57 protein-coding genes and 1 pseudogene (1 of these 58 only partly in view) are annotated in these 57,671 nt (G+C 40.0%); 7 read left to right on the top strand and 51 right to left on the bottom strand.

Going from position 1 to position 57,671, the window contains the following annotated elements:
* The 11 genes and pseudogenes from H7U01_RS02395 to H7U01_RS02345 form a co-directional block, all read right to left on the bottom strand.
* Window positions 1-561 carry the 5' portion of an ATP-binding cassette domain-containing protein gene (locus tag H7U01_RS02395; RefSeq protein ID WP_002891779.1) on the bottom strand. It extends 225 nt beyond the left edge of the window, so the window shows 561 of its 786 coding nt (coding positions 1-561); its start codon is at window positions 559-561; its stop codon lies off the left edge, out of view.
* Between the two features lie 9 nt (window positions 562-570).
* Window positions 571-1,083, bottom strand: coding sequence for a hypothetical protein (locus tag H7U01_RS02390; RefSeq protein WP_070839230.1), 513 nt, complete (start codon window positions 1,081-1,083; stop codon window positions 571-573).
* Window positions 1,080-2,678 (bottom strand): Hsp70 family protein, encoded by a 1,599-nt coding sequence (locus tag H7U01_RS02385; RefSeq protein ID WP_037598455.1) that lies wholly within the window; start codon window positions 2,676-2,678, stop codon window positions 1,080-1,082. The genes H7U01_RS02390 and H7U01_RS02385 overlap by 4 nt, the downstream gene beginning before the upstream one ends.
* Window positions 2,679-3,040: 362 nt before the next feature.
* Window positions 3,041-4,078 (bottom strand): S66 peptidase family protein, encoded by a 1,038-nt coding sequence (locus tag H7U01_RS02380; RefSeq protein ID WP_013991153.1) that lies wholly within the window; start codon window positions 4,076-4,078, stop codon window positions 3,041-3,043.
* A gap of 151 nt (window positions 4,079-4,229) precedes the next feature.
* A complete protein-coding gene (locus H7U01_RS02375; RefSeq protein ID WP_008535551.1) occupies window positions 4,230-4,493 on the bottom strand; it encodes a SemiSWEET family transporter in 264 nt (87 codons plus the stop codon).
* A gap of 99 nt (window positions 4,494-4,592) precedes the next feature.
* Window positions 4,593-5,036, bottom strand: a pseudogene (locus H7U01_RS02370) (LD-carboxypeptidase); the annotation flags it as partial.
* Window positions 5,037-5,132: 96 nt separating this feature from the next.
* The gene (locus H7U01_RS02365; protein ID WP_084869355.1) at window positions 5,133-5,828 is read right to left on the bottom strand and encodes a hypothetical protein; all 696 of its coding nucleotides are present in this window, start codon (window positions 5,826-5,828) and stop codon (window positions 5,133-5,135) included.
* A 4-nt stretch (window positions 5,829-5,832) separates the two neighbouring features.
* Window positions 5,833-6,279 (bottom strand): LytTR family DNA-binding domain-containing protein, encoded by a 447-nt coding sequence (locus tag H7U01_RS02360; RefSeq protein WP_041817277.1) that lies wholly within the window; start codon window positions 6,277-6,279, stop codon window positions 5,833-5,835.
* A 216-nt stretch (window positions 6,280-6,495) separates the two neighbouring features.
* Window positions 6,496-8,223 (bottom strand): zinc ribbon domain-containing protein, encoded by a 1,728-nt coding sequence (locus H7U01_RS02355; RefSeq protein ID WP_064523051.1) that lies wholly within the window; start codon window positions 8,221-8,223, stop codon window positions 6,496-6,498.
* Window positions 8,224-8,269: 46 nt separating this feature from the next.
* Entirely contained in the window at window positions 8,270-9,505 is a 1,236-nt protein-coding gene (locus H7U01_RS02350) for a DUF6574 domain-containing protein (RefSeq protein ID WP_201041065.1), read from the bottom strand.
* A gap of 117 nt (window positions 9,506-9,622) precedes the next feature.
* Entirely contained in the window at window positions 9,623-11,008 is a 1,386-nt protein-coding gene (locus H7U01_RS02345; protein WP_037599096.1) for a Cof-type HAD-IIB family hydrolase, read from the bottom strand.
* 70 nt (window positions 11,009-11,078) lie between these two features.
* Here H7U01_RS02345 and H7U01_RS02340 point away from each other — a divergent pair, with 70 nt between their 5' ends.
* Both H7U01_RS02340 and H7U01_RS02335 read left to right on the top strand, forming a co-directional pair.
* A complete protein-coding gene (locus H7U01_RS02340; protein WP_037599095.1) occupies window positions 11,079-12,047 on the top strand; it encodes an asparaginase in 969 nt (322 codons plus the stop codon).
* A 3-nt stretch (window positions 12,048-12,050) separates the two neighbouring features.
* Window positions 12,051-12,194 carry a hypothetical protein gene (locus H7U01_RS02335; protein ID WP_002891800.1) on the top strand — a complete coding sequence of 48 codons (144 nt, stop codon included), beginning with the start codon at window positions 12,051-12,053 and terminating at the stop codon, window positions 12,192-12,194.
* 51 nt (window positions 12,195-12,245) lie between these two features.
* Here H7U01_RS02335 and H7U01_RS02330 read toward each other — a convergent pair whose 3' ends face one another.
* The 14 genes from H7U01_RS02330 to H7U01_RS02265 form a co-directional block, all read right to left on the bottom strand.
* On the bottom strand, window positions 12,246-12,458 hold the full coding sequence (locus H7U01_RS02330) for a helix-turn-helix domain-containing protein (protein WP_002884695.1): 213 nt from the start codon (window positions 12,456-12,458) through the stop codon (window positions 12,246-12,248).
* Between the two features lie 9 nt (window positions 12,459-12,467).
* Window positions 12,468-13,076 (bottom strand): DUF2975 domain-containing protein, encoded by a 609-nt coding sequence (locus H7U01_RS02325; RefSeq protein ID WP_201041064.1) that lies wholly within the window; start codon window positions 13,074-13,076, stop codon window positions 12,468-12,470.
* A 193-nt stretch (window positions 13,077-13,269) separates the two neighbouring features.
* A complete protein-coding gene (locus tag H7U01_RS02320) occupies window positions 13,270-13,707 on the bottom strand; it encodes a hypothetical protein (RefSeq protein WP_201041063.1) in 438 nt (145 codons plus the stop codon).
* A 618-nt stretch (window positions 13,708-14,325) separates the two neighbouring features.
* Window positions 14,326-14,832 (bottom strand): hypothetical protein, encoded by a 507-nt coding sequence (locus H7U01_RS02315; protein WP_201041062.1) that lies wholly within the window; start codon window positions 14,830-14,832, stop codon window positions 14,326-14,328.
* Between the two features lie 11 nt (window positions 14,833-14,843).
* Window positions 14,844-16,862 carry an ATP-dependent DNA helicase RecG gene (recG, locus tag H7U01_RS02310; RefSeq protein ID WP_201041061.1) on the bottom strand — a complete coding sequence of 673 codons (2,019 nt, stop codon included), beginning with the start codon at window positions 16,860-16,862 and terminating at the stop codon, window positions 14,844-14,846.
* A 132-nt stretch (window positions 16,863-16,994) separates the two neighbouring features.
* Window positions 16,995-18,098, bottom strand: a complete 1,104-nt coding sequence (gene alr, locus H7U01_RS02305) for an alanine racemase (RefSeq protein WP_070575344.1) — start codon at window positions 18,096-18,098, stop codon at window positions 16,995-16,997.
* 27 nt (window positions 18,099-18,125) lie between these two features.
* Complete coding sequence (gene acpS, locus H7U01_RS02300) at window positions 18,126-18,479, bottom strand: holo-ACP synthase (protein ID WP_002891813.1); 354 nt, start codon at window positions 18,477-18,479, stop codon at window positions 18,126-18,128.
* A gap of 2 nt (window positions 18,480-18,481) precedes the next feature.
* Window positions 18,482-19,513 carry a 3-deoxy-7-phosphoheptulonate synthase gene (locus H7U01_RS02295; RefSeq protein ID WP_037599091.1) on the bottom strand — a complete coding sequence of 344 codons (1,032 nt, stop codon included), beginning with the start codon at window positions 19,511-19,513 and terminating at the stop codon, window positions 18,482-18,484.
* Window positions 19,514-19,597: 84 nt separating this feature from the next.
* A complete protein-coding gene (locus H7U01_RS02290) occupies window positions 19,598-20,629 on the bottom strand; it encodes a 3-deoxy-7-phosphoheptulonate synthase (protein ID WP_002891816.1) in 1,032 nt (343 codons plus the stop codon).
* A 19-nt stretch (window positions 20,630-20,648) separates the two neighbouring features.
* Window positions 20,649-23,198, bottom strand: coding sequence for a preprotein translocase subunit SecA (gene secA / locus H7U01_RS02285; RefSeq protein ID WP_049527461.1), 2,550 nt, complete (start codon window positions 23,196-23,198; stop codon window positions 20,649-20,651).
* A gap of 182 nt (window positions 23,199-23,380) precedes the next feature.
* On the bottom strand, window positions 23,381-23,725 hold the full coding sequence (locus H7U01_RS02280; RefSeq protein ID WP_083312367.1) for a hypothetical protein: 345 nt from the start codon (window positions 23,723-23,725) through the stop codon (window positions 23,381-23,383).
* A 2-nt stretch (window positions 23,726-23,727) separates the two neighbouring features.
* Window positions 23,728-24,675, bottom strand: a complete 948-nt coding sequence (gene manA, locus H7U01_RS02275; protein ID WP_145516557.1) for a mannose-6-phosphate isomerase, class I — start codon at window positions 24,673-24,675, stop codon at window positions 23,728-23,730.
* Window positions 24,676-24,740: 65 nt separating this feature from the next.
* Window positions 24,741-25,634, bottom strand: coding sequence for a fructokinase ScrK (gene scrK, locus H7U01_RS02270; RefSeq protein WP_002891824.1), 894 nt, complete (start codon window positions 25,632-25,634; stop codon window positions 24,741-24,743).
* Window positions 25,635-25,814: 180 nt separating this feature from the next.
* A complete protein-coding gene (locus tag H7U01_RS02265) occupies window positions 25,815-27,716 on the bottom strand; it encodes a sucrose-specific PTS transporter subunit IIBC (RefSeq protein WP_064523071.1) in 1,902 nt (633 codons plus the stop codon).
* A gap of 188 nt (window positions 27,717-27,904) precedes the next feature.
* Here H7U01_RS02265 and H7U01_RS02260 point away from each other — a divergent pair, with 188 nt between their 5' ends.
* Both H7U01_RS02260 and H7U01_RS02255 read left to right on the top strand, forming a co-directional pair.
* Window positions 27,905-29,347, top strand: coding sequence for a sucrose-6-phosphate hydrolase (locus H7U01_RS02260; RefSeq protein ID WP_014632609.1), 1,443 nt, complete (start codon window positions 27,905-27,907; stop codon window positions 29,345-29,347).
* A gap of 8 nt (window positions 29,348-29,355) precedes the next feature.
* On the top strand, window positions 29,356-30,321 hold the full coding sequence (locus H7U01_RS02255; RefSeq protein ID WP_064523074.1) for a LacI family DNA-binding transcriptional regulator: 966 nt from the start codon (window positions 29,356-29,358) through the stop codon (window positions 30,319-30,321).
* 90 nt (window positions 30,322-30,411) lie between these two features.
* Here H7U01_RS02255 and nusB read toward each other — a convergent pair whose 3' ends face one another.
* The 11 genes from nusB to uvrA form a co-directional block, all read right to left on the bottom strand.
* Window positions 30,412-30,846: a transcription antitermination factor NusB gene (gene nusB, locus H7U01_RS02250; protein WP_048674951.1), complete on the bottom strand. Its 435-nt coding sequence runs from the start codon at window positions 30,844-30,846 to the stop codon at window positions 30,412-30,414.
* Complete coding sequence (locus H7U01_RS02245) at window positions 30,839-31,228, bottom strand: Asp23/Gls24 family envelope stress response protein (RefSeq protein WP_002884704.1); 390 nt, start codon at window positions 31,226-31,228, stop codon at window positions 30,839-30,841. The genes nusB and H7U01_RS02245 overlap by 8 nt, the downstream gene beginning before the upstream one ends.
* A gap of 70 nt (window positions 31,229-31,298) precedes the next feature.
* Complete coding sequence (gene efp / locus H7U01_RS02240; protein WP_002891830.1) at window positions 31,299-31,859, bottom strand: elongation factor P; 561 nt, start codon at window positions 31,857-31,859, stop codon at window positions 31,299-31,301.
* A gap of 115 nt (window positions 31,860-31,974) precedes the next feature.
* Entirely contained in the window at window positions 31,975-32,430 is a 456-nt protein-coding gene (locus H7U01_RS02235; protein WP_002884736.1) for a deoxycytidylate deaminase, read from the bottom strand.
* Between the two features lie 18 nt (window positions 32,431-32,448).
* Window positions 32,449-33,510 carry a M24 family metallopeptidase gene (locus tag H7U01_RS02230; RefSeq protein WP_002891832.1) on the bottom strand — a complete coding sequence of 354 codons (1,062 nt, stop codon included), beginning with the start codon at window positions 33,508-33,510 and terminating at the stop codon, window positions 32,449-32,451.
* A gap of 132 nt (window positions 33,511-33,642) precedes the next feature.
* Complete coding sequence (locus tag H7U01_RS02225; RefSeq protein ID WP_073688467.1) at window positions 33,643-33,924, bottom strand: hypothetical protein; 282 nt, start codon at window positions 33,922-33,924, stop codon at window positions 33,643-33,645.
* A gap of 42 nt (window positions 33,925-33,966) precedes the next feature.
* Complete coding sequence (locus H7U01_RS02220) at window positions 33,967-34,827, bottom strand: thioredoxin family protein (protein WP_073688466.1); 861 nt, start codon at window positions 34,825-34,827, stop codon at window positions 33,967-33,969.
* A 266-nt stretch (window positions 34,828-35,093) separates the two neighbouring features.
* Window positions 35,094-35,294, bottom strand: a complete 201-nt coding sequence (locus H7U01_RS02215; RefSeq protein WP_073688465.1) for a hypothetical protein — start codon at window positions 35,292-35,294, stop codon at window positions 35,094-35,096.
* Window positions 35,295-35,330: 36 nt separating this feature from the next.
* A complete protein-coding gene (locus tag H7U01_RS02210) occupies window positions 35,331-35,480 on the bottom strand; it encodes a hypothetical protein (RefSeq protein WP_171966959.1) in 150 nt (49 codons plus the stop codon).
* 174 nt (window positions 35,481-35,654) lie between these two features.
* Entirely contained in the window at window positions 35,655-35,897 is a 243-nt protein-coding gene (locus H7U01_RS02205; protein WP_037602605.1) for a DUF3923 family protein, read from the bottom strand.
* Between the two features lie 95 nt (window positions 35,898-35,992).
* Entirely contained in the window at window positions 35,993-38,818 is a 2,826-nt protein-coding gene (gene uvrA / locus H7U01_RS02200) for an excinuclease ABC subunit UvrA (RefSeq protein WP_201041060.1), read from the bottom strand.
* A gap of 294 nt (window positions 38,819-39,112) precedes the next feature.
* Between uvrA and H7U01_RS02195 the strand changes: the two genes are divergently transcribed.
* The 3 genes from H7U01_RS02195 to H7U01_RS02185 all read left to right on the top strand — a co-directional run bounded on the left by H7U01_RS02195 (window position 39,113) and on the right by H7U01_RS02185 (window position 41,794).
* The gene (locus H7U01_RS02195; RefSeq protein ID WP_084869200.1) at window positions 39,113-40,057 is read left to right on the top strand and encodes a magnesium transporter CorA family protein; all 945 of its coding nucleotides are present in this window, start codon (window positions 39,113-39,115) and stop codon (window positions 40,055-40,057) included.
* 67 nt (window positions 40,058-40,124) lie between these two features.
* The gene (locus H7U01_RS02190) at window positions 40,125-40,796 is read left to right on the top strand and encodes a DUF1129 domain-containing protein (RefSeq protein ID WP_037602614.1); all 672 of its coding nucleotides are present in this window, start codon (window positions 40,125-40,127) and stop codon (window positions 40,794-40,796) included.
* A gap of 116 nt (window positions 40,797-40,912) precedes the next feature.
* A complete protein-coding gene (locus H7U01_RS02185; protein ID WP_037602616.1) occupies window positions 40,913-41,794 on the top strand; it encodes a DUF4300 family protein in 882 nt (293 codons plus the stop codon).
* A gap of 126 nt (window positions 41,795-41,920) precedes the next feature.
* On the opposite strand, the gene rpsR is transcribed toward H7U01_RS02185, so the two are convergent.
* The 15 genes from rpsR to H7U01_RS02110 form a co-directional block, all read right to left on the bottom strand.
* On the bottom strand, window positions 41,921-42,160 hold the full coding sequence (gene rpsR / locus H7U01_RS02180) for a 30S ribosomal protein S18 (protein WP_000068665.1): 240 nt from the start codon (window positions 42,158-42,160) through the stop codon (window positions 41,921-41,923).
* Between the two features lie 41 nt (window positions 42,161-42,201).
* A complete protein-coding gene (locus tag H7U01_RS02175) occupies window positions 42,202-42,720 on the bottom strand; it encodes a single-stranded DNA-binding protein (protein WP_002891844.1) in 519 nt (172 codons plus the stop codon).
* Between the two features lie 11 nt (window positions 42,721-42,731).
* Complete coding sequence (gene rpsF / locus H7U01_RS02170) at window positions 42,732-43,022, bottom strand: 30S ribosomal protein S6 (RefSeq protein WP_002884188.1); 291 nt, start codon at window positions 43,020-43,022, stop codon at window positions 42,732-42,734.
* A 433-nt stretch (window positions 43,023-43,455) separates the two neighbouring features.
* Complete coding sequence (locus tag H7U01_RS02165) at window positions 43,456-44,772, bottom strand: ISLre2 family transposase (RefSeq protein ID WP_201041059.1); 1,317 nt, start codon at window positions 44,770-44,772, stop codon at window positions 43,456-43,458.
* A gap of 85 nt (window positions 44,773-44,857) precedes the next feature.
* Entirely contained in the window at window positions 44,858-45,046 is a 189-nt protein-coding gene (locus tag H7U01_RS02160; RefSeq protein ID WP_371482609.1) for a hypothetical protein, read from the bottom strand.
* A gap of 90 nt (window positions 45,047-45,136) precedes the next feature.
* Window positions 45,137-45,928, bottom strand: a complete 792-nt coding sequence (locus H7U01_RS02155) for a ParA family protein (RefSeq protein ID WP_201041058.1) — start codon at window positions 45,926-45,928, stop codon at window positions 45,137-45,139.
* A gap of 158 nt (window positions 45,929-46,086) precedes the next feature.
* Window positions 46,087-46,476 carry a hypothetical protein gene (locus H7U01_RS02150; protein WP_049546111.1) on the bottom strand — a complete coding sequence of 130 codons (390 nt, stop codon included), beginning with the start codon at window positions 46,474-46,476 and terminating at the stop codon, window positions 46,087-46,089.
* Between the two features lie 635 nt (window positions 46,477-47,111).
* Entirely contained in the window at window positions 47,112-47,696 is a 585-nt protein-coding gene (locus H7U01_RS02145; RefSeq protein ID WP_037599279.1) for a recombinase family protein, read from the bottom strand.
* Between the two features lie 88 nt (window positions 47,697-47,784).
* On the bottom strand, window positions 47,785-48,582 hold the full coding sequence (locus H7U01_RS02140; RefSeq protein ID WP_201041057.1) for a hypothetical protein: 798 nt from the start codon (window positions 48,580-48,582) through the stop codon (window positions 47,785-47,787).
* Window positions 48,583-48,631: 49 nt separating this feature from the next.
* Window positions 48,632-50,272: a helical hairpin domain-containing protein gene (locus H7U01_RS02135; protein ID WP_201041056.1), complete on the bottom strand. Its 1,641-nt coding sequence runs from the start codon at window positions 50,270-50,272 to the stop codon at window positions 48,632-48,634.
* Window positions 50,235-50,609 carry a plasmid mobilization protein gene (locus H7U01_RS02130; RefSeq protein WP_080610900.1) on the bottom strand — a complete coding sequence of 125 codons (375 nt, stop codon included), beginning with the start codon at window positions 50,607-50,609 and terminating at the stop codon, window positions 50,235-50,237. The genes H7U01_RS02135 and H7U01_RS02130 overlap by 38 nt, the downstream gene beginning before the upstream one ends.
* Window positions 50,610-51,055: 446 nt before the next feature.
* Window positions 51,056-51,358 (bottom strand): hypothetical protein, encoded by a 303-nt coding sequence (locus H7U01_RS02125; protein WP_175062075.1) that lies wholly within the window; start codon window positions 51,356-51,358, stop codon window positions 51,056-51,058.
* Between the two features lie 78 nt (window positions 51,359-51,436).
* Window positions 51,437-54,670 (bottom strand): PBECR4 domain-containing protein, encoded by a 3,234-nt coding sequence (locus tag H7U01_RS02120; protein ID WP_201041055.1) that lies wholly within the window; start codon window positions 54,668-54,670, stop codon window positions 51,437-51,439.
* A 15-nt stretch (window positions 54,671-54,685) separates the two neighbouring features.
* A complete protein-coding gene (locus H7U01_RS02115) occupies window positions 54,686-56,431 on the bottom strand; it encodes a DNA topoisomerase (protein WP_201041054.1) in 1,746 nt (581 codons plus the stop codon).
* Window positions 56,432-56,443: 12 nt separating this feature from the next.
* Complete coding sequence (locus tag H7U01_RS02110) at window positions 56,444-57,625, bottom strand: JAB domain-containing protein (RefSeq protein WP_201041053.1); 1,182 nt, start codon at window positions 57,623-57,625, stop codon at window positions 56,444-56,446.
* Between the last annotated feature and the right edge of the window lie 46 nt (window positions 57,626-57,671).

The raw sequence follows: 57,671 nt of genomic DNA, 5'->3' as shown, positions 1-57,671 counted from the left end.
TGATTTAGCCAAGATTTTCAAGGTACGTAAGAGATTACGGTCACTAAGAGCATCCAAACCTGAAGACGGCTCATCAAGAATAAAGTAGGGACTAGGGCTAAGAAGTTCAATACCAATTGAGACACGGCGTTTTTGCCCACCAGAAAGCTCCGAAATTTTCTTATTGGCAAATTCCGTCAAGCCTAAATCATCCATAATTCCTGCAATGCGATGCTTTTTAGTCAGCTTACCACTCCCTTTCAGATGATGGTCCGCATAAAAATCAAAGGTCTCAGATACCTTGAGGTACTCACGTAGGAGATTTTGTTGGGGTACATAGGACCAAGAGCGTGAACCAGCAGTCACAGGTTTGCCATTTTCTAAAATACGAAATTGTTGGCAGGTTGGTTTAAGCTGGCCAAGGAGAATCTCTGTTAAGGTTGTTTTCCCTGAACCAGAAGCACCCAAGATACCGACAACTTGGCCAGTCTCCATAGTAACATCCAAATCTGTAAAGAGCTGGTTATCATTTCCCTTATATTTGAAACAGATATGTTCAAATGTTAATTGATTGGTTTCCATTAATATCTCCTAAGACATAAGTAACATCAAAGCCACAATTAGAATGGCTCCGATAATAAGAACGATGACATTGATATTGAAGAAGAGAATCAAGCTTAGTAGAATCACAAAGGCGAAGGCCGCAAAGAGATAACTTTTAAGATATGACTCTTTAGTTTGAGTCACCGCAACAGGTTCAAAAGGGATTTCCTTTTTACCTGATACATTGCTAGTATCAGCGGCCGTCCCCTTCTCAACTTCCCAAGCCTTTCTCTGAGCCTGTCTAAGTTTTCGGTCATATTGTAACTTCTCATGGTCTGAGAAAAAGATTGAGCGAATCGTGTAGAGCTCACTGCGCAAACGCTCGCCTTCTTTATCCAAGGTACCGTTAGTCCAAAGTTCCTCCAGTTCCTCACGTAAAAAGGAAAGTGCCACGAAACAATCTTGAGCCGACATCTCTGGAGAGATACGGTTACTGACCTCTCTTAAATAAGATACTTCCTGTCCTGTCTCTGTATCAATTGCTTTGTAGTAGTCTATCATGAGATGAATTTAGCAAAAATAGCTTGAAGTTCTGACAAGTCTTCCTTAACCACTTCTTGGGTTTGGTTGACTTGTGCGTTGACTGAAAAGCGTGCCACAACAGTATTGCTTCGAGGATCAGACACTGTTACGGTAACAATTTGTTCTGAATCGAAGGCATAGGTGACTTGTGCCAAAAGCTCGCCTTTCTGACGAGGTTGTGGCACTTGTCCTTCCACTTGTCCCAAAATCTTCACAGCAAATGGATTTTCATAATTTCCTTCTGTGATACGAAGCTTGAACTTACTCTGTCCATCCACGACCGCAAAGAGGTCCTTGGTCACTGCCAAAGGCAAGACCGAGTTACGTGGAACCACGACACTATTATAGTAGTCACCCACAAAGCTGTAGTTCTTGTTTGGATTTTTCTTGAAGAGCAGACCTATTCCCTGAGAGGTCACATCCTTGACAACTACTCTGTCTGTCTCAGTTGTCTTACCATCCTGGTGCTCAGAGAAGCTAACCTCGTTATTGACGATAAGGTCCGCCAAAATAGATGCCCCCTGTGCCACGATAGTGTCTGGATTAAGGTCAAACTTAGGTTCCAAACCACTCATCAAACGAATCATTTGACGAATCATTGGCATACGTGTTGAACCACCCACAAGCAGGATATGGTCAATCTCTTCCCATTTCAAGCCAGACGCTTGAAGGGTAGATTGTACCTTGATTTCAGTATCTTTGAGGAGGTCCAAGGTAATTTCATTGAAAATTGCTTGAGTAATCAAGACACCGTAACCTTGACCATTGACATAATGCTCATAGAGAGCTTGGTCATTCACAGATAGACTAGTCTTAATTTGCTCAGCCTTATATTGAAGTTGAATTTTTTCCTTCTCGGAAAGGTTAGTCATATTGACCCCTTGTTTTTCCAACTCCTGCATGATGTAGCCCACAAGACGCTTATCAAAGTCAATCCCACCAAGGCGTGAATTCCCGTCAGTCGCTAAAATATCATAGGCATGATCAGCCACGCGCATGATGGTAACATCAAAAGTTCCTCCACCAAGGTCAAAGACCAAGACATTTCCTTGGGCACTTTTAGTGTGGGCATAGGCAATGGCCGCAGCTGTAGGCTCATTGATAATACGCAAGACGTTAAATCCTGCGATACGACCAGCATTCTTCGTTGCCGCACGTTGATCTGACGTAAAGTAGGCAGGCACGGTGATGACAGCATCCTTGATACCGTCTGCTTGTCCCATCTCCTGACCAACGACATAGGCGCGTTTACGGAATTCGTTCAAAACCAAGGCCGAAAGAATAATAGAATTGACACGTGTGTGGTCTGGTGTATCACTAGCAATCGGACGCCCGATGTCACGTTTGAAGTCAAATTTAAAGTTTTCTGTACTTCCGATTTCTGTCCCACGCTCGATGGCTTCTTTACCAAAAGATACATGGTTTTGGCCACTAATATTTGAGAAGTAAACCGCTGAACGTAAGACCTGATCGTCATTCGTCCCCATCGGAATAATCTCTGGCACATCTTCACGAACAACAGCCATAACGGAATTCGTTGTCCCTAAATCAATACCAATCGCTTTTTTTCTCATAACAATTTCCCTTCTAGCCTCATTCCTCATTTTGAGTTTTCTTGACTATAGCTCCAAGCAGGCATCCGCTTAGATTGTCTCTATTCATCGCTGTCACATAAAACTCCAAAAGAGTAAAGTTATTCCAGTCTAGTTTTTTTCACTATACTATATTATCACAAATAAAGAGACTATAAAATAGGAAAAAAGGGAGTAGGACCGAACAACTTTTTAAAAATTGTTCCTTGTCCCACTCCCTTGAGTCTCAATCAATCTGATAGACTGGATGAACTTAGAAATACAGGAGTATTATCCACTTAAAGTGTCATGCTTTATAGCAACTAAGATACTCCTACTTTCTAAAAAAAGCTGAGAGTCTTATCTCAGCTTTCTTTGTTATAGTCAAAGCGAATGACTTGCTTCTTTGCATCTACATGGGCGTGGACTCCAAAGGGAACAATCGCTCTTGGAGTTGCGTGTCCGACATTCAGATTATAGACAATTGGGATATTGCTATCAATGATATCCAATAGTGCCTCTTTATAGTCGTCATAGAAGGTTTCATCCATAGGTTTCCCGACCAAGAGTCCACTGACGACCTCAAATATCCCAGTTTCTTTTAAAGTTTGCAACATTTTTTTGAAATCATCAGGTTCAGGCTTTTCTTCACTTGTTTCTAGCAATAGAATCTTTCCTTCCCAGTCGGATAAGTCAGGGAAAAGTTTGTATTTTTGGCAGAGGTCTGTGCTATCTGCGTGTAGAGAGTTGTCAAAAATATCGTAGAGGGATTCGAGGCAACCGCCGAGGATTTCCCCCTCGAACTTAGCATTGCCTTGTAACAAGTCAAAACCTGTATTTGCATGGCTGACACGAGGAGTTCCCAAGGCTTTGGGACTGAAGTCAGTTCTTTCCTCATACCAAACGTCACTAGGGCGAATTTCCGAGATTCTTCCCGTCTCAATCAATTCCTTGAAGTAGTGGAGGCTATATGGCAACATTTCTTTGTCTAACTCACAAATGTCTGCTAAAAATGATTGGCCGTAAAAAGTCTTGACCCCTAGCTTATGCAACATGAGGTGGTTCATGGTTGTATCCGAGAAACCGAGAAAAATCTTTGGTTTGATAACCTTTTGTAGTTGGTCATTTTCAAAGAGGTAGGGTAGCAAGCGATAGGTATCGTCTCCACCAATGGCACATAGAATCATGTCGATGCTATCATCAGAAAAGGCATGAATCAAATCCTCTGCACGAGCTTCAGGATGTTCTTTGATAAAATCTAAGCCTTTTAGTGAATGGGGCAAAAAGATAGGATTGAGTCCCAGGTCCTTGAGACGTTGAATACCCAAGTCCACTTCGTGCTTGACAAAGTCTTCACCGATAATTCCACTAGATAAGCTCACAATACCAATAGTAGAAACCATGTCTTGACCCTCCTGAAAATAGATTGAGCCTATCTTATCACAGGAGATGAGATAAAACAACAAGAATTAGAGTCAGAAGAAGACTTTTAGATCGAGAAAATAGTAAAAAAGCAACCGCTCGATGTGGTTGCTTTTTATAGTAGTTGTATTCTTATAGAGCAGTAAGGAAAGTCAGTCCGCCAAGGATAACCCCGGCTGAGTTTGGAATGATTAGAATCCAGTCTTTCTTAGGCTCTTGTGTCCATCCATAAATGACCCAGATTAAGCAAGAGACAGCTGCTGATAAAGGTTGGAATGGTTGAGCTTTGTTCCCTTGTAAATTGGCAAAAATTTGAGGGATGTAGGCTATAAATACAATAATCCCGATAAAGGCACCAATTGAACCAACAACTTGATTAATTCTCTGTTTAGTCATATATATTTCTCCTTATTACTTTATTAGTATAACAGAAAAACAACTTGGATTCAAGGACAAAACCTCGGGATTCTAAGGAAAGACTTTACATTAGAACGTTTTTAGAAAATGTAGCAACATTTCTTTGTCTAACTCACAAATGTCTGCTAGAAATGATTGGCCGTAGAAAGTATTGACCCCTAGCTTATGCAACATGAGGTGGTTCATGGTTGTATCCGAGAAACCGAGAAAAATCTTTGGTTTGATAACCTTTTGTAGTTGGTCATTTTCAAAGAGGTAGGGTAGCAAGCGATAGGTATCGTCTCCACCAATGGCACATAGAATCATGTCGATGCTATCATCAGAAAAGGCATGAATCAAATCCTCTGCACGAGCTTCAGGATGTTCTTTGATAAAATCTAAGCCTTTTAGCGAATGAGGTAAAAAGATAGGATTGAGTCCGAGGTCCTTGAGACGTTGAATACCCAAGTCCACTTCGTGCTTGACAAAGTCTTCACCGATAATCCCACTAGATAAACTTATAATACCAATAGTAGAAACCATGTCTTGTCCCTCCTGAAAATAGATTGAGCCTATCTTATCACAGGAGATGAGATAAAACAATAGGTATTATATTAATCAGATGTTCCCTCCACTAACTTAATCAATCGCATTCTCACCAACATAAATAACTTCTAAATTACCCAAGGAAACATCACCTTTGATGTAGAAGTCCTTGTTAGTTAAGTTGCTAGGATTTTCCTCATGCTGTACAGCTGAAAGAGAGTTATCCACATTCACATGCACCCGCCAATCACTGGGCACATAGAGGCTAAGACTTCCAAGAGAAACGTCCACATCAAACTGAGCAGATGGCCCCTCAATACGGCAATTATCAAAATAAACGGAAGCCTGTCCTAAACTAACATCCGCACTCCCATGCGTAAATTGCTGGTCATTGAGATATTTGGTCACTGTTGAAAAAGTGACATCAATATCATTTCCACCATTATTAGCGTCTGAACCAGTAACCCCTAATCCAAAGCGATTCTTTGTTTTACTAGAAGGATTGAAGAGAATGTTCAAGCCAATAACTGCAAGAATCGAAGAAAAGATAAGGACCGAATTAGATACTGGAAGAAAATGGAACTGTCCATTAAGTGAAAATAGAGCCACAATGCCATAGGCGAAACCAAGACCAAAATGTCGCTTCAAAAGACTAGAAAGGGACAAAATTGCCAATAAGACTACCCAGGCCAACATCCAAATACTAATTTCCCATTTTATAAAATAGTCTTGTACAATTACCAAAGCTGCCAAAAGGATCAAGAGGATCCCAATTAATTTCTTTCTCATTATCTTACCTCATTTCGTTTAGTCGTTCTTTTAAAACTTGATAGTAGCGTCTTGATACATGGACCTGCTTGTGGGTCTGATAGAAATTCACCGTACTAGTCCCCGAAAAAGACTTCTCTAAAGAATAAATCTGCTTAGCATTAACAATCGTCGATTTGGAAATCCGACAAAAGGTAATCGGGAGCAACTCTTCTAATTCGTAGAGCTTTTGCTTCACCTCATAGGCCTCATCCTTGGTATGTCCAAAAATCTTTTCCCCGTCTGTTTCAAAAAAGAGAATATTTGCCAAATCCAGAAAATATTCGCTTCGATTCTTGTAAAAGGCTAAAGGAACTAACTTTTTCTTTAGAATAGATTCTTGGAGCTGGGCCAATTCCTGTGTTAACCGAGGAGCTCGAATCAAGATTTCAGGCTCATCCATGGATGGGTCCAATTCGATTCTAACTTTCATAATACTCCTTTCCTGTCTTTTTGATGCTTCCATTATAACAACTGCTTTACACAAAACAAGGCCTTTTGGGTAAGTGGCACAGTTTAGCCCCTAAGAGGTAAAAACAGACAAACAAAAGAACCTGGCAATTGCCAAGTTCTTCATTTTTTAGTCTGGAGGACTAACCTCCTATTTGTAATCCGTTCAACAATGACTGCATCTATGAGAAAGCAACTACTATTTCACAGTATTTTCACGACTCACATTTTGTGATTCGCCAGCCTTGCCATTGATACGGTAGTCGCTGTAGTTAGAACCGCTACTACTAGAATCACTATTGTCACCAACATATTCCACATTACATGACCATGAGATTTTATCTTTAATATCTCCTGATGACTTGAACTTAGAATCATAGCCATAATAGAAATCATAGACTGCCGTGAAGGTTACCTTGAAGGTCTTCTCACCAGTCTGAATAACCTCTGTTACGTCTACGTCTGAGAAGGTAATACTATCGGCAGCTCGGTTTTTGGCACCCGTAGTATTTTTATCAATATCAGCCGTTACATCCTTATACATGGTATCATCAGTACCATTAAGGAAAATGTCGGATACACCATCTGGTGTCGTGTTGTGATTAGAAGCGTAGCTACCAAATTTACCGTAAGCAGCGGTCATTAGACGATCTGCCGTATCACGGTCAAGAACACCATCAGCATCTAGAGTAACCGTTTGACCTTCAGAGATTTTCTTAATAGACAATGTCTCTGTTTTAATAGAGCTACCATCTTCGAAATTCTTCTTAACATAAACAGCTGATGAACCTGCTACTGCTACCTTGTTAACATCTAGTTTCCCTGAGTTAAGGGTTCCAACTTTCGTACCACCAACGTAGAGGTCTCCGTCCTTAAGATTAGACTTAACGGTAAAGCTAAGATACTCTACAGAAAGGTTGACTTCTGTTTTAGAGGTCACATTTTCCTCAGATGAGACCGTGATATCTTGGTCATTGACCTTACCAGAAGCCACAAAATTGTAAGTTCCTGGATAGAGATGGTTCAATTTAGCCGTGTAGTTATTGCCATCTGTAGTCGCATAAGAAACCCCGTTAATAGTCACATTCAAATCAGCTGTATTAACGGTTAAATCAACCGTTCCAGGATCTACCACGACTCTCCACTTAGGAAAAATAAGGAACTGACGTCCAACCTTTTGCATACGTTCGCCAGACAGGAGTTGGCTCTTGCTATAGGCTTGTGTACTTTTAGTGTCTGTGTACTTGACTTCGGATGTTTTAATTTCCTTTTTAGTATCAGACCATACTTGGTATTCCAAGCTATCTTTAAAACTCTTCTTAGCTGCTGCTTCATAACGCTCTGCTACTTGACCACGTGAGTAGTAATAAGAACCAAAGCCGTAACCAGCTAGCGCTAAGACTGCTGCAACAACACCAGCAATAATCAGGATTTTCTTTCCTTTAGCCATGGCTGGCTTGGCTGGTTTCGCTGCCTTACCATCTGAGATAAACTGATGGATGGTTGACACATCATAACCTGAAGACTTACCAAGTAGGAATTCCTCAGGAAGAGGCTGACGTCCAACATAGGTTTTAAAAGCCTTCATCCAGATGGCTTGTGCTTCTTTAGAAGCGGCCTCTGAATTCTCTTCAGTTTGACCTTGATCTGCTTGAGATACTGGTGAAAGCTCCTCAATTTCTAAAGGAGTCGTTTCCTCTTCATCACCAAGCGGTACATCTTCAAACACTTCCTCGGCAACGTCATACTCATCAACTTCTTCTGTTGGTTCAGAAGGAGTGGCCTCTTGGTCCAAGCCCATTGCCGCAATGCCTTTAATAGCCTTTAAGTCAAAGTCTGCTTTCTGGCCTTCTTCAATCTCCAAAGCATGGGGCGGACGACCAACTGCCTTTTCAAATAAATCGATCCACTTTTCTTTTGTTGCCATAAAGACTCCTATAAACTTGCTTTTTCAAAAATCGTCAGAGGTTTACTTAGAATAGAAGACCTACTAAAAATGATGACATGATAGCAAATACGATTGCAAACAAGATTGACAAAATCACACCATTCAAAAGTGCTGCCAAAATCATTTGATAGAACTTATCAGCCTTCCACGCTGTTGTTACAGGAACAATTGTAAATAGATTAGCAATTGCAAATAAGAAGTAAACAACATAGAACAAGAATCCTGGGAAGGCAACAAGTCCAATAGCTCCCAACAAGATTGTTACTAGCAAGATTGGCAATGCCAATGATGTCAAGCGACCAAAACGGTCAAAGCTATTCAAGAAAGTAGTCTCAGGATCACGGAAGATGGCCTTACGTGTTACAAATCCTGCCAAGATAAAGGCAAAGATAAAGAGGAAGGCAGCTAGGATGCTTGCAAAGAAGGCTCCAAAACCAATGCTAGATGTATGACTTGAAACTGGAGATGAGTAAGCATCTGTTCCATAAGAACCAAACATACTAGACAGTACATTTGTGGTTGACACAATTGAGTTAACCACTTTACGTGCCATAGCGCTCAAAATTGCAAAGGATGCAAGTCCAGTGAAGAGTGACAAGAAGATATAGTTAAGCCAACCATTGTGTTTACCATAATCTGTCATGTCAGCTGGACGACGCCATGCATTAAGCAACCATGTCCAGTAGTTTTTGAAAGTTGTCGCAAATGCTGATGGTTGTGCTGGAACAACTACGGCTTGGCCATTGATAAATTGAACGTTTTGACCTGGTTGAAGAGGTTGACCGTTAGCAAAAGCTGTTTGTTGACCAGCTTGAGCATTCGCAAAACCAGCTTGTGGTTGCACTGCTTGATTTGGCACTCCTTGGACTGGAGCTGTTTGAGCCCCTGCAAAGGTTGGTTGTGCTTGAGCAGCCTGAGCATTTGCAAAAGGAGCTTGCGGTTGTGCTTCTTGTGCACCAGCGAAAGTCGGTTGTTGTTGCGCCTCTTGTGCACCAGCGAAAGTTGGTTGTGGCTGCGCCTCTTGTGCACCAGCGAAAGTTGGTTGTGGCTGCGCCTCTTGTGCTGGTGTTTCTTTGGCACTAGCGAAAGCTGGTTGCGCTGGCGCTTCTTGTACTGGTGTTTCTTGAACATCAGCAAATGCTGGTTGTGCTGGTGCGTCATCTTGAAACTCACCAGCTGCTAGTGCTGCTGCAATTTCTTCTTCAGTCGCTGAACGACCATTGATGGCTTCAAAAAAATCTAACCAATCTGCTTTAGTCATAATAATCTCCTTAAAAATACATAGAATGACTTTATTTTATCACAAATAAAGCCATTAATAAATGTCATTTTTATTAGAAAAAGGTTCGGAACAGACTGTCCAAACCTTTTTATCTTCTTATTTATTTCTTTGGATAGATTTCTGAATCTGACGATCCAACTCTCGTTTTATATGAGGTTCTGGCGCAAAGCGCTCTTCCCAGTCACTCGGTTTAAGGATTTTATGAGTCACTGGATCAAAGTGAGCCTTGCCATCTGGGAAAATTTTACCCATATTAGCCTCATGAACGGTATCAAAGAAAGGCTTAGGATCCACCCCCATAAGAACAAATGAACCATAGGTCAAATAAAGCAAATCTGTCAAAGCATCCACTTGGCCAACCATAGTTGACTCTGGGTGCTCCTTAGAACTAACCTTGAGCGCAGCCTTATCAAGAGCGGCATGTAGATCCAAAACAGCTTGTCCAAAGACACGCTTGTCCCCACCTGATGAAGCATAAAGGAATTCGACGATTTCTTCCAACTTGAAGTCCGAACGATGACTAGCTTCTTCTATACTATAGACACGAGGCATATCATTGGTAGAGCCATCCATCAAATGGTGGAAATCCTTAACCTTGTTAAAGTTGTCATCATCACTGGTGAATGAATTCTCTGTTTCAAAGTGAATCAAACCATAATGGGACAAGGCTTTTGCAATCCCGTTTTGGTTATTGGTATCAGTGACATGGGTAGCTTGGTCTTTCAGTTCGTCTTCACCATTTCCCATGGCAACACCAATACCAACACCAGATAGCATTTCTAGGTCATTTTCCGAATCTCCGAAGGCCATAACCTCGCTGAGTTCGAAACCAAAAACCTCACCTAGATGGGCAATTCCTTTAAGTTTAGACTGTCCAGCTGAAATGATATCAGCTGAATAAGGGCTCGAACGTGTAATCTTCACGTGTGGAAATTTTTCCTCGATAGCCTGGGTTTCACCCACTGTCGCTACCATAACCACCTGATAAACTGGCTCGCGCATGATAGTTTTAAGGGTCTCCATGCTTTGTGGCTTGAAACGACGAATTAAGGATTTGAAACTACGTTCCACCATCTTAGCCCAAGACTTTGGTACAATACGGCTTACCATTTGCCCAAACTTGCTAGTCCCCATACTGATGATATTGGAACCAACCAGTCCTGTGCTAGTCCCCAGAGAAATCTCTCTACGGTGCTTGGTAGCATAGCGGATCAAGTTGTAGATAGTTGATTTAGGGAGCTGGTTTTGATAGAGAACCTTGTCGTGGGTCAAGATATACTGACCATTATAAGTCACTGCAAAATCCAGACCCAGATTGTCCATGAAAGGCTGAACAAATCCTGGACCACGACCAGTTGCCAAACCAACTAAGATACCATCTTCCTTCATTTGACTGATGGCTTTTTTGGTTGAACTAGACACGCGTTTTCGGTCATTTAGAAAAGTCCCATCAATATCAAAAAAGACTGCTTTAATGGCCACCGAGCTCCCCTCCTTCTAACATTTTATGCTAAAATAAATTATAACATAAATATGATAGTGAGTAGTATAAATGACAAAAAAAATCCTAGTCCTTCACACTGGAGGGACCATTTCCATGTCAGCGGATAATGATGGCAGGGTCAGCCAAAACGCTGATAATCCCATGAACCATGTGGGACTTGATTTAGATAATTTAGAACTAACCATTCTCGATTTTCTTAATATCCCTAGCCCACATATCACACCCTACCACATGCTGGATATTTACAAAAAAATCAAGGAAACAGCTGGTCAATATGATGGTGTGGTCATCACTCATGGGACAGATACCTTGGAAGAAACAGCCTACTTCCTAGATACCATGGCCGTCCCTGAGATTCCAATCGTTCTAACTGGTGCCATGCGTTCGTCAAACGAGCTAGGAAGCGACGGTGTCTATAACTATCTATCAGCCCTACGCGTTGCTAGCGACGACAAGGCCGCTGACAAAGGAATCCTGATCGTGATGAATGATGAAATCCATGCAGCCAAGTATGTGACTAAGACCCATACCACAAACGTGGCAACCTTCCACACGCCAACCCATGGTCCACTAGGCATCATCATGAAGCATGATATCCTCTGGTTCAAAACTGCTGAGCCTCGTGTTCGCTTTGACTTGGAACAAATTACAGGAACAGTACCAATCATAAAAGCCTATGCAGGGATGGGGATTGGAGATGGTATCATCAGTCTCCTGGACCCTGAAAAGATTGATGGGGTAGTTATCGAGGCACTAGGTGCTGGAAACCTCCCACCACTAGCAGCAGGAGAAATCACAAAGCTTATGGACAAAGGAGTCCCTGTTGTGCTCGTTTCCCGCTGTTTCAACGGTATCGCCGAACCTGTCTACGCCTATGAAGGGGGTGGGGTCAAACTCCAAGAAGCTGGTGTTATGTTTGTTAAAGAACTCAATGCACCAAAAGCTCGCCTCAAACTCCTCATCGCACTCAGTGCCGGACTCAAAGGTCAAGAATTGAAAGACTATATCGAGGGATAGAACATGAAACTTAGTATTGAAGCAACCGATAAATTGGAAAATAAAGATTTCCACTATGAGCTAACAGTCTCAAAAACACATATCGCCATGGTCTGTGGTACCGTGCTAGCCAGTCTAGCCCTGATTACATGGCTGAAGAAAAAATAAAAAAAGCTTGAAGCATCATCACTAGAAAGGTGACTGAACTGCTTCAGGCTTTTAGTTTTCTTCGTCAGGTCTATATTCAAGAATATCTCCTGGTTGGCAATCTAATTCCTTACAAATGGCGTCCAGTGTTGTAAAACGGATTGCCTTGGCCTTGCCTGTCTTAAGAACCGAGAGATTGGCTGGGGTAATGCCAATCCGTTCTGCCAGCTCACCCGAGCGCATCTTCTTCTTGGCAAGTTCAACGTCCAAATTGACAATAATCATAAGCCCCTCCTAAATCGTATACTCATTTTCCTCAGCAATGGCATTAGCCTTGGTCAAAATCATAGCGACAGCATAGAGGACAAAGCTAACTAGCAAATAACTGATGTTAAAGAAACTATAACTATGGTTGCCCGTTCCAAACGTAAAAATACCATTATTGATAAAGGTCCCAAGAACTAGCAAATGCGCTGACCAACGAACCAACTTAGCATTTTTAGTGATGAAAATATCAGAACGATAAAGGTTAATTAGAAAGGCACGTAGGCACAACAAGAAACCTATGTTGACTACCATACGAAGGAAATCAATGGTTGCTGCAAAAAGCGTCAGACTAGGACCCTTGCTTTTCACGGTAACTCCCGACCCAAAAAGCATACGCAAACCTTGTTGTAAGAGTCCTTCATGACCGCTCAAGATAAAGGCGTCATTAAGAATGGTAATAACAAGACTTAACAAGCCCGCAAAAAGGAGGACATTAACGAACAGGAGAACACTACGAAGTCGTTTTTGTTCTTGCGTCTCCTGACGATTTTTAGCACTTTTAGCCGATTTCCAACCATAATAACTAGAGCCAGCCAAGGCTAGGACGATTAAAAAATAGAATAAGATAGTTGTCATGTGTTACCTCGATTGTAAATACATTTTGATTTTTTGGGAGTATAGACTAGAAAAAGCCAAGATGCCTCTAGGAGCCCTTGACCTTATACTAAATCAGCAGCTAACTATTAACAGTATCAATTATATCGAATATCAATATAAAATACTAGTTTATAGATAAGATTTTACTACTTTTCAACTAAGATAAATTCAATTATTTGACAGCTGTTTGTCCCTTACGAAGACGGATAGCATCACAAGCTAGAGAGACCAAGAAGAGCCAAACTGATGTGCTGAAGTCCATTACTAGGTGATCTGTCGTTCCCAACTGCAAGAAGATATTCAAGGCTGATGGCACAAAGGTTAGAAGGGCAGCCTTTTTCAAGAAAAGAGAGAAATCTTCTGTCCAAAGTGCCTTCCAAGTAAAGTCTTTAAGCTCTTTATGAAGGAGCCAAATCAAGGCAAGATAGAATGCAAATTGTAGCTCTGCGACCAGCCAGTAACCCCAACCAGAAAGGTATTGAACCTCTGCACCTGGGAAAAGATTGGCCACATTCACAAAAGGAAGGATAAGTAAAGCAAGCATTGCAAGACCGTAGATTGCCATAAGAAGAATAAGAAGAGCGTTGATGATTAGTTTAAGTGTTTTCATGATAGGTTTTTCCTTTGTTAAATAGTTTTAGTAAATAATTTCTCTTTTTCGCGAATAAGATTGTCTTTATCGAAAATTTATTATCGTTTTTCGATAATTATATATTACACTCTTTATTTCTCCTTGTCAACACACTTTTATCGTTTTTCGATATTTTTATCTAAAAATCAAAAAAATAAAAACCAGTCAAGAAAATCTCAACTGGTTAGCTTACTTATGTTAATCGCCTAGACTGGTCAAGCTTCCGTCTAGACTTTTTATGAGTTTAAGAAGAGGGATTCTACGTTATGAAAAAAAGGAAAAAGGGATTTTGGAAAATGAGGGATGAAAGTTGTAGAATATGGGTAAATTTAGCCTCTTCCTAGCATCAATACTAGTTTTGATAAACCTTAAAGTCTTGAGGATGCTTCTGGAAATTTCGGTTGTAGGTTACTTTAATTTTTACTGTCATTGTTTTGTCCTCCTTTTTAGGAATGGTTTGGCCTAGCCAAAACGTTTTATTATCAAAACCTATCTCGTTTTGATGGTTTTATTATAGGTTGCCTAACTTAAAGAAAGCTTGTAATAAGCTTGAAGGGAACTTAAAACTCTCAGTGAGTTTACTGAGAGTTTTTCTGTCTAAAGCATGGATAAAATAAGACCCAAGACCAGAGCCACCCAAACGGCATAGCGAATTGTCGCATGATAGCGGTAACTTTCAATAACCTTGGGTAGCTTTGTAAAGAGATAGGCAATGTAAGCAACTATGGAAAGAAAATACCCTTTAAAATTCCAGGACGAGCCTAAGATACTAAAATCTTCGAATAGGGGCACAAGCATCAGTACAGCCGTAAGCATACACCAGACCGGCAAAAGCGTTCTTTCCTTTTGATGCTGTATATGGATAATCAGTTGAGCTATAAAACCCGCGACGTACATAATCAGTAATATCGAACAAACTAGCGAGATAAGAAGTGAATAAAAATATAGGGTATGAAAGTCTGTCTTTCCTTCTATCAGCTTTGCCAATTCGGTAATAAACCAAATCAAGATGAAGGCGAAAAAATAAAACAGGAGACCTAACATCATAAGAAATAAAGGATGCAAGATAGCAAAAAAATCGATTTTTAACCGTTTCTTTTTCATGGGTTTCCTCCTCAATCAAACTCACCTTGGCTTCTCAAATGTGCTCCTAGCACCTGCCATTCAGGATTCTCTCGCCAGTTAGGGTCAGATACAATTTGGCTAGCCACCCGTCTGGCTTCCTCTAAGATATTGTAGTCTTCCACAATATCGGCCACCTGAAATTCAGGAATACCTGACTGACGTGTCCCAAAGATTTCACCTGAGCCACGCATTTTAAGATCCTCCTCAGCTAGAACAAAGCCATCCGTGGTCTCACACATGGCCTGCATGCGTTTTTTACCAGTATCATTTTTAGGATTAGCCACCAAAACACAGTAGGACTGCTTATCGCCACGACCTACACGCCCTCGAAGCTGGTGAAGCTGGCTAAGTCCAAAACGATCCGCATCCATAATGACCATAACTGTAGCATTTGGCACGTTAACACCTACTTCAATAACTGTAGTTGATACTAAAATCTGAGATTTTCTGTCCTTGAAATCTTGCATAATTTGGTCTTTTTCATCATTTTTCATACGACCGTGCATCAGAGCTACTGTAGCTGAATCCCCAAAGAACTCTGTGAGTTCCTGATGAAGGGCCACCGCATTTTTCAAATCAAGAGCCTCAGACTCTTCAATCAGAGGAGAAATAAAATAGACCTGAGCATCTTTTTCCAACTCCCCCTTAATCCAAGTCAATACAGTATCTAACTGCTCATGTTTGACCCAACGGGTAATGATGGGCTTACGTCCAGCTGGCATCTGGTCAATGATAGATACATCCATCTCCCCAAAGGCAGTGATTGCCAAAGTCCTAGGAATGGGTGTTGCCGTCATCATGAGGACATCAGGGTTGTCACCTTTCTCACGGAAAATACGACGTTGATTAACCCCAAATCGGTGCTGTTCATCAGTAATGACTAGCCCAAGACTATGATAAGTCACTGCATCTTGAATCAACGAGTGGGTTCCCACAATCATCTGAGCCTTCCCAGACTCGATTTTGGAAAGGGCTACTTTCTTGTCCGCCGCCTTCATTCCAGAAGTTAGGAGCACTACCTCTAACTCAGGAAAAAGCCACTGTAAACTCTGATAATGCTGCTCTGCTAAGATTTCCGTCGGTACCATGAGGGCAGACTGAAATCCCGCCGTATAGGCCCCATACATAGCCAAGCTAGCGATAACTGTTTTCCCTGAGCCCACATCTCCTTGCAAGAGACGGTTCATATGAGCCCCAGATTTCATATCAGCTAGGATTTCCGATAAACTACGCTGTTGGGCCTCTGTTAAGGGGAATGGTAATGCTGCAATTTTGGCTTTGATTTTGGCTTCATCGTAAGCAATTGCTAGACCATTGGTTTCGGACTTATTTTCAGCCTTCAGCACCTGTAAATTCATCTGGAAATAAAAGAGCTCCTCAAACTTGGTCCTACGTAGAGCCTGCTCATATTCAGCCAAATCTTTCGGAAAATGCATGGCACGCACAGCCTCTTGACGTCCCATGAGACGGTACTTGTCCAGCAGCACCTGAGGGAGATTTTCCTCCAACAAATTAAGGGCCCCACTATCAAAAGCTGCCTTTATGGCCTTTATCAGTTGGGCCTGACTAACACCCTGGGCCACATGGTAGACTGGCTGCATATCGTCCTCAACTTGAGCCAGGACTTTCATACCAGTCACAGCAGACTTCTTCTGGTCCCATTTGCCAAAAATAGCCACTTCTGCCCCCATCTCAATCTTGTCCACAAGATAAGGTTGGTTGAAGAAACTAATGGCAATCACAGCCTCTCCTTGCTTGATTTTAAAACTCAGACGATTCCGTTTAAAGCCATAATACTGCACATTGGCAGGCGTCACCACTGTTCCCGTAATAACAGCCTTTTCGCCATCCATCAGTTCAAAGATAGACTTACTCTTAAAATCCTCATATCGGAAAGGAAAATAAAGCAAGAGGTCCCCAACCGTGTATAAATCTAATTTGGTAAATTTTTCAGCGGACTTAGGCCCAAAGCCTTTCAAATCCGCAATTGGTGAATCTAGTTGAATCATATCCTCTATCATTTCTATCGTGTTCTTCTTCCCGTGAAAAAGGAAGCCTTATCAGCTATTATAACACATGAAAATACTCTTCACTAAAACCAAAAAATCCAGCATCAAACTGGATTTCTCTTTTTATTGATATTAGTCATAGCTACGAGGTACACGGTCACTAAGTAAACAAAGAACTTCGTAGTTGATAGTGCCACGTTTTTCAGCCACCTCTGTCGCAGTGATGCTTGCTCCCCCATTTTCACCCATAAGAGTGACAGGAGTTCCTAGGGGATAAACCTTAGGAAGACGAACTGTAATCTGGTCCATAGACACACGCCCAACAATAGGACAAAGCTGTCCATCCACAATAACATGGAAACCTTGTAAATTTCTGGTCCAACCATCCGCATAGCCAATCGGAATGGTTCCAATAACTTCATCAGCTGTCGTCGTATAGGTTGCACCATAACCCACATCTTGACCTACTGGCAGGGTCTTAACATGAACAAGTGCAGTCTCCAAACTTAAGGCAGGACGAATGCTATATGGAAGGTCTAAAGCACTGCCACTAGGATTGAGACCATAGATGACGACACCCAGACGCACCGCATTAAAGACTGTTTCTGCATGCCAGATGCTTGTCGCAGAGTTGCTAGCGTGTACCAAGCGAGGACGGTCCACCAAGTTATTAACCAAATCCGTGAAGAAGGCCAATTGACGCTTGAATTTACTATCATCTGCCTCATCAGCCGTTGCAAAATGAGTAAAAATACCTTCGACATCCGCACCAAGTGATTTCAGACCAGCAATCAAGTTATCTGCGTCCTCTAGGCTACGCACCCCAATACGGCCCATACCTGAATCAACCTTAATATGACAGGTTAAACCAGTCAAATCAAGCCCTTGATTCTTAGTCATTTCCAACCACTCAAGGGAAGCTATCGTCAGCGTGATGTTTTCTTGAATAGCCAAAGGAACCTCGTCTGGCAAGACTACTCCTAAAATAAGTATCGGTTGTTCCAAGCCAGCTTGACGAAGTTCAAGCGCCTCGTCTAGGTTGGAAACACAAAAACCATCCACCTGCTTAGATACATGCTTGGCCACTTCGACAGTGCCATGACCATAAGCATTGGCCTTAACAACTGCAAAAGTCTTTACCTGTTTAGGGATGTGACTAACCACTTGTTCAATATTTTCTGAAATTGCTGATAGATCAACCTTTGCCAAGGTTGGTCGATGTAAACTTGAAATCATAAGCTATCCTCTTCCAACATCTATCTCTTAGTTTTTTTCTAAAATGACACTTGCCTGAACAAAATCACCGCTATGGGAAATCGAGATAAAAACCTTGCCTTCAAAAGGTGATTGGGTCACCACTGGAGCTCCCTTGTCATTGGTCAATATTTCAATATCCTTAAAGCCGACTGCTCCAATACCAGTACCCCAAGCCTTTGAAAATGCTTCCTTACCGGCCCAGCGCCCTGCTAAATAGGACATCTGACGATTACCAGAAAGGGATTCAAAACGCTCCCACTCTTTTGGTGTCAATACCTTTTTTGCAAAGCGTGGATTACGGTCATAAGCCTTTTTTACAGCTGAAATTTCCTGCAAGTCTATACCATGTCCAAAAATCATAATTATAACGAAAGTCGATTGTGGATTTCACGAATAAGGCTATCTGTCTTATCCCAACCAAGACATGGATCTGTAATTGATTTCCCATAAACTTCAGGTGTGTCTTGACGACCATCCTCAAGGTAAGACTCAATCATAAAGCCACGCACGGTATCCGCGATACGCTCATCCCACTCACGGTTAAGAAGGACTTCACGCACAATACGAACTTGCTCCATGAAGTTTTTACCTGAGTTGTCATGGTTAGTATCAACAAGGATAAATGGATTTTCCAGATTAAGTGCACTATACTTGTCCAAAGCCTTAACCAAGTCCTCGTAATGGTAGTTGACAATGTTCTGCCCATTTTCATTGTTGGCACCACGCAAGATAGCGTGAGCGAGTGGGTTACCATCTGTTTTAACTTCAGCACCATTGTAAAGGAAATGCTGTTGGTTCTGCGCAGCATAGATACCATTAAACATGACATTCAAATTCCCTGACGTTGGGTTCTTCAAGCCAATTGGCACATCAATACCTGAAGCTACAAAGCGGTGTTCTTGGTCCTCGACAGAACGTGCTCCAATAGCGTGATAGCTAAGCAGATCATCAAAGAAGGAAAGATTTGACGGATAAAGCATCTCATCAGCGATTGGAAGGCCTGTTTCAGTAATAATACGTGACTGAAGGTGGCGAACCGCCTTAACCCCAGCAAGAAGGTCTACATCACCCTCTGCATCTGGCTGGTGGATAAGCCCCTTATAACCGTCCCCATTAGTACGTGGTTTAGCTGTATAAACACGCATAACAATAAAGATTTTGTCCTTCACTTCTTCCTGAAGTTTGGCCAAACGGTGAGCATAGTCAAGAACGGCTTCTTCATTATCAGATGAACATGGACCAATAACCAAGAGAATACGTTTGTCCTCACCCTTGATAATTTTTGCCAAGGCCTCATCATTAGCCTGTTTAGTTACTAGTGCGTCTCCCGTAAGAGCATGCAATTTCCTTACTTCCGCTACATCAATCAGCGGACTATTTTGATGAATTCCCATCTATTTCCCTCTCTTTGTGAAAAGAGAGCGAACCGCTTGGTCATCCAAACGGTTCACTCCCCATATATGGTTTCTGTTACCTTATTATTTTGACAAAGTATCGTGGATTTCACGAATCAATTCTTCTGTCTTATCCCAACCAAGACATGGGTCAGTGATTGATTTACCATAGACATCTGGCGCATCTTGACGGCCATCTTCAAGGTAAGATTCAATCATGAAACCACGTGCCACTTTGTTGATTTTTTCATTCCAATCACGGTTAATCAAGGTTTGACGAACGATACGGATTTGTTCCAAGTAACGTTTACCTGAGTTATCATGGTTTGTATCAATAACGATGAATGGATTTTCAAGGCCCATTTGTTCATAGTGTTCGATTGTTTCAAGCACATCATCATAGTAGAAGTTAGGCACGTTTTTACCATATTCATTCGTTGAACCACGAAGAATAACGTGTGCCAATGGGTTCCCTGGAGTTTCAACTTCTTCACCGTTAAAGAGGAAGTTTTGTTTGTTTTGTGCGGCGTAGATACCGTTAAACATCACGTTAAGGTTCCCTGATGTTGGATTCTTCATACCAGTTGGAACATCAATACCTGACGCAACAAAACGGTGTTGTTGGTCTTCTACAGAACGTGCACCAACGGCAATGTATGACACAAGGTCATCTACCAAAGGAAGATTTTCTGGGTAAAGCATTTCATCAGCAGTTGTGATACCAGTTTCAGTGATAACACGGTAGTGAAGGTTACGCACAGCCTTGATACCGTTAATTAGGTTTGGTTTCCCTTCAGCATCAGGTTGGTGTACAAGTCCTTTATAGCCATCACCATTTGTACGAGGTTTAGCTGTATAGACACGCATAACCATAAAAACTTTATCTTTAACTTCTTCTTGAAGTTTAGCCAAACGGTGAGCATAATCAAGAACAGCTTCTTCATTATCAGATGAACATGGACCAATAACCAAAAGCGTACGGTCATCTTCACCCTTGATGATTGCTTCAAGCTCTTTATCACGAGCTTGTTTCTTGGCAAGGGCTTCACCTGTTAATGTAGTTGATTCTTTAACTGCATCAAAATCAATTTTTTCACTTACTGCTTTAAAAACCATAATAATTACCTATTTTTTCCTAAAATTGTTTACGACCGTGACAATTTTTAAATTTCTTACCAGAACCACATGGACAGAAGTCATTACGACCAACCTTACTAAAGTCAATTTCTTGACCATTAGCATCTGCTTGGTGAGCCTGGATATTGCCTGTTGCTGTTGTTGAAACACGTTCATTCACATTTTCACGAGATTGTTCATGAATTTGTGCTTTCATCATTGTACGTGTCACATCATATTCAATTGCCCCAATCATATCTTGGAACATCTTGAACCCTTCAGATTGATACTCAACGATTGGGTTGTTTTGGGCATAACCACGCAAACCAACGGCATTACGTAATTGATCAAGGGCATCGATGTGATCCGTCCACTTGTTGTCAACAACCATCAAAATCAAGACTTTTTGGAATTCACGGATAGCTTCCTCTGAACGCAATTTCTTGATTTGACGATCATAAACATCAGCTGCTAACTCATTCAAGTAAACTTTAATAGCGTCATAATTAACACTACGTTTCGTTACCTCTCCCACTTCTCGTAAATCTTCAAGTGAGATGGCATTCTCAGGAACCAAGGCCTGACGAGCAAAGTTCAAAATACCTTTAAGAGCTTCCTCTTGATCATTGCGGCTGTGACCATCTACTGTACGGTTAATCGTACGCTTAATCATAGCCTTAATCTCAGGTTCAAGGTCACGTTCCGCTGTGATAACATCATAACGCTCAGCGTAGATGATTTCACGTTGTTCACGCATAACATCATCGTACTGAAGGACTTGTTTACGAGTATCGTAGTTATTTCCTTCGACACGTTTTTGAGCCGCTTCCACTTGACGAGTCAACATGCGTGATTTGATAACGATATCTTCATCATCAGCGTTCAAACGTTCCAAGACTTGCTTGATACGATCAGAACCGAAACGACGCATCAATTCGTCTTCAAGTGAAAGGTAGAATTGAGATTCCCCTGGGTCCCCTTGACGTCCCGCACGACCACGCAACTGGTTATCGATACGACGGCTTTCGTGACGCTCTGTACCAATGACACAGAGTCCACCAAGGTCAAGAACACCTTCACCAAGTTTGATGTCGGTACCACGACCGGCCATGTTGGTCGCAATCGTAACGGCACCACGTTGACCCGCATTCATGATAATATGCGCTTCTTTTTCGTGGTTCTTGGCATTAAGCACTTCATGAGGAATACCTGCTTCAACCAACATCTTAGAAATCAAGTCAGATGTTTCAACGGCAACCGTACCAACAAGGACTGGCTGTCCCTTTTCATAACGACGTTTAACATCTTGTACCACAGCGCGGAATTTAGCATCCAAGGTAGGGTAAAGAAGGTCATCGTGGTCAATACGTTGAATTGGACGGTTAGTTGGAATCGGAATGATTCGCATGTTGTAAATTTCACGGAATTCATCTTCCTCAGTTTTACCAGTACCAGTCATCCCTGACAATTTCTTGTACATACGGAACATATTTTGGTAAGTGATTGAGGCAGATGTCTTCGTTTCTTCTTGAACTGGCACACCTTCTTTTGCCTCAATGGCTTGGTGGAGCCCATCTGAGAAACGACGTCCTTCCATGGTACGACCTGTAAATTGGTCAACGATAAGAATTTCTTGCTCAGGACTGACCACATAGTCAATATCATGCAACATGATGTAGTTGGCACGAAGGGCGTTGTCAATATAGTGAGTCAAGGCAACATTATCAATATCGTACAAGTTGTCCAAGTTGAAGAATTCTTCAGCCTTGTCAATACCTGAGTCATTCAAACCAATCGTTTTCGTTGGAATATCAATGGCATAATCATCTTCTGTTAAGGTCTTAACAAAGGCATCCGCACGGTGATATAACTGATTAGTTTCTGAACTTACAGGACCTGATACAATCAATGGTGTACGAGCTTCATCGATAAGAACCGAGTCAACCTCATCGACCAAGGCATAGTTCAATGGACGTTGTACCATGTTTTCCTTACGAACAACCATGTTATCACGAAGATAGTCGAAACCTACCTCTGAGTTGGTTGAGTAAGTGATGTCACAGTTATAAGCTTCACGTTTTTCAGCTGGTGATTTGGCTGAAAGGTTAATCCCTACTGACAAACCAAGCCAACTATAAAGCTCACCCATTTCAGTCGCATCACGCTCTGAGAGGTATTCGTTAACGGTGATAACGTGCACACCTTCACCTGAAATAGCATTTAGGTAAACAGGCATTGTCGCAGTCAGGGTTTTCCCTTCCCCTGTACGCATCTCTGGTACATCACCATGGTGAAGAACAATACCACCCATGATTTGCACACGATATGGGAAAAGTCCAAGGACACGTTTTGCCCCTTCACGAACAACTGCAAATGCCTCTGGCAAGAGTTGGTCTAGGCTTTCTCCGTTTTGATATCGTTTTTTAAATTCTTCTGTTTTTGCCTGAAGTTCTTCATCTGAAAGAGCTGCCATTGCATCAGCATAGCTCTCGACTTTCTTGGCAGTTTTTTCTAGTTTCTTAATTTCGCCTTTATCATTTTCAATGATTTTGCGTAATATATTTGCCATCTTTTTTCCTTTCGACAGTCTTTATCTCCATATTTTACCACAAAAGCCCCCTTTAAACAAGAAATCACTCAAGGATTGACAAAGAAAAAAGCCCTAGTTTAAGGGCTTTCACAATGGATTTGCAAATAAACGAAAACTTTTTTATTAGATTCACTGAAAATATCGACAATAATGCTTTAAAACTACTTCTTAGAGTTCTCTTGGCTCTCTAGGATATCCTCAAAATCATGCAAGAGATTTTCAAAAGCCTGTTCAAAGAAGGCATGGTCGGTGCCGCTATAGGCCTTCATTATCATAGGGCTAGCTTCAAAATCAACGTAGAATTGATAGTCCAAGACACCATTTTTCCAGTAAAATTTGATGCTAGGGGAGGCCGTTTTTTCACCGCACATCCCAGGAATGGCCCGTTGTAAGCCATAAATGTGATCTCCATAGTCTTTTAGACGATAGTAAGCTCCCTCAAAATAATAGGATTTGCCGATCTCAATACGCTCAAATAGTGCAGCTAAAACTTTTTCATTACTCATACTTAAGCCTCGTTAGGGTGACTGACAATCATCTCCAATTGTCCATCAATTTCCCAATCTGTCACATCATTTGGAAGAATGAAGTGATCACCTTTTTTTAGACAATAAATGCGTGAATCGATAGTCATAGTCCCATTGCCAGAAAGTACCGAACAAAGCAAATAAGGAGCTGATTGTTTGAAGTCAACCAAGCCACTGAGTTTCCATTTATATACGGTGAAGAAGGAGTTTGATGTCAAACAAGTCGACTCTAATTGCAAGGTCTTAACAGTTGTTGGAACGCTATTTTCTGGGTCCCCTAGATTCAAGACATCAAGAGACTGTTGAATATGAAGCTCACGTTTATTGCCCTGATCATCCTTACGATCAAAATCATAGACACGGTAAGTGGTGTCGCTAGATTGTTGAGTCTCTAAGATCAGGATACCTGGACCAATAGCATGCATGGTACCACTTGGTACAAAGAAAAAGTCACCTTTTTTAACAGGAGTTTTCGACAAAAGTCCGTCCCAATCACCTGCTTCAATTAAGGACGCTAATTCTTCCTTTGTCTTAGCCTTGTGACCATAAATAATCTCTGCACCCTCTTCAGCATCAATAATATACCAACATTCTGTCTTTCCTAGCTCACCTTCATGCTCTAGTCCATAAGCATCATCAGGGTGTACTTGTACTGAGAGCCAGTCATTAGCGTCCAAAATCTTTGTCAACAAAGGAAAAACACTAGTCTTGGGATTTCCAAAAAGTTCTGGTTTATCCTTGTAAAGTTCTGCCAGATGAAAACCAGCATACTTCCCGTTTTTGACATAGGATACACCATTAGGATGGGCAGAAATTGCCCAGTATTCACCAGTGTGTTCACTGGGAATATCGTAACCAAACTCTGTCTTAAGTCGATTACCTCCCCAGATTTTTTCATGCATTGGCGAATCTAAAAATAAAGGTTCCATTACATCCTCCTGTATAGAGCAAAACGCCTTAAGATCATGTCTTAAAGCGATTTTACATATTTTGCTTATTTGCGTGAGTGTTTGTCAGCTACATCTTTGGCAAGTGCAAAGTTACCAAGCGTCGCAGAGCCATTACCTGAAACAGCAGGTGTCACAATATACTCAGTCACGTCTGGCACTGGAAGGTAACCATTCAAAAGAGCTGTGAATTTTTCACGGACACGACGAAGCATGTGTTCTTGTCCCATAACACCACCCCCAAAGACGATAACTTCTGGACGGTAGAGCACAGTTGCCTGGACAGCAGCTTGAGCAATGTAGTAAGCTTGAACATCCCAAACCTCAGAATTTTGCTCAATCAATTCGCCACGAATACCTGTACGGGCTTCAAGTGATGGACCAGCAGCCAAACCTTCCAAACATCCGCGGTGGAATGGACAAGTTCCGTTAAATTCATTGGAAACATCATTTGGGTGAAGAGGTACATATACGTGACCAGCTTCAGTGTGACCCATACCACCAATGAACTCACCATTTTGAATAGCACCGGCTCCAATACCAGTTCCGATAGTGTAGTAAACAAGACTCTTAACACCTTTACGAACAAGTGTCTCACCATAAGCAGATGAGTTAACATCAGTCGTAAAGTAGAAAGGAATATTAAACTCTTTAGCAATCAAACCAAGAAGGTCGACATTTGACCAATGTGGTTTTGGTGTTGAAGTCACAAAACCATATGTTTCAGAGTTTGGATCAACATCAATTGGTCCAAATGAACCAATTGCAATTCCAGCCAATTGATCTTCATAACGTTTGAAAAATTCAATAGTACGGTCAATTGTTTCGTAAGGTGTAGTTGTTGGGAATTGAGTTTTTTCAACGACTTGGAATTTCTCATCGCCAACAGCACAAACAAATTTTGTACCACCAGCTTCCAAGCTTCCGTAAAGTTTAGCCATAGGTAAAGCTATCTCCTTTTATGATCAATAATAACTATTTATACTATTATAAATAAAAGCTAGGCAAAAGACAATCTAAATGAGACCTTGTTTAAGGAGGTACAGACTACTCTGCTTCATACTTTTCTTTATGAGCCATTTAACTAAAAAAGCCGAATTGGCTTCGACTTTTCTAGCTTATTATTTAACTGCGATGAAGTCTGCACCTTCAGCAACTGAACCAGTCGCTACTGATGAAACATCTTCGAAGTCTGCAGTGTTTGTAACGATAACCATAGTTGTATCGTCAAGACCTGCTTCAGTGATTACTGAGTTATCGAAGGTAGCCAAGACATCACCTTTTTTAATACGTTGATTTGCTTGAACTTTAGCATCAAATCCTTTACCGTCAAGTGAGACAGTGTCGATACCGATGTGGATAAGCACTTCAGCACCTTTATCAGATTTAAGACCGTAAGCGTGACCTGTTGGGAAGGCGATTTGCACTTCACCATCAAATGGTGCGACTACTTGGTTTCCTGAAGGTTTAATAGCGGCACCTTTACCCATAGCTCCTGATGAGAAGACTGGGTCATTAACATTTTCCAAAGCTACAACTTCACCTTTAAGTGGTGCAGCGATTGTTTCGGCTTGCAATGCAACTGGAGCTGATTCTGCAGATGCAATATCTTCAGCAACAACTTCTTTTTGAGCTTCAACTTCTTCCTCTTTGTAACCGAAGATCCAAGTAAGAGCAAAACCAAGAGCAAGTGTTACAAGTACCATGATCACATACTTAAGCACTTGACCGTTAAGGTAAAGAAGAGTACCAGGAACGATTGTTACACCAAATCCTGTACCAGCGAGGTTAAGGATTGAGGCCAACCAACCACCAGCAGCACCAGCGATAAGACCCATGATAAATGGTTTACCGAAACGAAGGTTAACCCCGAAGATAGCTGGTTCAGTGATACCAAGTACCGCTGAAAGAGTTGCAGGGAAAGCAAGTGCTTTCAATTTAGCATCTTTAGTTTTAACACCCACTGCAAGTGTCGCACCAGCTTGGGCAGTCATAGCAGCTGTGATGATAGCGTTAAGTGGGTCTTTACCAGTATTAGCAATGAGGTTAGCTTCAAGCAAGTTAAAGACGTGGTGAACCCCTGTAACGACGATAACTTGGTGAACTCCACCAAGAACAAGACCAGCAAGACCAAATGGCAAGTTAAGAATCCATTCTGTAGCAGCAAGAACATAGCTTTCAACAGTATGGAAGACAGGACCAATGATAAAGAGGGCCAAAGCTGACATTACTGCGAAGACGATAAGTGGACGCAAGAGAAGGTCAAGAACGTCTGGAACCCATTTACGAACCCATTGCTCGAACTTAGCACCAAGCAAACCTACGAAGAAGGCTGGAAGCACTGAGTTTTGGTAACCTACTACTGGAATAAAATCAAAGAAGTAAATTGGTTTAGCAGCACCTGATGCAACATCCCAAGCGTTAGGAAGGGCGTTGTTAACCATCATCAAACCAAGAACCAAACCAAGAAGTGGTGAACCACCAAATACGTTAAAGGCTGACCAACAAATCAAGGCTGGGAAGAAGGCGAAGGCTGTATCTGTCAATACAACTGTGTAAGTATAGAAATCAGTAGCAGCAAAAGCTTTTGATGTTGTACCGAACAAACCAAGAACTGTATCGTTATTGATTGCTCCACGGATACCCATGAAAAGACCAGTCGCTACGATTGCTGGAAGCAATGGAACGAAAACGTCACCGAATGAACGGATAGCACGTTGGAACCAGTTACCTTGTTTAGCAGCTTCTGCTTTTTGTTCGTCTTTAGATGCTGTTGGAAGACCTTGAGCAACGACTTCGTCGTAAATCTTGTTAACAGTACCTGTACCAAAAATCATTTGGTATTGACCTGAGTTAAAGAAAGCACCTTGAACTTTTTCAATGTTCTCAGCCTTTTCTTTATTGATTTTGTTTTCATCTTTGACCATCACACGTAGACGAGTCGCACAGTGAGCAACACTGTTGACGTTTTCACGTCCACCGAGGGCATCGATGACTTCTTTTGCAATTTGTTTGTTATCCATTTGCAAAATTCTCCTTAATAAAATTTGGTATGAAAGCGTTTAGCTTTTCTTTACGATAACTATTTTAGCATCTTTCTGCCATATGTCAACCGTTTAGCATATTTTTTTATTTTTTGTTATAAATCGTTGATTTTTATAGGTAAAACGTTTACTATATTATTAACAAATAGATTAGGAGATTACTAAATATGAATCTACCAACAGAAGTTCGTTACCGTCCATACGCAGATTGGACAGACGAAGAAAAAACAAAGATTAGAGAAAATGTCGCTAAATCACCTTGGCGTGCAAGTTACCATATCGAACCAGAAACAGGGCTTCTTAATGATCCAAACGGTTTTTCTTACTTTAATGGTAAGTTCCAACTTTTCTACCAAAGTTGGCCATTTGGAGCTGCTCATGGTTTGAAACAATGGGTGCATACTGAAACTGAAGATTTGGTTCACTTTACAGAAACTGGTGTCAAACTCTTGCCAGACCATGAAAATGATAGCCACGGTGCCTACTCAGGTTCTGCTTATCAAATCGGTGATAAACTCTTTATCTTCTATACTGGGAACGTTCGTGATGAAAACTGGATTCGTGACCCACGTCAAATCGGCGCTTGGATGGATAAAGACGGCAAAATCGAAAAATTCGACAAGGTTCTTATCAAACAACCTGCTGACGCTACTGGGCACTTCCGTGACCCTCAAATCTTCGATTACAAGGGACAATTCTACGCTATCGTAGGTGCTCAAAACCACGATAAACAAGGTTATATCAAACTTTACAAGGCAGTAGACAATGATGTCGAAAACTGGGTTGAGGTTGGTAATCTTGACTTTGGTGGCACTGGGTCAGAGTACATGATTGAGTGTCCTAACCTTGTCTTTGTAGATGGCAAACCTGTTCTTCTTTATAGCCCACAAGGTCTCGATAAAGCTGAACTTGACTACGGTAACATCTACCCTAACACTTATAAGATTTTCCAAGATTTCGACACAGAAAAACCTGCCCTCGTTGATGGCACACCAATTATCAACTTGGACTACGGATTTGAAGCATATGCAACTCAAGGCTTTAATACTCCAGATGGTCGTGCCCTTATTGTCAGCTGGATCGGTCTTCCAGATGTGGACTATCCAACTGACAAATACGACTACCAAGGGGCTATGAGCTTGGTTAAAGAATTGTCTATTAAAGATGGCAAACTCTACCAATATCCAGTCGAAGCCATTACAAGCTTACGTGCTAGCCAAGAAGATTTCTCTGAAAAAACGGCAACAACTAACACTTACGAGCTTGAACTTAACTTTGAAGCTAACACTCAAACAGAACTTGTCCTCTTCGCAGACCAAGAAGGAAATGGCTTGTCACTTACAGTTGATACTGAAAACGGAAAAGTTATCCTTGACCGTTCTAAAGCTGGTGAACAATATGCTACTGACTTTGGCACAAGCCGTGAATGCGCTCTTGATGCCGGTCAAGCTGCAACAGCAAACATCTTTGTAGACAATTCAATCGTTGAAATTTTCTTCAACAAAGGTGAAAAAGTCTTCACTAGCCGCGTCTTCCCAAGTGCAGAACAAACTGGTATCAAAGTAACGTCAGGAAACGTTTCTGGACACTACTTCGACTTGAAATACTAAGGTGATTTATGGTCGCAAAGCTTACTGACGTTGCCGAACTGGCTGGTGTGAGCCCAACCACAGTTTCTCGCGTCATAAACAAAAAGGGCTACCTCTCACAGAAGACCATTGACAAAGTTCACGCTGCTATGCAAGAACTCAACTATAAACCTAATAATTTAGCTCGAGGTCTTCAAGGAAAGTCGGCCAAACTCGTTGGCTTGATTTTCCCAAATATTTCCAATGTATTTTATGCCGAACTTATTGAACGTCTTGAGGATGAACTCTTTAAGCAAGGTTATAAAACCATTATTTGTAATAGTGAGCATGATCCTAACAAGGAGAGGGACTATTTGGAGATGCTCGCCGCCAACCAATGTGACGGCATCATCTCATCTAGTCACAATCTTGGTATTGAGGATTATGAGAAGGTTGAAGCTCCCATCGTTGCCTTCGACCGTAATCTCGCCCCAAAGATTCCTATTGTTTCGTCTGACAACTTTGAAGGTGGCAAGTTAGCCGCAAGAGCTATGGTCAAGGCTGGCTGTCAACGCATTGTCATGATTACAGGCTATGATAATTCGGATTCTCCAACAGGACTTCGTCAACTAGGTTTTAATTATGAATTGGACAAGGAAGGTATTATTTGTCCTGTTCCAAACGATTTGTCTCTCATGCGACGAGAATTAGAAATCAAATCTATTATCTCTCGTGAAAACCCAGATGGCATCTTTGTTTCGGACGATTTAACAGCTATCTTGGTTATGAAGATAGCTAGACAATTGGGACTTTCTATCCCAGATGACCTAAAAATCATCGGTTATGACGGTACCGCCTTTATCCGTCACTTCTACCCAGAGTTAGCAACTATCCAACAACCTTTGGATGAAATTGCTAAACTTTGTGTCGAAATTCTTCTCAAGAAAATTAAAGGCAAAACAGTTAATCGTGATTATGTACTTCCAGTGAGTCTGATTGCTGGTAGCAGTATATAAATGAAAGTCGCAAGAAATCTCCGCTTGCGACTTTTTTCTTGTTACATTTGTAGAAAAAAAGAAGTTGAAACAAGGCTCAACTTCTTTTGCTTATGCTTCATCTGTCACAAACTGACTAAGTACACCATTAATGAACTTAGCAGATGTTTCATCAGAATATTTTTTAGCGATTTCAATGATTTCGTTAATAGCTACACGTCCTGGTGTTTCTTCAAATGACGTGATTTCATAAAGTCCCAAACGAAGGAGAGTACGATCTGTCACAATCAAACGTGAGAGGCTCCAACTCTCTTTCAACTTTTCTTCAATTTGACTATCAAGTTGGGCCAACTCTTCACGGACACCTGTTACCAGGCTAAGGAGAAAGGCTGGTACATCAACTTCAGTTTCTTCGTCAATTGGCTTGTCATAAGTGTAAGCGAAAAGTGCTTGTTCCAGAGCTTCTCCACCAAATTCAAGGGCAAAAAGCGTTTGAAAAGCACGCTCACGAAGGTCACGACGTGAATCTTTAAAGATATTAGTCATTCAAAAAATCCTCGTTAAACAATTCAGCCAAGTCTGGTTTTTGTGACTTTTCAGTAACAATAGATTCAACGTGAACATTGACTTCTGAAATTGCCACTTCTGCCATATCATAGACAGCTGCTTTAACAGCCTTTTGAATTTCAATTGAAACCGCTGGTACGTTAACCCCATACTGAAGTGAGACGTAGATATCAGCATTTACAGTACCATCTTCTTCTGTTCGGAGGTAAACACCACGTCCCAAGCTTGTTTTGCTGAGACTATCCGTAACATTTTTATTTTGAAGGGCGTAAACACCTTCCACTTTAGTTGCAGCGATACCTGTAATCACTTCGAGCACGCGAGGGGCAATTACAATTTCACCGATATTTTCTGTAGTCATCGCATGTTTCCTTTCCGTTAGTTTGGAAAATAAAGCCTTCAAACCAGTGGTTTGAAAGACTTAGTTGGGCTTAGGCACGTGATACGTAAGTACCTTCAGCTGTGTTGATAACCAATTTTTGACCAGCTTCGATAAAGTCTGGAACGTTAACCACAAGACCAGTTTCAAGTGTTGCAGGTTTACCTGAACCTGTAACTGTTGCACCTTTGATAGATGGTTGTGTTTCAGTAACAGTCAATTCAACAGTTGTTGGAACTTGAACACCAATAACTTCTGTTCCGTAGAATTGGATTTTTACGTCTGAGTTTTCAAGGATAAATTTCAATTCTTCTTGAACGTTGGCTACTGGGATTTCATATTGGTCATATGTTTCAGTGTTCATGAAGTATGCAGTATCATCCATTTGGTACAAGTATTGTGCTGGTACTGTTTCGATGATTGCTTGTTCAAATTTTTCTTCTGGACGATAGCTAGTATCAAAAGTTGAACCTGAGCGAACATCACGCAATTTCATACGCATGATTGTGTTACCTTTACCAGGTTTGTGGTGGCTAGCTTCAAGAACTTTGATCAATTTGCCATCGTTAGTTACGAAAGTCATACCCGCACGGAGTTTACTTGCTTCAATCATTATTAAATACCTCTTTGTAAAAAATTATTATCAGTTTATTTTACCATAAATGATAGCATGGCTCAAATGTTTTATAGATTCAAGCCCAATCCTCAGGCTTTTTTCAAAGAACAAGCTAGTCATCCATTCCTAAGTGAACCTCTGGAACATCATGTTGCAAATAAGAAACGCCTTTTTGTTCCATCAATTCAATCGCAAAGGGATGGGGCCTATAATTGGCCTTGTATGTAATCTTAACAATACCAGCTTGCAAGAGAGCTTTGGTGCAGTTGATACAAGGAAAATGAGTCACATAAATCTCTGTATTTTTGGTAGAAATCCCCTCTTTGGCACATTGAATAAGGGCATTCATCTCTGCGTGTACCGTACGAATACAATGACCATCTTCCATATAGTGGCCTACTTCGTTACAGTTATCAGTCTCAGAAACTCCGCCATTATAACCTGTAGCGATAATACGCTTGTCCTTAACTAAAACAGCTCCAACAAAGGCACGGTCACACGTAGAACGCTTAGAAATCAGCTCTGCATTAGCCATAAAATAATCTTGCCAAGATAAACGGTTTGGCATAAAGTATTCCTCCAAATCTTAGAGAACAATCAATTCCTTAGGCGCAAGGGTAATCAATTCACAACCATTTTCTGTGATAATGATGTCATCTTCGATACGAACACCGTATTTATCAGCCAAATAAACACCTGGCTCGTCCGTCAAGACCATACCAGCTTCGATAGTCTCATCAGAGTTACCAAAGTAAGGAATCTCGTGAATGTCAAGACCGATACCATGTCCAATACCATGTGTAAAGTAGTCACCGTACCCCGCTTCGACAATAACATCACGCGCAACCTTATCATAGTCACGACGTGTCATACCAGCCTTAGCTGCGTCAATCAAGGCCTGGTTAGAACGTAGAACGATATCATAAATTTCACGCTCCTCATCAGTGGTGTCACCAATATGGATAGTACGAGTCATATCGCTAACGTAGTGGTTGTAGTAGCAACCAAAGTCCATCGTTAAGGTTTCACCAGATTGGATAACCTTTTCTGAAGCAACCCCATGAGGCATAGCAGAACGGTAACCTGAAGCAATGATAGACTCAAAGGAAACCCCGGAAGCTCCGTACTCACGCATACGGAAATCTAGGAAGTTTGCCACTTGTAGTTCTGTTGTTTGACCTGGTTTAATAAAATCAAGTACATCTGTAAAGGCACGGTCTGAGATAGAACAAGCCTTACGGATAGTTGCCAATTCTTTTTCATCCTTAATCATACGCAACTCTTCCATGAAGTTGCTTTGTGGTGATAAAGTGTAGCCTTCAAAGATCGCTTGAAGACCTTGATAGTAAGCAAATGATACCTGATTATCAAATCCGATTGTTTCCAGTTTATCAGCCTCGATAATTTTAACAATATCCTTAAGTGGGTCCTTACTTTCGATAATATCAAAGCCATGCACGGATTGTTTGGCAATGAGGGTATAACGTGAATCGGTTAAGAAGAGGCGACGATTCTTAGTGATGAAGACAGTCGCATTTGTCCCCCAGAAATCTGTCAAATAATAAATATTGTTTTGTCCTGTCACCAACAAGGCATCAAGGCCTGATTGGGCAAGTTTGGCATCAAATCGTTCAAGTCTACGTTGCATTATGAATTACTCCTTTGGTATTTTAGGTTAATTATACCAAATTTTCAGATTTTAAAGGATTAAATTGACATTTTAGCTTGTTTTTTTGAGGTCATAAAGAAAAAGCCAGATCAAACTCTGACTTTATTAGCATTACACAAAGGCTCGCTTTTCGTAGATAGTTGGCATAAAAAGGAGCAAAACCAAAGTCCAAACAAACAAAACAAAGGCTTCGCGAAGATTAAAGAACTCTTGACCACTAGTAAAGACTGCTCGCATAAAACTAAATGGTACATAAGTCATCAGCTTAGTCATGGTATCCCCTAAACTAGCCAAATAGAGCGTGAAGAAAGTCATTCCTGTTACTCCAAAATAAGCCGTTACAAAGGCCGTTAAGGTATTCTTCACAAACAAGACAAGCAAAGATGGAATCATATTTGATAAATTCTTTTATTCTCCAACTTAGAAAATAGTCTGTTAGATAAATTTCCCTAAAAGACTTATAAGCAGATCTGTTAGATTCCTAAAAACTTGCTTAATTTGAGACATTAGGCTAGTAACAGACCCTTCAGTATGATTAATTACATCCTTATCACTATCCTTGATAGTATCTTCAGAGGGAGATTCCGGTAAGGGTTTTTCCGCCCTCTCTACTACTTCTGTTCCCTCTGGTGTCTCTGTTTTCTCAGTTTCTTCCTTGAAAACAGCCTGATAAATAGCTTGGGCATCTGGAGCACTGCCAAGATAGCCAGAAACCAATTGACCATTTTTGAGACGAATGACACTTGGAGTCCCTGGAATTCCTAGCTTATCAAATAGTATTTTACGAGACTCACGGTCCAGCTGATCCGAATCTGTATTGTAATAAAGAAGCTGACCATCAATCAGGGTATTGAAATCCTTCAAAACTGGAGAATTTTGACGACAATAGTAGCAGGTTGGCCGCCCAACATAAAGGATATGGTCTCCGCCATCTTCAGTCAACATATTTGTAACATCACTATAAGAGACTGGCTTCAGGTTTTCAAGATTCTTTTCATAAGCTTCAACCGAAACCTCTTCAGACCTCACTTCTGTCTCAGCCACTCCCGTCTGTGATGATTGAGGAAGCGAATTTTCCTTTGTCTCACTAATAGATTCAACTTTCTCAGCTATCTGTTGAGAAGCTGTTTCAGAAGAAACTTCCACATTCTCTACTTCACCACTCTCAACAGAATTATTGGATAATTCGACTGTAGATTCCTTAACATCTAACTCATCCGCTGCTCCACTAAGCACCGCTAACTGGCAAGTACCTAAAACAAAACTCGCCATCAAAATAAATTGTATTTTCTTCATGTATTCTCCTTATTTGTTTACTGTGTTACATCTTACTTTTTACCAATTAACAAAAGCAATGGTACCATGACACTAATTACCATGTTCCTCTCCTTTTCTATTTAAATTAATACTTTAGCCACTAAGTCCAAGCTATGTCTTCATTATAAGAGCTTAACGAAATAAAAAATAGTGACATAAATGTCACCATTCTATAAGATTAAAGACAAAAAGAAAAGGCTAAGCAAATAAACTCAACCTAAGACTATAGTAATCAACATAGAAAATCATTTCTCCTTATCCTTACCCGCTACCCTAAGCGCAAACAAAGAAAAAGCTAGCGAAAGTGTTGACCAGACGAGACAATGGTCAATAAAGGCAACGCCTTCGGTGAAACTTAGCGTAGCAGTTATGATCACAATAAATAGCCAGACAATCACGATAACAATGCTTAAACTTCTAATAAGATTATTCTTCTGTTTATCCATACTCCTCTTTCCCATATCTGGTGCTCATGGTAACTTCTAATCGCCATAAGGAGGTCTTCTTTTCAACCACCATTTATTCCAACCCAATCGTTCAGGTAAGGTTTGAGGTTTAGATACAAAACCACCCCCTGTAACATTTTCTAAGGTTTCAGCATTGAGCTCTTCACCATATGCCTTAGTTCGCATTCTTATTTCTCCTTTCTTTTCAAAAATAAATACAGCAATAACCACTTGGACTATTCAAAGATTTAGTCGTCTTGGAAACCTAGTGCATTTGGGTATAAGGTCATTATAGGTTCTCTCTTTTCAAAAAAATAGTGACATAAATGTCACTATCTCTGAACACAAAAATCCAGCCCTCTATAAGACCTGTTCCAAAACTTGTTTATTTCTACGGTGTTTCAGAATAAGATAAAAAATAACCTCAAAAAGGAGAAAACTAAAATAAATTCCTAAAACGTAAAGCAAAGTTTCCCATTTATCTGTTGCTGATTGAAAATGGCCGTGATGATCCACTGTACGGATGCTAATTAAAAGACAAATATCTAGAAATAAGGCTAGAAGAATACCATTAAAGCCTATAAAAAAACGCTTTTTAACCATAGTCTGACTCCTGTATGTTTTTTCTTAACCATAGAATAGCAAACTCAACTTAAACCAGCCTAAAGCAAAAAAAAGACTCAGAGAGCCCTTTTTCTTTATGTCAATTTTTCTTTCAAATATTGTCCTGTGTAGCTTTCTGGAACAGCTGCTACTTCCTCTGGAGTCCCTGTTGCTACGATGGTACCTCCACCGACACCGCCTTCAGGACCCAAATCGATGATATGGTCTGCGGTCTTGATAACATCCAGATTGTGCTCAATCACGAGAACAGTGTTGCCATCATCCGCAAAACGCTGAAGCACCTTCAAGAGACGTGCAATGTCATCTGTATGGAGACCCGTCGTCGGTTCATCCAGAATGTAGAAGGACTTCCCTGTAGAGCGTTTGTGCAACTCACTAGCCAGTTTCATACGTTGAGCCTCACCACCTGATAAGGTTGTTGCTGGTTGTCCCAAGGTCACATACCCGAGCCCCACGTCCTTGATAGTTTGAACCTTACGAGCAATCTTAGGAATAGCCGCAAAAAAGTCAACTGCGTCATCAACTGTCATATCCAAAATTTCAGCAATATTCTTGCCCTTATAACGAACTTCTAAGGTCTCAGAATTATAGCGTGTGCCATGGCAAACCTCACAAGGGACATAAACATCAGGCAAGAAGTGCATCTCAATCTTAATAATGCCATCACCAGAGCAAGCTTCACAACGGCCACCCTTGACATTGAAAGAGAAACGCCCCTTCTTGTAACCGCGAATCTTGGCCTCATTAGTTTGGGCAAAAAGATCACGAATATCGTCAAAGACACCTGTGTAAGTCGCTGGATTAGAACGAGGTGTACGCCCAATTGGACTTTGGTCAATATCAATCAATCGCTCGATATGCTCAATGCCTGTCACTGATTTGTGTTTACCAGGTTTCTCACTATTTCGATTGAGCTCTTGGGCAATCTTTTTCTTGAGAATTCCATTAACCAAAGTCGATTTTCCCGAACCAGAAACACCAGTGACTGCAATCAACTTTCCAAGCGGAAACTTGACAGATACATTCTTCAGGTTATTCTCGCTAGCACCTTTAACCTCGATAAAACGACCATTACCTACACGACGTTCCGTCGGTACAGGAATTGATTTAGCACCTGACAAATATTGCCCGGTGATTGAATTCTTGTTCTTAGCCACTTCCTCTGGGGTTCCTGAAGCCATGATTTGACCACCAAAGGCACCAGCACCAGGCCCCACATCGATAAGCCAGTCAGCCTCACGCATGGTATCTTCATCATGCTCCACCACAATCAAGGTATTGCCCAAGTCACGCATCTTTTTAAGACTTGAAATCAAGCGATCATTGTCACGCTGATGAAGCCCTATAGAAGGCTCATCCAACACATATAAGACTCCAGAAAGGTTAGAGCCAATCTGTGTTGCCAAACGGATACGCTGACTCTCACCCCCAGAAAGGGTTCCAGCCATACGAGAGAGGGTCAAATAATTAAGGCCTACATTATTTAAGAAAGTCAAGCGATCCTTGATTTCCTTAACAATTGGACGAGCGATCACTCCCTCGTTTTCACCCAATTCAAGGTTATCGATTTCCTGAAGATGATCTGAAATAGACAAATCAGAGATTTGACCAATATTGAGGCCATTCTCACCACCAACACGAACCGAGAGAGCTGCTTCGTTAAGACGATAGCCATGACAAGTTGGACATGACAACTCATTCATATAACCTCGCATGACATTGCGAGTGAAATCACTATTGGTCTCGTGGTAGCGACGATTGATATTAGTCACAATCCCTTCAAAAGGAATGTCAATATCACGCACCCCACCAAAATCATTAACATAATGGAAGTGGAATTCGCGGTCCCCAGATCCATAGAGGATCAAATCCTGTTCTTCTTTTTTCAGATTTTCAAATGGTGTATCCATATCCACACCGAACTGCTCCATGGCCTGCTCAAGCATAGCTGGATAATAGTTGGACGATATAGGATTCCAAGGCGCCAGAGCACCTTCACGCAAGGTTTTACTAGCATCAGGGATAACCAAATCCATATCAACTTCCAGTTTATTACCCAAACCATCACAGGTCGGACAAGAGCCAAACGGTGCATTGAATGAAAAGAGACGCGGCTCCAACTCTGGCACTGTGAAGCCACAAACTGGACAAGAATAATGCTCTGAGTAAAGCAACTCATTATCATCCATAGTATCCACAATCAAGTAGCCATCTGCTAAACGAAGGGCCGCCTCCACCGAATCAAAGAGACGACTACGGATACCCTCCTTATTTACCAAGCGGTCTACAACCACTTCGATATTATGCATCTTAGACTTAGACAACTCTGGCACTTCTGTGACATCGTAAATCTCACCATCTACACGAACACGAACATAACCGTCCTTTTGTACACGCTCAAAAACGGCCTTGTGTTGCCCTTTTCTACGACGAACAATCGGCGCTAAAATCTGCATACGTGTACGCTCTGGAAGGGCTAGAACCTCGTCAACAATCTGTTCCACAGAGGACGACTGAATGGCTCCATGACCATTAGGACAATAGGGAACACCCACACGCGCATAAAGGAGACGAAGATAGTCATTAATCTCCGTTGCTGTCCCTACAGTCGAACGAGGGTTTTTGCTTGTTGTTTTCTGATCAATGGAGATGGCAGGACTCAAACCATCAATCGAGTCCACATCAGGTTTCTCCATATTACCCAAAAACTGACGAGCATAAGCCGAGAGACTTTCAACATAACGACGTTGCCCCTCTGCATAGATGGTATCAAAGGCCAAGGAAGACTTCCCAGAACCTGACAAACCCGTAACCACTACCAGTTTATCACGTGGAATCTCCACATCGATATTTTTTAAATTGTGAGCTCTTGCTCCATGAATCACTAACTTATCTTGCATATTTTAAGAGGCCCTAACCCAGAAGCTACGGCCACTCCTTTCTACAGACGGATGGAAAATCCATCCCGACTTTCTCTCATATTATAACAAAATTTCAATTTATCCAGCCCAAAAATGTTTCAAATGTAGTATAATATTGGAGTGTCTAAAAAAGGCAAGGAACATCGTCCCAAGCCTCATTTGACATCACTAAAAAAAGCTAAGAGCGGTGTTTATTTTACTTAAAAGCGATTGTAAAAATCCTTTTATAATCAAGACGCTAGCGCTTACCTAATGACAAAGGAGGGGTTCCCATTGAAACAAATGTTCTTATCCACCGGAAAAGAATTCAAAGAAATTGAAACATTCGAGCCTGGTGCCTGGATTCATTTGGTAAACCCTTCCCAGGAAGAAGCCATGAAGGTTGCAGAACGTTTTGACATTGATATCCAAGATCTCCGCGCCCCTCTGGACGTGGAAGAAACATCACGTATCGATGTCGAAGATGACTACACCCTAATTTTGGTCGACGTCCCAACCCAAGAAGAACGTAATAACAAAAGTTACTACGTTACCATTCCATTGGGTATCATCGTTACCGAAGAGGTAGTCGTTACTACCTGCCTCGAGGACATCAGCCTTATGGACAACTTCCTCAATCACCGTGTACGTAACTTCTATACCTTCATGAAGACACGCTTTGTCTTCCAAATTCTCTATCGCAATGCTCAACTTTACCTAACCGCCCTACGTTCTATCAATCGTCAGAGCGATAAATTGGAAGCTCAGTTGGAAAATGCGACAAAAAACGAGCAATTGATCGACATGATGGAATTGGAAAAATCCATTGTCTATCTAAAAGCCTCACTTAAGATGAATGAGCGAATTGTCAAAAAGCTAACAGGTAACGCCTCAAGCTTGAAGAAATATATCGAGGACGAGGATCTCTTGGAAGATACCCTGGTCGAAACCCAACAGGCCATTGAGATGGCAGGCATCTATGAAAATGTCTTGAACGCTATGGCTGAAACCTCGGCCTCTATCATCGGTAATAACCAGAACACTATCATGAAAACACTGGCTCTCATGACTATGGCTTTGGACATCCCAACCGTTATCTTCTCCGCTTACGGTATGAACTTTAAAAACAATTCTATGCCCCTAAACGATTTAGATAACGCCTTTTGGGTCATTTTCTTCATCGCGGCTCTCGGGTCATCTTGCGTTGTTATCTACTTTATCAGAAAAAAATGGTTCTAACATAGGGCCTCTTCTTTTCCCTAAACTTCAACACTAAAAATAATATTATTTATCGAAAGGTCATCTCATGGACATCCAAAAACTCACCAAGAAAAACCAAGAATTTATTCACATCGCAACCAACCAACTTATCAAAGATGGTAAGTCAGACCAAGAAATCAAAGATATCCTGGGCGATATTATTCCTGAACTTATCGAAAATCAGAAAAAAGGAATCACTGGCCGAGGACTCCTTGGTGCTCCAACTGTTTGGGCAGCTAGTTTCTCTCCTGAAAAGCACCAACAACCTGAAATTGGAAAACCTAGCAAAGAAATTCCAGAAACAGACAAAACACCTTGGAAAATGTGGCTTGATACCTCACTCTTCCTTCTAGCCATCGTTGCAATCATGAACGCAATCTTTGGTTTCTCAGGTACACAAACTAGTTACGGCCTCACAACCCTTCTTTCAGTGTCATTCATTGGCGGTCTTGCTATGTATACCCCTTACCACTACATCTACCGTCACAATAACAAACCAAAAGAAGAACGTCCAAAATGGTGGTTCAGCATGACCATCATCACTCTCTCTTTTATTGCATGGTTTGCCCTCTTTAGTCTTACAGCCCTTCTTCCAAGCTACCTCAACCCTGGTCTTTCACCAATTGTAATCCTTATCATTGGTGTCATCGCTGGTGTTGCCAAATACTTCTTCAAACGTCACTACAACGTTCAAAGTACTTACGCACCTGCATCTTAATCAATCTCATTCCTAAGCACCCAGAAGGGTGCTTTTTTACGTCAGAAATCTTGACACAGTTGGTTGTTCTATACTAAAATGTTAAAGTTAATAGACAAAAGAAAGAAATCCAATAGATGCGTATCAAATTCCCTCTACTAATCATTGCTTGCTGCCTATTACTTATGGCATGCAGCCACAAGAATACTCAGAAAAACTATCAAGCTTACTATAGTTTCAACAACGTGACGACTCCCACTCAGGAAAAACAGCTAGCCAAAGCCTTAAAAAGCAAAGGCATACCGACCAAAGACTGGGACAATCTAGCCCCTTATATTACTCGTTATAATCAGGAAAATACAAACCTTCAGCCAGTTGTCAAAAAATGGACCAAAAGTAAAATCGGTAAAGATCAAAACCAATTCGTCACCTTTCTTAATGAAAAAACTTTTGAAGAGAATAAATCACACTTTACTGACGACTTAAACTGTCGACGAACATCTTTCCTCCTTCTTCACGACCTTATTACAAGCTCAGAGGACCTCACCAAATTAGAACTCCCCCTTCAAAACGAATTTATAGATCTTAAGTCACACCACAAAGAGTTAACTGCCAAGGATCAAGCTCTCTACAGTCTCCTTTTTGGTGATAATATCAGCTATCAGTCTACAGACGATCTCCTTAAAGCTTGGAAAAAAGCTGGACTCAAGTTTCCAGAGAAGGTTAAACTCCTATCGGTCTTTCAAAATAGCCCTGGTGATGTCAGCAATTTCCACACAGCTATAGCTTACGAAAAAGACGGCAGTATCTATGTCTTTGAAAAACAGGATCCTACACTTCCTTACAGGTGGAGTCGCTTCAACAATTGGGCAGATATCAAAACACACTGGTTATCCAACCGCTTCAAGGTCTTCAAAGATAATGTTGATATCCTCGTTAACGACCAAAAATTTGATGATTTCTTAGAAAACACACTCTATATACCACAAAACAACCAACTAGCTCCTCAAGACGAATGAGAAAGCCAGTTGGTTGTTCTTTTTTCCCTAAAATATAAAACAAAACCCTCCTCTGTCAGTCCTAGAAAGGACAAAAGCCTACATAATCAAGGCAGAAAAAAACACCCTCAGTCGAGGGTATTATTTTTAGTCTTCATTTACGTAAGGCATAAGTGCCATAACGCGAGCACGTTTAATCGCTGTTGTTACTTTACGTTGGTTTTTAGCTGAAGTTCCTGTTACACGACGTGGAAGAATTTTACCACGTTCTGAAACGAAACGGCTAAGAAGCTCAGTATCTTTGTAATCAACATATTCGATTTTGTTAGCTGCGATGTAATCAACTTTTTTACGGCGTTTGAATCCGCCACGACGTTGTTGAGCCATGTTTATTTCTCCTTTATATATTTAATTCGTTTTGTCCATTCTTAGAATGGGAGATCGTCATCTGAAATATCCATTGGATTTGAATTACCAAATGGACTCTCATCACGACCGAAGTTTGGTGTAGATTGCGCAGGTTGTGATCCACCAAATGAACCACCAGTTGAAGCTCCACCACCGAATGAATTTGAATTATCAAATCCTCCAGCGTTGTAAGAACCACCACTGTGACCTTCACGTGCCGCACGGCTTTCCAACATTTGGAAATTATCAGCGACAACTTCAGTTACGTAAACACGTTGACCTTGTTGATTTTCATAGTTACGAGTCTGAATACGACCTGTAATTCCAATCAATGCGCCTTTCTTAGCCCAGTTAGCCAAATTTTCAGCTTGCTGGCGCCAGATAACACAGTTAATAAAGTCTGTTTCACGTTCACCATTAGCACCCTTGAAGTTACGGTTAACCGCAAGGCTGAATGTTGCAACAGCAACGTTACTTGGTGTATAACGAAGTTCCGCATCACGGGTCATGCGACCAACGAGTACGACATTATTAATCATAATTTACCTTCTTACGCGTCAAGTTTAACGATCATGTGACGAAGAATGTCACCGTTGATTTTTGAAAGACGGTCAAACTCGTTAAGAGCAAAATCGTTATCAGATTCAACGTTAACAACGTGGTAAAGTCCTTCACGGAAATCTTGGATTTCGTATGCAAGACGACGTTTTTCCCAATCTTTTGATTCAACAACAGTTGCACCGTTGTCAGTCAAGATAGAATCGAAACGTGCTACCAAAGCGTTTTTAGCTTCTTCTTCAATGTTTGGACGAATGATATAAAGAATTTCGTATTTAGCCATTGATATTTTCCTCCTCTTTTGGTCTAATGACTCATGGTCTTTCGCCACGAGTAAGTGAGGTGCACTCACAAGATATAATTTTACCAAAGTTTGAGGGATAATGCAAGGAAAAAGTAAAGAGTGTATGTGTCTTGTTTTGGGAGAAATTAAAATCACCAAGAGAACATAAAAGAAAGACCGAAAAAGTGTAGCGTTTTCACTCATTTCAGTCTTGACTTTACTGTTATCTTGATGATACAATAATTTTAAACTGATTAAGCAACTACTACTTGTTTAATCGGTAAGGCGGAAAGGTGTTCGCGCACCTTCCGTCTTTTTCTCGTGTTTTATCTATAAGATTATTATATCACAATTAGAGTAAATTGCAAGTGTTTTTGCTAAATAAAGTTTCTTAAAAGCCTATAATATCAAGGGTTCTTTTAATTTTCTATTATCATAATTTCCTAATCATAGGAGTCAAACCATCACGTGCAACTCTTGCTCCAGGGATCAAATGCTCACTTTTATTTTCTCCCCTAACTAGATCAAAATGATCTAGTTTTTTTATTTTTTTGTATTCTTTTCTCCAACTACCAAAAAATATATCCCGTAAATCTCCTGAATAATACAACAAAATTATTTGAGCCATAGCAACAGCACCTTCTTCTGACCAATACATACCACGTTTTTTCATTCGATATGTCATTTTTCTGTGTTGTGACTCCATCACACCAATGGTTAAATCCCCTAGACCTCTATCCTTTGGTGATGCCGTATAGCTAAAGTCATTGATGATACGTTTCTTGAAGGCCTGAAATGACTCTATCTTAGCATCTGTCTCTAATAGCGACTCTGCTGTATCTAAGATTACCTTTAGGCCTGTCCTGTCTCTTTTCTTAATTTTCTTGACTGCAGCATCAGCTAAATCGCAAGAAATAGGAGTAAGATTTTTCTTGATACACTCACTAACATGGTAGGGGTCCCAAAAGTGAATATGCTCACCCTTGGAACAAAATTTAACAAATTCACGGAATGATGACGGGGTGTAGCCTTTTCCCCCATCTGAGTTTGTGATGATAGTTGTTCCTGGTGCTAGCTCAAAATTAGTTGTTATATAATCAAGCAGTGTATCTTTAGCTTTTTTCACTTTTGCGTTAATAACTTCAAATTTATTTTGCAGTTTCTTTCTACAACTACTATCAGAACCCGTGTGTACGACAAAATGGCTTAATTCTACGGAGGACCGTTCCGACTTTCTCACCCAAACACCATCACCTTCAATATAAATTATGTCGGCCTTGATTTTTTCCTTTCGTTCGATACTTTCTGATAAAGCCCAAGAATCGTACTCTTCTTTTTGCTTGATGAGATTACCTGCTTCAGACACGGCCCTATGAACGACATTCTTTGAAATACCAATATCTTGTAATAAATCAAATACCTCAACGACTTTACGGTAAGGCATAAAAGAGGCCAAAACAGTCACCAAGTATAGAAACTCTTGCGAAAAGCGCTGCCGTGGAATAAGTCCTAACTGTTCGTCTAAAGGAACCCTAATGACATTTCCCTTCTTCCAACGACTTCTTGAAAAGGTCATAGTTCCAAATGAAAAGGTTACTGTTCGTTCTTTTTCGTTAACTCTTTTGAAGCCTTGAGCCCTCATGCTAGTTGCTATCGTCTTCTCGTAAGAAGCTACCATCTTAAGGAATAATTGCTGATTATTTTCCCTCAATTTTTGATGAAACTCTATTTCACTAAATGATGCTGTCATTCTTCCTCCAATATATTAAAAAAGACCTACTTATAATAGGTCATCATATTTATAGTTATATTTATAATTATGTTTGTATTTGTGTTTATAAGTTTTTGAAATAGTCATTTAGAAATGATGAAGCAGAGCGATAACCGTTCTCTTTTGCTAAACGATTTATCTTCTCACGTACAGAGGGCTGTAACGTGAATTGGAACTGCTTTGTTCTTTCAAAATCTTCTACTACCTTCACTACTTCTTGTTTTGTTTCTTTTTCTTCAGTAGCCTTCAACATTTCACTAATATTTTTATTGTTTTTATCAAATGCCATTAGATATCCCTTTCTTAGATATAATTATAATTATAATTATATCTATGTTTATATTTATAGTTTAGCAGCAATTTCTTCAAAAGTCACGTCAAGATCATCAAAGAATTTTTTATTATGTTGATAAATCACCTTATCTTCTTTCATCTCAGGAAGGGAAATCTTATCCATCGTTGAACGGTTAAAAAGTTCTTTTTGTGGAATAAATCCAATAACATCATCTTCTTCAGCGAGTGCTTCTATCAACTCTTTAGAAGATTTTGTGTTATGTTTAATCATGTTGCCGACAAAGAATAGTTTGGCTGTCACAAAACTTTCTCTTGTTTTATAATCAAAAGTCTCAGCTTTCAACTCTTCCAGACGCTCCTTGAGATTAAACTTAGCATGATAACCGTGTTCAGAAGGAATAACAGGACTTATAACCGCATGACTAACAATTACCGCATTTCTAGTTGCTGTCGAAAAGTCAGGGTGACAATCAATTATAATATAGTCGTATTGTCCTAAATTCTTACTTTCATAGTTATCCTCTAACCACATGTAAAGTAACATGTCTTTAAAGGACTTTGTTTCAAGGTCTTTTTCAATATTGTCGAGGCGGATATAACCAGGGATAAGGTCAATATTATCTTTAACATGATGGATAGTTACCTCACCTTTTTGTCTGAAGATATTTGCTATCGTTCCTTCAGCTTCAAAAATATTGTAGGTTTGTGTTAGGTTGCATTGATGATCAATGTCTAAAAAAAGAACAGACTTCCCCTTTTTAGCTAGGTCTTCCCCCAGGTTATATGCTAGAGTGGTTTTTCCCACCCCTCCTTTAATAGCAGCAAAAGTAACGATTTTCATTTTGATGCTTCCTTTCCTTGTTTAACTATATTATTATTATATCATTATAATTATATTTGTCAATATAAACATCAATATAATTATAATGATATTTATATTGAATTTTGACAATAAAAAACAGTGTAGCCACTACACTGTTCTCAAATCAATATTGCTATCTACCTTACAGGATAATTAATACCATCTTCAGGATCTTTGTACAACCTCATATATACTGGCTTTCCACTCAAATCAACTTCTCTCTCAGCAGCAGCAAAAAATTCTGGATCCCAATTCATAGGGCTATACCCTGAAACTAATGTCAAAAGATAAGCGCTTTTCCCATGAATTGTTTTTGTCTCAACCGTAAAAAGACTAAAATTTTGTTTAGTCGAAACAAAGACGGGTTTAGGGTTAGTTTTCTTTAGTTTGTCTCCCTCAACATACTCTTCCAGGAATTCATCTAATTCCTTAAGTTCCCAATCATGTGATTGGGCAACAATTTGATTTATCCTTGCTATATCAGAAGTGAGGACAAGCAAACTATCAACTCGTTGTGTATTTCTCATATCAACTTCCTCCTATTCTTGTCCTCATGTACTTACTGAAGCATGAAGATAGTAAATAACGGAAAGCATAACCCCCAAGCTCGTGAGCTTGGGGGTTCCTAAAGGGACAGCAAGACGATTAAGTTTTCCCTGCTGTTAATGGAAAAATGACGTAATCTAATTCATCATAAAAAAACGCAGGAGTTATCCTGCGTTCTACTACGTTACGTTAAAATTTCATAACGCTTCCATGAACCTATACGGTGACATGGAACAAGTAATTCTGATACTGTTATTATACTAAAACCTCACTAAGTTGTCAACAATTTATAATTATAATTATAAATATATTTATGTTTGTAATTATTGTTTTGATAAACTCTTACGCTTTCCGTATCTTTGTACTGTTTATGTTCCAAGCTCCCCCTCTTTCGTTTTCAGCTTACCACGCAAGCGTGGTTATTACTGACGAAAGGAGGTGATAGCATGGAACAAGTAATTCTGATCCTTGTCCTCATGTACTTACTGAAGCATGAAGATAGTAAATAACGGAAAGCATAACCCCCAAGCTTGTGAGCTTGGGGGTTCCTAAAGGGATAGCAAGACGATTATATCTCTTCTACTGTTGAAAAATAGAAACGCAGCTCTTAGAAAAATTATCTTACTATATTGTACTTCTCTCTATACCTTCTGAAGGTTCTTTCATTGATCCCTGTCATAGAGGCAACATCTTTGTCTGAATAACCCGATAAATATAGATCAAATGCGTGCTTAAGTCGTTCATCATCTTCTGTAAATAATGCTTTTCTACCTGTGTACTTTCCTTGAGCTTTTGCTAGAGCAATTCCCTGGGCTTGACGTTCCTTAATACGTTCTCTTTCTGCCTGTGCCTGGTATTTGTATATTTCCAAGATCAGGTTGTTAAGCAGCCTTCTTAAATTGTCATCCTCAATCCCTCTAAGAGTTGGAAGGTTTAAAACTTCCAGAGTTGCCCCCTTCTCTTGAATATAGTTCATTATGAACGTTAGATCCTTGTTATTACGGCCTAGTCTTTCCAACTCAGTCACAACAACAATATCACCTTCACGAATAAAATCTAGTAAGGCTTTAAGCTGCGGACGTTCTTTGTTCGCTCCACTTGCAGCCTCTTTAAATATCTTTTCTGTATCTTTCAGTTGTTCAAGCTGTCGGTCTAAATTCTGATCGATTGTACTTACTCTAGCGTAACCAATTCTTGCCATTTTGTCCTCCTTGTTTTGCCTAACCCTATTGTCCGTCTATCAAAGCCTATCATAACAATAAAATAAAAAAGGGACAATAGGCTACAGCCTACTGTCCTTCTATTTTTTGTTGTGACCCCATATATCTAACCTTTACCTGATAATAGTCATAACCGTCTTTATAAAAGTGAGGAGTGTTTTCTTTTTTTAAAGGGTCTATCCGAAATTCTGATAATATTGTCAACTTTCGTCTATTCCTTTCAAACATATCACCATAAGACAACATCAACTCAACAAAGATAGTATTATAGTCTTCATCTTTTTTCAAAAATAAAAATTTTGGGAAAGTCACAATTATATCAACTCGATCATCTACTAAGAGTTCATCACCTAAGGAAAGCGGCAAACTTGTGCCAATATATAAATGACTTTCCTCATCCCAACTAACGTCCTCTATTTTTGCTGAGTCTAGGGAAACTGCCGTTGCCTCCCCTCTACCCTTATTTTTTATAATCATATGAAATTCTGTGTTTTCATTGTATTGATAATAGTACGGATCCTTCAAATCTCCTTGATCAAATTCATTTATTGAATAACTAGGTGGAAACAGAATAGGAACTTCTCGCCTCCCAATAAAATCCTTACATTCCGTTGGAACAGAATCAATTTTCAGGATAGGCTTATATTTGATCTCGTCATCACTCATTGATTGTCGTGTTTGATAATTCAAGGTCATAACAACACCTACTAAGGTTATTAGTGTTCCAAAAATTGATGCATAAAACGACAACAATTCTCCTAAAGATAGTCCTCCAAGAAAAGTATCTAAAAGTAAGGGGGTAATAAACGAAAACACAGTCAATAAAGCAATCAAAACAATCGTTTTTTTCAAATTTGTATTATTCATTATGTTATTATACCCCATTCAGTTTTCAATTCCTATTGAATGATATATTTTAAAGCTGTTGTTTCTTCTCTTTGTTTTGATGCTGCTGTTTCTCTTGCTCAATTGTTTTGTATTTGGTTAAGTTAGCTACTACCGTATCACGTTTTTCTTTAAGAGCAGCTCTTTCTAACTGTACTTCTTCCAAGACTTTCTTCATTTGATAAGGGTCTGTATTCTTATCAATATGGTTTTTCTCAAGTATCTCTTCAGCAACCTCTACATTAGCCAACTGGCCTTGATAAGTTGATAAAGCTCCAATAATTTTGTTAGCTTCTGAAAGACGGTCATCTAAACGGTCCAACTCAAAGTCGGTTTCTTCTAATTGTTCCAGGAGTTTATTTTCCAGGTCTTCGTATTGTTGTGAGTTAGTGACATTGTTATCTGATAAAAAGTTCAATTCATCCACCAGGCGGTCCAACTTAGAAATGTATTTGTTTTTCTTAAGCAAGAGGTCACCACTCTTTTGTGAGAGTTGCTTCATAACAGTTCCACCTGTGATATAGCGGTTTTGACTTGAGTGGTCAGGATTGAGAAAGTAAAAGAAATCTTTTTGTTTAACGTAAGCTGTGAAAGTTCCGTCTTCGTTCTGATCTAGCATCCGTGCAGGTATTTTGATTTGACCTTTTTGGTCAATACCAAAATCAACTGTTACAAAGATACCTTGTGAGGTCACTTCATCAACTTGCCACTCTTCGATATCTAACTTATACTCAAAGTCTTCCTCTTTTTGTTCTTGCTCTTCCTGGTACATTGCAGCAACATCTTCTTTGGAATAAACAACTTCATTCTTTGCTAAAGCCTTCTTAATCTCCTCTAAAGAATATTTTCCTTTTTTGGAAAGTGTACGATCACGGGTAAACTTTTGTTGCCCCTTGTCATCTAAACGATACTTAACATACTTACCTGAGAAATCAACGGTTACATTTAGTTTCTTTGCTTTTTCCTTGAAATCTTCCAGGGAAAGAGAGTGCCTCAATAAAAAGTCAAGACGTTCTTTTATTTCAACCTTATAGACGTTTTGTCTTCTCCAGGCAGAATATTTTGTATAGCTATTATTTAGTTTTGGTTCAATAACTTTAGCACCTGCAATCTCTGCATACTTATCTGAAATTGCTGCTAAAGTTTGTTTTGTATTTTTCTTCCATTGGAATTTTTTCAGGGTAACGGTATTGGTAGTGTTTAAAATAATATGGTTGTGTAAGTGTCCTTTATCCAAGTGTGTCGCAATAACAAACTGATACTGTCCACCCGTCAATTCCATAACAGTTTTGCGACCTATCTCATGAACCTCTTCTGGGGTTAAATTATCCTCAGGTGAAAAAGATTGAATAATATGGTGTGCTAAAACTTTTTTAGGGTCATGTAGATCAGATTGATAGGCGTTCAATCCAGAACGGCCATTAAAAATATCTGCACTTTCTTTCATCAAAACAAAGTCGTCAAATATATTTTCTGCATCAGACTCATCAGTAAGATTGTGACCACTGACTAGACGTTTACACAAAGTCCCGTCAATAAGATCCATAGGAAATGAATCTTGTTCTAAAGTGTTTGTCTCTGCTTTCAACGTCTTTGCATCTTGTGTGATATAGTTGATAGACCTCTTTAGGTTCTCAGTCTTTTTGATTTGGAGTACTTTCGTAATTGGCATTTTCTTTCAATAAATTCCCTTCTCTAAACTCAGTCATGATAACCTTGTTCATTTCTTTTATCTCTTGACGTAACATCTCAAAGGCTTCGGGTTCAACTGTTCCTGTTTCATGAATGTATCTAACAATTTGGTTGACGTTACGCCCAATAGCATTAACTTCTTGACGTAGTTGCATAAGTTCGGAATAGTCATAGTTATTAACTTCCCCATTAAGTGCTAACTCTAATAGAAATTGTTGGCGACTTTTTCTTGATTGATCTACACGTTTTTTTAATTCTTTAACCTCTTTAGGGTTTAGTCGTAGTTTGCATTCTATGTATCTTTCACGCTTTACCATTTGTTACATCCTTTCATGTTTGCCTATTTTTTTAGCTAGTATTTTGTGACTTAAACCTAAATAAAACCATTCTTCATTATTTGCTTATTGTAAAAATAATCCAATTTTTTCTACTTTGGTTATGCCGAATCTATGGATATAGAGTGCTGGACAAACCCCATGATATAGGGGTATACTTTCTATCTGGCAAGCATAGTATGTGGGGCCCCACATACTGAAATAAAAAAGAAATCGCTCGAACCAGGCCTCTATTTTAGGCCCTGTTTTTGCGATACTTTTTTAATCTTGGGGAAGACCCCAAACCCCTGATTTTGTCGCTTGCGCTCTCTTTAATGAGTGACACTTTTCCAAACTGTACTCTCTTTTTAAGTGTGCAGTTTTACAACTTGCACACTTTGACAATATGGACATCTTTTTAAGATGACCATTTAAAATATATTTCCCATTTAAGAACCAGGTTCAAACTCAAGGATATCTTGCTTGAGTTTGGTATATTCAGCATCAGTCATATTTTCAAGAGCTGTTATAGTTTGTGTAAGATTTTCAGCGAAATCTTCACCTCCATCTTCAAAGCCATTTTGTTTAAAATCGTCTAGGTCAGCTTGTAAGATTTTAACAAGTGCCGCTTTAGGTCTACGAACGTTCATAACATTAATTGTCTTCTTACCTTGGATAAAATCTTCCATATCAAGAAGATAATCCATGAGTGTCATTTCAACAGTTGTTTCTTGTTCTTTAGTAATCGTCATCTTTATCTTCCTCTCTTCTTTCAATTTGTGTTAGTGTTTTTGTTTTGTCCCTTCTTGTTAAGGAATTCTTGCGGGACATTACATTTGAATTCCTTGTGATTTTTTTGGGGCTTCGTCTTCTTCAGCAGTTTTTCCGCTAGTGCGCTTTTTTGCTTGTGCTAAGCTATCATAAAAGGTATTTTCTTTCATTGATACCTTATCACGGCTAACAACCTTATCTTCTGATAATTTTTGATATTTAGTCATAGCGTGATCAATACGCTCAATCAAACTAGCACTTTCTTTTTGAACAATCTCAAGCTGAGCAGTCAAACTTTCCAAACCGCCTTCAGCAACAGCCCATGAAGCTAGATAACCAAAACTTCGCTCTATACCCATATCAATACCTAGGTGTCTTGAAACGACATAGGCAACTGACTCAGCTTGTAATTCACCAGTCGAATATTTAAGGTCAGGATAATTTTCAGCAATCGTTTTGTCGTTGTGTAATTCTGAGTGTGCCATTTCATGGATAAGTGTACCGATCACTTGTGCAGGTTGTCGTTTTGCCTGATTAGAAATAACAATCTCATTTCTTTTTGTATCATAAAAGCCACCTACACCTGGTTCTGTTTGGTCAAACCGAATTGGAACACCATTGCCTTGAGAGATTTCTTTTAGACTACGATACATATTGTTATAGTCTTCTTTGCTGAGTGGAGTTGTAGCATCCCCACTCATGCTTGGAATATCTAATGTTTTTCCTTCTTGTGGTGTTACTTGAGACACATCAAATACAGGGACACTTTTAAAAATCAATCGCTTAAGTTCTTCACCTGTTTCAGGATCAATTTTAGGGTTCCCGTATTTATCTTTGATTGTTACTTTAACAGGTGCCTGAATATAAATAGCCTTTTGTCCTTTAACAGAACCACCACGCTTTTTCCATTGATTGAAAGAGGCAACCAATGTTGCTTGAGGAAGTTGTGCTTTTATTAGTTGGATATTTCTAGGAGAATAATTGTTAAAGTCGGCCATACCGTTGAGGAATTCTTTGTAATTGTCCGAATTAAAATAGGACTTAATTCCTTCTTTCAAATGCTCGTTAAGAGCCTTGATATCATTATTCTTAATCATGTTGGTTACAGTCATATCACGTTGCTGCTTAGTGTAGCTATTATCAGTAGCGTTAAGTGGATCAGTGCCTTCTGAAACCTCTTGACCGTCAAGCACTCCATCACCGTCTGTGTCAGGGGAATAAGGGTTAGTGCCTCTTGCAATTTCTACTTCATCACTTAAACCATCACCATCAGAGTCGAGTGTTGCTAATGATTGTTCTCGCTTAATTGCTTGTGATTTAGACTGTATCGGACTAAAATCATTGTTATTCATGATATCTAACATCTCTTTACCACCATCCTTGATATAATGCTTGTTAATAGAAAGCGTATCAATTTGTTCTCCTTTCTTACGATAAACCCCCAAAATAGCCCTCTCTTCAGCTATTTCATCCATTTGTAAATTTAGGGTTTTACCAGGCTTCATCAAAGAAGCAGGGAACGTTTCGCCATCATCTGTCCTAAATGCAAGTACCAAATCGCTATCTTCTGTACGGATTGCCTTTGATACATCCAACCTATGGAACTTTTCAATATCACTTACATCATTGAAATAGAAAGAACTTGAGTCAATTATAGCTTTAAGGTCAGGCATAATTTGAAGTTTTGAGAATGCAGCCCCTTTATTAGCAAGATAGATATTGTCAAAGTGTCCTTGACCTTGAACAATATTGTCTAGGGCTATGCTAGAGGTGATACCTTGCTTGATAAGATAAATACCTGTTAAGTGCATAAAATGCTCTTTTTCAAAGGTGATCTCAATAGACTTAACTTCATCCTTATCTTTGACAAAATAAGTTACTTTACTTCCTGCAAGTGTTTCATCATACCACTTGGCCACTTCTTGAAGCTGTTGTGCATAGCGGTTTAATTTACGTAATTCCTTGCTACTAATAGGGTGATAGTGTGGTTTATAAATTGACTTTGGTTCTTCAGGTATGGTAAAATTAAGTAAAGGTTGAGACTGAGTTTGAGTCGGTGACGACTCATTCAACGGTTGCGGTTTTTCCGCTTCAGGTAGAGGTGCTGCCTCCTGGTTTCCAGGTAAATCCCCGAATTCGTTCTCAGCCTTTTTTGTATGCTCCTGAGTCTTCTCAGGGGCTTTTTTATCTAGTTGGATAAGTCCTTTTTTAGCTTTTAGATAGTCGTTCCAGTCGTTTTTCTTTTGCCCCTCTGCAAGTGGGGGAATATCGACTTTAACAGGAATATTCATATCTTGAAATTTTTCTTTTATAAATTTTCGGCCTGCTTCGTCATTATCTACGGCTAGAGTAATTAAACCATCTTCTAGGCGTTGAGAAACGTTATCAAGCATATGTAGACGATCAATAAGCTGTCCTAGCTCCCTTCTGTTGTCCTTTAGGACTTGTGACGGACGATTAGGCCCTGTCGGGTCAGAAGAGGCCATATCAGCCACATAACGGCTCACAGTGGCTTTTTTAAGCCCATCCATAGCAACAAGTCTGACATCTTTCAGACTTTCCTTGTGGACCTCGTAATAGCTCATAAGGTCAATAGGAGCTTCTGCAAAGACCAAGCGTTTAGGTTGGCCAATATCAAGTGTTAAACCCATCATCCCGTCAGAGTGAGTCATGATTTTCTTCAAGTGTCCTCGTTCGTGAATGTCTGGATGATTTTCAATTCCCTGAAGTGTTGCTCCTTTAAGCGAACCATCTACATCAAGAGACTTAAAGACTATTACAGGCTCAATCAAATCTCCTGTCTTATGATTAGCTTGGGCCAAGACTCCCGCTTTTAAAAAGAGGTCTATCGTTTCATCTGATAGCCCTCTTTCATTTTTTAGATAATCACGTCCCAGGTCAAAGTTTTTTGACTCAAAACGCTTAAGATAATAGTTAAATGGTTCTCTTTCTGGTAGGGGCTCGACTTCAATGTTTTCAAACTCTCCTGTAATTAGGTAGTTGACAGCTTCTTTGAAATTTGGACGTTTACCAGTGTTTAATTCTTGAATAACTTGTACCAGGTTAATAGTGTCACCACCAGTTTCTTGAGACCACCATCTAAATGTATTTCGGTCTGGGTAGAGTTTCAAAGAGTCGTGTTCCTCCCAATGATAGACGTTTCCACGTTCTGGAATAAGTTTCATTCCAAGACCTTCAGCAACAGCCAGAATATCTTTAGCTTTGGCTTCGTCACGTTGCTTGTTTGATAGTAGGCTTGATAGTGCTTGTCCTCGTTCTGCTGCATTTGACATAGGTTAATTTCCTTTCTATCCGATTTCTTTCCCTCGTTCAATTTGTTTTGTTATGGCCAGTCTCACTTTGGCCACAAAGTCCTCTTTTTTCATTTTCCCTTCACCTATCTTGGCAAGTGCTGTTTCCCATTTACCAGTTGTTTCAGGATTGGTATAAGCTATATTGAGCTTATCCAAATAATGAATTAGCAATATTCCTCGTTCGGTTGGGAATAGTTGGCCACTCTTTTTGTCCTTTGTGATATACCCTTTATCCTGGACAGACTTAATCATGGCATCCCGTGTAGCAGGTGTTCCCAAGCTATACTTAGGTAGCCATTTTTTCAAAAGGCTGTTTTCAGTGATACGTTGAGGAGGTTTTGTTGCATCTTCTTTCAGTTGACGTTCTACAGCAATTTCCTGTCCCTCCTGGTATGGAGGTAAAACCTGTTCCTTACTTTGACTAGGAAGATAGACCTGCCAACCTTTAGATAAAGTCACAGAGCCAGTTGTTTTAAACTCCTGTCCGTTATTATCCAGGGTAATACTTGTTGACGTGTACTCATAATCTGGCGCAAACATCAATAATGTTCTGAAGGTCACCATCTGATAAATCAGACGTTCTTCTTTTTCTAGTTCTTCCATATCTGGGATAATCTCAGTAGGAATAATAGCATAGTGTTCCACCACTTTTTTATCATTGACAAAAAACTTTCTAGGGCTTCTGTTTGGCGTTTCTATGGTTTTACCAATAGCTGCTTGATAGTCGTCAATATGTTCTACTAGGTAATCAAATTCATTAGTTGTGATAAGATTTGAGTTTGTCCGTGGATAGGACATATAACCTTTTTGATAGAGACTTTGGATGATACTTTTTGTTCTATCAGCATCAAATTTATAGAGTTTAGACATTTCAGCTTGAATATCTGTAAGGTTATAGAGTTTAGGAGCTGTCTTTGACTTTTTCTCAGAAGATACCTGGGTAATCGTTGCCCTATCTGACAATAATTCTAGGGCTTCTACAGCTTCTGCCTCAGTTTCAAACTTGGCTTCATGAGAGAAAGCGACCTGGTTTGTCTGGTCAAATAATCGGAGTTGCCAAAATGGTTTTGAAACAAAATTCTCTATTTCCTCGTTATTTTTAACAATTAGCGAAACAATAGGGGTCTGTACTCGTCCGACCGTCATTCCTTTGGACTTTTCAGGAATAAGTTCATGATCTCGCATCATAAGAGTTGTAAATGGACTCAAATTAAAACCTACTAGCCAGTCGGCTTCCCCTCGTGCTTCTGCTTCATGGTAATAGTTGACTGTTTCTTCAGGTCTTCTTAAGTTTCTAAATGCCATATCTAGCCCTTTTTGAGTTAGTGAGTTGGCCCATAAACGATAACTAACCTTTTTCAAACTACCTGGTATCTTGTTGAGAATATAATAGGCAATGGCTTCTCCTTCACGGTCTGGGTCCGTTCCAATCATAATACTGTCAACGTTCTTAATAGCATTCTTGATGGCGTTGAAATTCTTCTTGGTATTTTTTTTGATGTCAAATTCAAAATGATCGGGGAACATTGGAAGACGGTCTACACTTTCCCAATTTTCAAAATTAGTCCAGGGGTTAGACCGTTCAACCAAGTGTCCAACCGCAGGACGGACAAGAACCTGGGCAGATAGTTGATCGGAATAAACATCCCAACCAGTATCAGCCTTCTTAGGGGTTCCCAAAGCATTAGCATATTTTTTTGCCTGATCGGGCTTTTCTGCTAAGAGTAGTATTGTTTTCATTTCACTCCTCCCTTAGATGCTCCGCCCTTGTTTCTTTTTAGGGCTATCTTGTAATTTAGCGCTTTGTTTCTCAAGACTATCAGCAAGTTTTAACAAATACTTGTCTACCTCCCTTTCTTTAGCCATTGCAAGAAAGCTCACTTCAGGGGAACGACCAATAGTACCTTCTTGAGCTAATGACGTAACCCCTCTGCTTGATGCAATATAGTGATCGTATAGGCGCTTTTCAAATAATTCGCCAAGACGTCCTAGAGCTCTTGTAGTCTCTATGTCAGCTTTAGAAGCCCTTAATCCGCCAGAAGGATGATTATGACTAATAATAAAGCCCTTATTTTGGTCTTTATTGACTTGATCCATGACAAAAGCAAGGTCAACGACGGTATTACTATAGGCACCCATAAACATATCCTTAACACCGTTAATGTTCAATTGGTCATCATAAGTGATAACTGTGAAAACCTCCTGTCTATTCATAGTAGCTTTCATACATAATAACGACTCAATTTTTTGTTCATCATAATAAACATTTAAGCCCTCAAGTTCTTTTGCTACATAGTAGCCAACAAAATCACTGAGTTCGGATGCTGCTGTTAGTTCTTCAGGCAAGTCATAAATGCTATCATTTCCAATAATAAATTCTTTATAATCAGCAGTATGATCGTAACCCATAAAATCAACAGGTTCATATTTCTCGGCTTCATGCGAATACATTCTTAGCGGAAGTATGCCTTCTTCACCATAAATTGATATTCTATCAAGACAGTCCCTAGCGGTATTTCCATAAACCCCTCTAATCAATCCAATATTACAATCAATATCTCTAATTACACCATCTTGATCTTGAGAAAAGATATTTGGGTGATCTACAATAGCGTAAGACTTAATATCTGCCTTAAATGCAATATTAAGAACCTCTTTCTCAGACATATCCCCAGAAATTTTTGCATAATATGTTGGGCTCCGTTGAGTCGAAAAACCAATAATATAGGCTTCATTCTCCCTTGGAATCAATTGCTCACTATTCACAAGTTTAAATAGAGCCTCATAATTAAAAACTTTTGGTGACTCATAGTTAATTTCTTGTTTCGCATAAGTCAGGAAATTCTGAAGGTCATCAACTCGTGGGTCATCGTTCGTTATCAGGTCATAAAGCTCTTGGGGGTTTGCAACGCCAAAGTAATCATATAAGCTCATTTGTTATTCCTTCCATTTTTATGTAATAGAAAAAGCCAAGTCTTAA

The organism is Streptococcus sp. 21.1, assembly GCF_016648635.1.
Lineage (GTDB): Bacteria > Bacillota > Bacilli > Lactobacillales > Streptococcaceae > Streptococcus.
This window is presented reverse-complemented; position numbering and strand designations above follow the sequence as displayed.

Excerpts from the sequence above, each read along its gene's own strand:
- H7U01_RS02210 (WP_171966959.1), bottom strand. The coding sequence starts at position 35,480 with ATGCGAACTAAGGCATATGGTGAAGAGCTCAATGCTGAAACCTTAGAA.
- H7U01_RS02265 (WP_064523071.1), bottom strand. The coding sequence starts at position 27,716 with ATGGATAACAAACAAATTGCAAAAGAAGTCATCGATGCCCTCGGTGGA.
- H7U01_RS02380 (WP_013991153.1), bottom strand. The coding sequence starts at position 4,078 with ATGGTTTCTACTATTGGTATTGTGAGCTTATCTAGTGGAATTATCGGT.
- rpsF (WP_002884188.1), bottom strand. The coding sequence starts at position 43,022 with ATGGCTAAATACGAAATTCTTTATATCATTCGTCCAAACATTGAAGAA.
- H7U01_RS02315 (WP_201041062.1), bottom strand. The coding sequence starts at position 14,832 with ATGAAAAAGAAACGGTTAAAAATCGATTTTTTTGCTATCTTGCATCCT.
- H7U01_RS02230 (WP_002891832.1), bottom strand. The coding sequence starts at position 33,510 with ATGCAACGTAGACTTGAACGATTTGATGCCAAACTTGCCCAATCAGGC.
- secA (WP_049527461.1), bottom strand. The coding sequence starts at position 23,198 with ATGGCAAATATATTACGCAAAATCATTGAAAATGATAAAGGCGAAATT.
- H7U01_RS02110 (WP_201041053.1), bottom strand. The coding sequence starts at position 57,625 with ATGAGCTTATATGATTACTTTGGCGTTGCAAACCCCCAAGAGCTTTAT.
- H7U01_RS02245 (WP_002884704.1), bottom strand. The coding sequence starts at position 31,228 with ATGACTACAGAAAATATCGGTGAAATTGTAATTGCCCCTCGCGTGCTC.
- H7U01_RS02355 (WP_064523051.1), bottom strand. The coding sequence starts at position 8,223 with ATGGCAACAAAAGAAAAGTGGATCGATTTATTTGAAAAGGCAGTTGGT.
- H7U01_RS02125 (WP_175062075.1), bottom strand. The coding sequence starts at position 51,358 with ATGACGATTACTAAAGAACAAGAAACAACTGTTGAAATGACACTCATG.
- H7U01_RS02235 (WP_002884736.1), bottom strand. The coding sequence starts at position 32,430 with ATGCCAAACCGTTTATCTTGGCAAGATTATTTTATGGCTAATGCAGAG.
- H7U01_RS02115 (WP_201041054.1), bottom strand. The coding sequence starts at position 56,431 with ATGAAAACAATACTACTCTTAGCAGAAAAGCCCGATCAGGCAAAAAAA.
- H7U01_RS02160 (WP_371482609.1), bottom strand. The coding sequence starts at position 45,046 with ATGTTGAAGGCTACTGAAGAAAAAGAAACAAAACAAGAAGTAGTGAAG.
- H7U01_RS02385 (WP_037598455.1), bottom strand. The coding sequence starts at position 2,678 with ATGAGAAAAAAAGCGATTGGTATTGATTTAGGGACAACGAATTCCGTT.
- H7U01_RS02375 (WP_008535551.1), bottom strand. The coding sequence starts at position 4,493 with ATGACTAAACAGAGAATTAATCAAGTTGTTGGTTCAATTGGTGCCTTT.
- H7U01_RS02215 (WP_073688465.1), bottom strand. The coding sequence starts at position 35,294 with ATGGATAAACAGAAGAATAATCTTATTAGAAGTTTAAGCATTGTTATC.
- H7U01_RS02140 (WP_201041057.1), bottom strand. The coding sequence starts at position 48,582 with ATGAATAATACAAATTTGAAAAAAACGATTGTTTTGATTGCTTTATTG.
- H7U01_RS02335 (WP_002891800.1), top strand. The coding sequence starts at position 12,051 with ATGAAACTTAGTATTGAAGCAACCGATAAATTGGAAAATAAAGATTTC.
- H7U01_RS02350 (WP_201041065.1), bottom strand. The coding sequence starts at position 9,505 with ATGACTAAAGCAGATTGGTTAGATTTTTTTGAAGCCATCAATGGTCGT.
- H7U01_RS02255 (WP_064523074.1), top strand. The coding sequence starts at position 29,356 with ATGGTCGCAAAGCTTACTGACGTTGCCGAACTGGCTGGTGTGAGCCCA.
- acpS (WP_002891813.1), bottom strand. The coding sequence starts at position 18,479 with ATGATTTTTGGACATGGTATAGACTTGCAGGAAATTTCAGCTGTAAAA.
- H7U01_RS02120 (WP_201041055.1), bottom strand. The coding sequence starts at position 54,670 with ATGTCAAATGCAGCAGAACGAGGACAAGCACTATCAAGCCTACTATCA.
- alr (WP_070575344.1), bottom strand. The coding sequence starts at position 18,098 with ATGATTTCAAGTTTACATCGACCAACCTTGGCAAAGGTTGATCTATCA.
- H7U01_RS02365 (WP_084869355.1), bottom strand. The coding sequence starts at position 5,828 with ATGAGAAAGAAATTAATTGGGATCCTCTTGATCCTTTTGGCAGCTTTG.
- uvrA (WP_201041060.1), bottom strand. The coding sequence starts at position 38,818 with ATGCAAGATAAGTTAGTGATTCATGGAGCAAGAGCTCACAATTTAAAA.
- H7U01_RS02390 (WP_070839230.1), bottom strand. The coding sequence starts at position 1,083 with ATGATAGACTACTACAAAGCAATTGATACAGAGACAGGACAGGAAGTA.
- rpsR (WP_000068665.1), bottom strand. The coding sequence starts at position 42,160 with ATGGCTCAACAACGTCGTGGCGGATTCAAACGCCGTAAAAAAGTTGAT.
- H7U01_RS02325 (WP_201041064.1), bottom strand. The coding sequence starts at position 13,076 with ATGACAACTATCTTATTCTATTTTTTAATCGTCCTAGCCTTGGCTGGC.
- manA (WP_145516557.1), bottom strand. The coding sequence starts at position 24,675 with ATGGAACCTTTATTTTTAGATTCGCCAATGCATGAAAAAATCTGGGGA.
- H7U01_RS02340 (WP_037599095.1), top strand. The coding sequence starts at position 11,079 with ATGACAAAAAAAATCCTAGTCCTTCACACTGGAGGGACCATTTCCATG.
- H7U01_RS02360 (WP_041817277.1), bottom strand. The coding sequence starts at position 6,279 with ATGAAAGTTAGAATCGAATTGGACCCATCCATGGATGAGCCTGAAATC.
- H7U01_RS02225 (WP_073688467.1), bottom strand. The coding sequence starts at position 33,924 with ATGATTCCATCTTTGCTTGTCTTGTTTGTGAAGAATACCTTAACGGCC.
- efp (WP_002891830.1), bottom strand. The coding sequence starts at position 31,859 with ATGATTGAAGCAAGTAAACTCCGTGCGGGTATGACTTTCGTAACTAAC.
- H7U01_RS02330 (WP_002884695.1), bottom strand. The coding sequence starts at position 12,458 with ATGATTATTGTCAATTTGGACGTTGAACTTGCCAAGAAGAAGATGCGC.
- H7U01_RS02205 (WP_037602605.1), bottom strand. The coding sequence starts at position 35,897 with ATGGTTAAAAAGCGTTTTTTTATAGGCTTTAATGGTATTCTTCTAGCC.
- H7U01_RS02320 (WP_201041063.1), bottom strand. The coding sequence starts at position 13,707 with ATGAAAACACTTAAACTAATCATCAACGCTCTTCTTATTCTTCTTATG.
- H7U01_RS02145 (WP_037599279.1), bottom strand. The coding sequence starts at position 47,696 with ATGGCAAGAATTGGTTACGCTAGAGTAAGTACAATCGATCAGAATTTA.
- H7U01_RS02155 (WP_201041058.1), bottom strand. The coding sequence starts at position 45,928 with ATGAAAATCGTTACTTTTGCTGCTATTAAAGGAGGGGTGGGAAAAACC.
- H7U01_RS02130 (WP_080610900.1), bottom strand. The coding sequence starts at position 50,609 with ATGGTAAAGCGTGAAAGATACATAGAATGCAAACTACGACTAAACCCT.
- H7U01_RS02135 (WP_201041056.1), bottom strand. The coding sequence starts at position 50,272 with ATGCCAATTACGAAAGTACTCCAAATCAAAAAGACTGAGAACCTAAAG.
- H7U01_RS02260 (WP_014632609.1), top strand. The coding sequence starts at position 27,905 with ATGAATCTACCAACAGAAGTTCGTTACCGTCCATACGCAGATTGGACA.
- H7U01_RS02175 (WP_002891844.1), bottom strand. The coding sequence starts at position 42,720 with ATGATTAATAATGTCGTACTCGTTGGTCGCATGACCCGTGATGCGGAA.
- H7U01_RS02295 (WP_037599091.1), bottom strand. The coding sequence starts at position 19,513 with ATGGGAATTCATCAAAATAGTCCGCTGATTGATGTAGCGGAAGTAAGG.
- H7U01_RS02290 (WP_002891816.1), bottom strand. The coding sequence starts at position 20,629 with ATGGTTTTTAAAGCAGTAAGTGAAAAAATTGATTTTGATGCAGTTAAA.
- scrK (WP_002891824.1), bottom strand. The coding sequence starts at position 25,634 with ATGGCTAAACTTTACGGAAGCTTGGAAGCTGGTGGTACAAAATTTGTT.
- H7U01_RS02190 (WP_037602614.1), top strand. The coding sequence starts at position 40,125 with ATGGACATCCAAAAACTCACCAAGAAAAACCAAGAATTTATTCACATC.
- H7U01_RS02280 (WP_083312367.1), bottom strand. The coding sequence starts at position 23,725 with ATGAGTAATGAAAAAGTTTTAGCTGCACTATTTGAGCGTATTGAGATC.
- H7U01_RS02150 (WP_049546111.1), bottom strand. The coding sequence starts at position 46,476 with ATGAGAAATACACAACGAGTTGATAGTTTGCTTGTCCTCACTTCTGAT.
- H7U01_RS02220 (WP_073688466.1), bottom strand. The coding sequence starts at position 34,827 with ATGAAGAAAATACAATTTATTTTGATGGCGAGTTTTGTTTTAGGTACT.
- H7U01_RS02185 (WP_037602616.1), top strand. The coding sequence starts at position 40,913 with ATGCGTATCAAATTCCCTCTACTAATCATTGCTTGCTGCCTATTACTT.
- recG (WP_201041061.1), bottom strand. The coding sequence starts at position 16,862 with ATGATTCAACTAGATTCACCAATTGCGGATTTGAAAGGCTTTGGGCCT.
- H7U01_RS02165 (WP_201041059.1), bottom strand. The coding sequence starts at position 44,772 with ATGACAGCATCATTTAGTGAAATAGAGTTTCATCAAAAATTGAGGGAA.
- nusB (WP_048674951.1), bottom strand. The coding sequence starts at position 30,846 with ATGACTAATATCTTTAAAGATTCACGTCGTGACCTTCGTGAGCGTGCT.